The organism is Nocardia colli, assembly GCF_008704205.1.
Classification (GTDB): Bacteria; Actinomycetota; Actinomycetes; order Mycobacteriales; family Mycobacteriaceae; genus Nocardia; species Nocardia colli.
Genome location: NZ_VXLC01000029.1, coordinates 55,903 through 111,642, shown reverse-complemented (window position 1 = coordinate 111,642; position 55,740 = coordinate 55,903). Strand labels below are relative to the sequence as shown.

General features: G+C 66.9%; 58 protein-coding genes and 1 riboswitch (2 of these 59 cut by a window edge). Of the genes, 25 read left to right on the top strand and 33 right to left on the bottom strand.

Annotated elements, in window-relative coordinates:
* Window positions 1-467, top strand: the 3' portion of a protein-coding gene (locus F3087_RS39330; protein ID WP_150407246.1) for a GAF domain-containing protein. Its footprint begins 1 nt before the window's first position; 467 of the gene's 468 nt are visible here — the last part of the coding sequence; the start codon is cut by the window's left edge — 2 of its three bases fall inside, at window positions 1-2; its stop codon occupies window positions 465-467.
* Window positions 468-643: 176 nt separating this feature from the next.
* Window positions 644-1,537, top strand: coding sequence for a class I SAM-dependent methyltransferase (locus tag F3087_RS39325; RefSeq protein WP_150407245.1), 894 nt, complete (start codon window positions 644-646; stop codon window positions 1,535-1,537).
* Between the two features lie 40 nt (window positions 1,538-1,577).
* On the opposite strand, the gene F3087_RS39320 is transcribed toward F3087_RS39325, so the two are convergent.
* A complete protein-coding gene (locus F3087_RS39320; protein WP_150407244.1) occupies window positions 1,578-2,243 on the bottom strand; it encodes a maleylpyruvate isomerase family mycothiol-dependent enzyme in 666 nt (221 codons plus the stop codon).
* 67 nt (window positions 2,244-2,310) lie between these two features.
* Here F3087_RS39320 and F3087_RS39315 point away from each other — a divergent pair, with 67 nt between their 5' ends.
* Window positions 2,311-3,225: a MerR family transcriptional regulator gene (locus F3087_RS39315; RefSeq protein WP_223885692.1), complete on the top strand. Its 915-nt coding sequence runs from the start codon at window positions 2,311-2,313 to the stop codon at window positions 3,223-3,225.
* Between the two features lie 66 nt (window positions 3,226-3,291).
* On the opposite strand, the gene F3087_RS39310 is transcribed toward F3087_RS39315, so the two are convergent.
* From F3087_RS39310 to F3087_RS39275, 8 genes are all read right to left on the bottom strand, one after another.
* Window positions 3,292-4,947, bottom strand: coding sequence for a hypothetical protein (locus F3087_RS39310; protein ID WP_150407242.1), 1,656 nt, complete (start codon window positions 4,945-4,947; stop codon window positions 3,292-3,294).
* A 258-nt stretch (window positions 4,948-5,205) separates the two neighbouring features.
* Window positions 5,206-6,444: an acetyl-CoA acetyltransferase gene (locus tag F3087_RS39305; RefSeq protein WP_150407241.1), complete on the bottom strand. Its 1,239-nt coding sequence runs from the start codon at window positions 6,442-6,444 to the stop codon at window positions 5,206-5,208.
* Between the two features lie 8 nt (window positions 6,445-6,452).
* Window positions 6,453-8,228: a class I adenylate-forming enzyme family protein gene (locus F3087_RS39300; RefSeq protein ID WP_150407240.1), complete on the bottom strand. Its 1,776-nt coding sequence runs from the start codon at window positions 8,226-8,228 to the stop codon at window positions 6,453-6,455.
* Window positions 8,229-8,238: 10 nt separating this feature from the next.
* Entirely contained in the window at window positions 8,239-9,423 is a 1,185-nt protein-coding gene (locus tag F3087_RS39295; protein WP_150407239.1) for a thiolase family protein, read from the bottom strand.
* The gene (locus F3087_RS39290) at window positions 9,416-10,405 is read right to left on the bottom strand and encodes an LLM class F420-dependent oxidoreductase (protein ID WP_150407238.1); all 990 of its coding nucleotides are present in this window, start codon (window positions 10,403-10,405) and stop codon (window positions 9,416-9,418) included. The genes F3087_RS39295 and F3087_RS39290 overlap by 8 nt, the downstream gene beginning before the upstream one ends.
* Window positions 10,402-11,862 carry a carotenoid oxygenase family protein gene (locus F3087_RS39285; RefSeq protein WP_150407237.1) on the bottom strand — a complete coding sequence of 487 codons (1,461 nt, stop codon included), beginning with the start codon at window positions 11,860-11,862 and terminating at the stop codon, window positions 10,402-10,404. The genes F3087_RS39290 and F3087_RS39285 overlap by 4 nt, the downstream gene beginning before the upstream one ends.
* Before the next feature lie 78 nt (window positions 11,863-11,940).
* On the bottom strand, window positions 11,941-12,888 hold the full coding sequence (locus F3087_RS39280) for a winged helix-turn-helix transcriptional regulator (RefSeq protein WP_150407236.1): 948 nt from the start codon (window positions 12,886-12,888) through the stop codon (window positions 11,941-11,943).
* A gap of 60 nt (window positions 12,889-12,948) precedes the next feature.
* Complete coding sequence (locus tag F3087_RS39275) at window positions 12,949-13,737, bottom strand: glutamate racemase (protein WP_150407235.1); 789 nt, start codon at window positions 13,735-13,737, stop codon at window positions 12,949-12,951.
* Between the two features lie 60 nt (window positions 13,738-13,797).
* On the opposite strand from F3087_RS39275, the gene F3087_RS39270 reads away from it, so the two are divergent.
* On the top strand, window positions 13,798-14,460 hold the full coding sequence (locus F3087_RS39270; RefSeq protein WP_150407234.1) for a class I SAM-dependent methyltransferase: 663 nt from the start codon (window positions 13,798-13,800) through the stop codon (window positions 14,458-14,460).
* 51 nt (window positions 14,461-14,511) lie between these two features.
* Window positions 14,512-15,141, top strand: a complete 630-nt coding sequence (locus tag F3087_RS39265) for a histone deacetylase (RefSeq protein WP_191094364.1) — start codon at window positions 14,512-14,514, stop codon at window positions 15,139-15,141.
* On the opposite strand, the gene F3087_RS39260 is transcribed toward F3087_RS39265, so the two are convergent.
* The gene (locus tag F3087_RS39260) at window positions 15,138-16,337 is read right to left on the bottom strand and encodes an FAD-dependent oxidoreductase (RefSeq protein ID WP_150407233.1); all 1,200 of its coding nucleotides are present in this window, start codon (window positions 16,335-16,337) and stop codon (window positions 15,138-15,140) included. The two genes, F3087_RS39265 and F3087_RS39260, sit on opposite strands and share 4 nt — an antisense overlap.
* 130 nt (window positions 16,338-16,467) lie before the next feature.
* On the opposite strand from F3087_RS39260, the gene F3087_RS39255 reads away from it, so the two are divergent.
* The 6 genes from F3087_RS39255 to F3087_RS39230 all read left to right on the top strand — a co-directional run bounded on the left by F3087_RS39255 (window position 16,468) and on the right by F3087_RS39230 (window position 19,783).
* A complete protein-coding gene (locus F3087_RS39255) occupies window positions 16,468-17,070 on the top strand; it encodes a TetR/AcrR family transcriptional regulator (RefSeq protein WP_150407232.1) in 603 nt (200 codons plus the stop codon).
* 94 nt (window positions 17,071-17,164) lie between these two features.
* Window positions 17,165-17,569 carry an LLM class flavin-dependent oxidoreductase gene (locus F3087_RS39250; protein ID WP_150407293.1) on the top strand — a complete coding sequence of 135 codons (405 nt, stop codon included), beginning with the start codon at window positions 17,165-17,167 and terminating at the stop codon, window positions 17,567-17,569.
* Between the two features lie 45 nt (window positions 17,570-17,614).
* Window positions 17,615-17,929 carry a hypothetical protein gene (locus F3087_RS39245; RefSeq protein ID WP_150407231.1) on the top strand — a complete coding sequence of 105 codons (315 nt, stop codon included), beginning with the start codon at window positions 17,615-17,617 and terminating at the stop codon, window positions 17,927-17,929.
* Complete coding sequence (locus F3087_RS39240) at window positions 17,926-18,372, top strand: MerR family transcriptional regulator (protein ID WP_150407230.1); 447 nt, start codon at window positions 17,926-17,928, stop codon at window positions 18,370-18,372. Before F3087_RS39245 ends, F3087_RS39240 begins: the two co-directional genes overlap by 4 nt.
* A gap of 12 nt (window positions 18,373-18,384) precedes the next feature.
* Window positions 18,385-19,248 carry an ATP-grasp domain-containing protein gene (locus F3087_RS39235; protein ID WP_223885691.1) on the top strand — a complete coding sequence of 288 codons (864 nt, stop codon included), beginning with the start codon at window positions 18,385-18,387 and terminating at the stop codon, window positions 19,246-19,248.
* A gap of 58 nt (window positions 19,249-19,306) precedes the next feature.
* The gene (locus F3087_RS39230) at window positions 19,307-19,783 is read left to right on the top strand and encodes a GNAT family N-acetyltransferase (protein WP_150407229.1); all 477 of its coding nucleotides are present in this window, start codon (window positions 19,307-19,309) and stop codon (window positions 19,781-19,783) included.
* A 105-nt stretch (window positions 19,784-19,888) separates the two neighbouring features.
* On the opposite strand, the gene F3087_RS39225 is transcribed toward F3087_RS39230, so the two are convergent.
* Complete coding sequence (locus F3087_RS39225; protein ID WP_150407228.1) at window positions 19,889-20,644, bottom strand: MerR family transcriptional regulator; 756 nt, start codon at window positions 20,642-20,644, stop codon at window positions 19,889-19,891.
* 165 nt (window positions 20,645-20,809) lie between these two features.
* On the opposite strand from F3087_RS39225, the gene F3087_RS39220 reads away from it, so the two are divergent.
* Window positions 20,810-21,769, top strand: coding sequence for an alpha/beta fold hydrolase (locus F3087_RS39220; protein WP_191094363.1), 960 nt, complete (start codon window positions 20,810-20,812; stop codon window positions 21,767-21,769).
* 127 nt (window positions 21,770-21,896) lie between these two features.
* Here F3087_RS39220 and F3087_RS39215 read toward each other — a convergent pair whose 3' ends face one another.
* From F3087_RS39215 to F3087_RS46275, 8 genes are all read right to left on the bottom strand, one after another.
* The gene (locus F3087_RS39215) at window positions 21,897-22,817 is read right to left on the bottom strand and encodes an NADP-dependent oxidoreductase (protein WP_150407227.1); all 921 of its coding nucleotides are present in this window, start codon (window positions 22,815-22,817) and stop codon (window positions 21,897-21,899) included.
* 267 nt (window positions 22,818-23,084) lie between these two features.
* Entirely contained in the window at window positions 23,085-24,320 is a 1,236-nt protein-coding gene (locus tag F3087_RS39210; RefSeq protein ID WP_150407226.1) for an RNA polymerase sigma factor, read from the bottom strand.
* Window positions 24,317-24,640, bottom strand: a complete 324-nt coding sequence (locus F3087_RS39205) for a YciI family protein (RefSeq protein WP_150407225.1) — start codon at window positions 24,638-24,640, stop codon at window positions 24,317-24,319. The genes F3087_RS39210 and F3087_RS39205 overlap by 4 nt, the downstream gene beginning before the upstream one ends.
* Before the next feature lie 53 nt (window positions 24,641-24,693).
* Entirely contained in the window at window positions 24,694-25,293 is a 600-nt protein-coding gene (locus F3087_RS39200; RefSeq protein ID WP_150407224.1) for a dihydrofolate reductase family protein, read from the bottom strand.
* Between the two features lie 113 nt (window positions 25,294-25,406).
* Window positions 25,407-25,925: a MauE/DoxX family redox-associated membrane protein gene (locus tag F3087_RS39195; RefSeq protein ID WP_150407223.1), complete on the bottom strand. Its 519-nt coding sequence runs from the start codon at window positions 25,923-25,925 to the stop codon at window positions 25,407-25,409.
* A complete protein-coding gene (locus F3087_RS39190; RefSeq protein ID WP_150407222.1) occupies window positions 25,922-26,365 on the bottom strand; it encodes a S26 family signal peptidase in 444 nt (147 codons plus the stop codon). Before F3087_RS39190 ends, F3087_RS39195 begins: the two co-directional genes overlap by 4 nt.
* A 343-nt stretch (window positions 26,366-26,708) precedes the next feature.
* Window positions 26,709-28,520, bottom strand: coding sequence for an ABC transporter ATP-binding protein (locus F3087_RS39185; RefSeq protein ID WP_150407221.1), 1,812 nt, complete (start codon window positions 28,518-28,520; stop codon window positions 26,709-26,711).
* A complete protein-coding gene (locus F3087_RS46275) occupies window positions 28,517-29,011 on the bottom strand; it encodes a thioredoxin domain-containing protein (RefSeq protein ID WP_191094362.1) in 495 nt (164 codons plus the stop codon). The genes F3087_RS39185 and F3087_RS46275 overlap by 4 nt, the downstream gene beginning before the upstream one ends.
* Before the next feature lie 176 nt (window positions 29,012-29,187).
* On the opposite strand from F3087_RS46275, the gene F3087_RS39175 reads away from it, so the two are divergent.
* Window positions 29,188-29,613 (top strand): DoxX family protein, encoded by a 426-nt coding sequence (locus tag F3087_RS39175; protein WP_150407220.1) that lies wholly within the window; start codon window positions 29,188-29,190, stop codon window positions 29,611-29,613.
* A gap of 172 nt (window positions 29,614-29,785) precedes the next feature.
* Here F3087_RS39175 and F3087_RS39170 read toward each other — a convergent pair whose 3' ends face one another.
* A complete protein-coding gene (locus tag F3087_RS39170) occupies window positions 29,786-30,289 on the bottom strand; it encodes an SRPBCC family protein (RefSeq protein ID WP_150407219.1) in 504 nt (167 codons plus the stop codon).
* 115 nt (window positions 30,290-30,404) lie between these two features.
* Window positions 30,405-30,468, top strand: a riboswitch (guanidine-III (ykkC-III) riboswitch).
* Between F3087_RS39170 and F3087_RS39165 the strand changes: the two genes are divergently transcribed.
* Complete coding sequence (locus F3087_RS39165) at window positions 30,446-30,763, top strand: DMT family transporter (protein ID WP_150407218.1); 318 nt, start codon at window positions 30,446-30,448, stop codon at window positions 30,761-30,763. It overlaps the preceding riboswitch by 23 nt.
* An 11-nt stretch (window positions 30,764-30,774) precedes the next feature.
* On the opposite strand, the gene F3087_RS39160 is transcribed toward F3087_RS39165, so the two are convergent.
* The 3 genes from F3087_RS39160 to F3087_RS39150 all read right to left on the bottom strand — a co-directional run bounded on the left by F3087_RS39160 (window position 30,775) and on the right by F3087_RS39150 (window position 35,221).
* A complete protein-coding gene (locus tag F3087_RS39160; protein ID WP_150407217.1) occupies window positions 30,775-32,133 on the bottom strand; it encodes a lipase family protein in 1,359 nt (452 codons plus the stop codon).
* A 93-nt stretch (window positions 32,134-32,226) separates the two neighbouring features.
* The gene (locus F3087_RS39155; protein WP_223885690.1) at window positions 32,227-34,299 is read right to left on the bottom strand and encodes a CocE/NonD family hydrolase; all 2,073 of its coding nucleotides are present in this window, start codon (window positions 34,297-34,299) and stop codon (window positions 32,227-32,229) included.
* 298 nt (window positions 34,300-34,597) lie between these two features.
* Window positions 34,598-35,221 (bottom strand): TetR/AcrR family transcriptional regulator, encoded by a 624-nt coding sequence (locus tag F3087_RS39150; protein ID WP_191094361.1) that lies wholly within the window; start codon window positions 35,219-35,221, stop codon window positions 34,598-34,600.
* 103 nt (window positions 35,222-35,324) lie between these two features.
* On the opposite strand from F3087_RS39150, the gene F3087_RS39145 reads away from it, so the two are divergent.
* Window positions 35,325-36,383: an AraC family transcriptional regulator gene (locus F3087_RS39145; protein ID WP_150407215.1), complete on the top strand. Its 1,059-nt coding sequence runs from the start codon at window positions 35,325-35,327 to the stop codon at window positions 36,381-36,383.
* A 355-nt stretch (window positions 36,384-36,738) separates the two neighbouring features.
* Window positions 36,739-37,635, top strand: a complete 897-nt coding sequence (locus tag F3087_RS39140; protein WP_150407214.1) for a transglutaminase-like domain-containing protein — start codon at window positions 36,739-36,741, stop codon at window positions 37,633-37,635.
* Between the two features lie 13 nt (window positions 37,636-37,648).
* On the opposite strand, the gene F3087_RS39135 is transcribed toward F3087_RS39140, so the two are convergent.
* The 3 genes from F3087_RS39135 to F3087_RS39125 all read right to left on the bottom strand — a co-directional run bounded on the left by F3087_RS39135 (window position 37,649) and on the right by F3087_RS39125 (window position 42,066).
* Window positions 37,649-39,145: an alpha/beta hydrolase gene (locus tag F3087_RS39135; protein ID WP_150407213.1), complete on the bottom strand. Its 1,497-nt coding sequence runs from the start codon at window positions 39,143-39,145 to the stop codon at window positions 37,649-37,651.
* A gap of 483 nt (window positions 39,146-39,628) precedes the next feature.
* A complete protein-coding gene (locus F3087_RS39130) occupies window positions 39,629-40,474 on the bottom strand; it encodes a TIGR03621 family F420-dependent LLM class oxidoreductase (protein ID WP_150407212.1) in 846 nt (281 codons plus the stop codon).
* A 50-nt stretch (window positions 40,475-40,524) separates the two neighbouring features.
* Window positions 40,525-42,066, bottom strand: coding sequence for an FAD-dependent monooxygenase (locus F3087_RS39125; RefSeq protein WP_150407211.1), 1,542 nt, complete (start codon window positions 42,064-42,066; stop codon window positions 40,525-40,527).
* Window positions 42,067-42,299: 233 nt separating this feature from the next.
* Here F3087_RS39125 and F3087_RS39120 point away from each other — a divergent pair, with 233 nt between their 5' ends.
* Window positions 42,300-42,728 (top strand): hypothetical protein, encoded by a 429-nt coding sequence (locus F3087_RS39120; RefSeq protein WP_150407210.1) that lies wholly within the window; start codon window positions 42,300-42,302, stop codon window positions 42,726-42,728.
* Between the two features lie 233 nt (window positions 42,729-42,961).
* Here the strand turns inward: F3087_RS39120 and F3087_RS46925 are convergent, their stop codons facing one another.
* Window positions 42,962-43,276, bottom strand: a complete 315-nt coding sequence (locus tag F3087_RS46925) for a DODA-type extradiol aromatic ring-opening family dioxygenase (protein WP_263407272.1) — start codon at window positions 43,274-43,276, stop codon at window positions 42,962-42,964.
* A 570-nt stretch (window positions 43,277-43,846) separates the two neighbouring features.
* On the opposite strand from F3087_RS46925, the gene F3087_RS39110 reads away from it, so the two are divergent.
* The gene (locus tag F3087_RS39110; RefSeq protein ID WP_150407209.1) at window positions 43,847-44,314 is read left to right on the top strand and encodes a MarR family winged helix-turn-helix transcriptional regulator; all 468 of its coding nucleotides are present in this window, start codon (window positions 43,847-43,849) and stop codon (window positions 44,312-44,314) included.
* Between the two features lie 27 nt (window positions 44,315-44,341).
* Here F3087_RS39110 and F3087_RS39105 read toward each other — a convergent pair whose 3' ends face one another.
* Window positions 44,342-44,764 (bottom strand): MarR family winged helix-turn-helix transcriptional regulator, encoded by a 423-nt coding sequence (locus F3087_RS39105; protein WP_223885689.1) that lies wholly within the window; start codon window positions 44,762-44,764, stop codon window positions 44,342-44,344.
* 87 nt (window positions 44,765-44,851) lie between these two features.
* Between F3087_RS39105 and F3087_RS39100 the strand changes: the two genes are divergently transcribed.
* Window positions 44,852-45,559: an MBL fold metallo-hydrolase gene (locus F3087_RS39100; RefSeq protein ID WP_150407207.1), complete on the top strand. Its 708-nt coding sequence runs from the start codon at window positions 44,852-44,854 to the stop codon at window positions 45,557-45,559.
* A gap of 129 nt (window positions 45,560-45,688) precedes the next feature.
* On the opposite strand, the gene F3087_RS39095 is transcribed toward F3087_RS39100, so the two are convergent.
* Window positions 45,689-46,471, bottom strand: a complete 783-nt coding sequence (locus F3087_RS39095; protein ID WP_191094360.1) for a helix-turn-helix transcriptional regulator — start codon at window positions 46,469-46,471, stop codon at window positions 45,689-45,691.
* 129 nt (window positions 46,472-46,600) lie between these two features.
* Here F3087_RS39095 and F3087_RS39090 point away from each other — a divergent pair, with 129 nt between their 5' ends.
* The 4 genes from F3087_RS39090 (at window position 46,601) to F3087_RS39075 (ending at window position 49,771) form a co-directional block, all read left to right on the top strand.
* On the top strand, window positions 46,601-47,788 hold the full coding sequence (locus tag F3087_RS39090) for an FAD-dependent monooxygenase (RefSeq protein WP_150407205.1): 1,188 nt from the start codon (window positions 46,601-46,603) through the stop codon (window positions 47,786-47,788).
* Between the two features lie 133 nt (window positions 47,789-47,921).
* A complete protein-coding gene (locus tag F3087_RS39085; RefSeq protein WP_150407204.1) occupies window positions 47,922-48,341 on the top strand; it encodes a Dabb family protein in 420 nt (139 codons plus the stop codon).
* A 385-nt stretch (window positions 48,342-48,726) separates the two neighbouring features.
* Window positions 48,727-49,194, top strand: coding sequence for an NUDIX hydrolase (locus F3087_RS39080; RefSeq protein ID WP_150407203.1), 468 nt, complete (start codon window positions 48,727-48,729; stop codon window positions 49,192-49,194).
* 139 nt (window positions 49,195-49,333) lie between these two features.
* Complete coding sequence (locus tag F3087_RS39075; RefSeq protein WP_150407202.1) at window positions 49,334-49,771, top strand: hypothetical protein; 438 nt, start codon at window positions 49,334-49,336, stop codon at window positions 49,769-49,771.
* A 189-nt stretch (window positions 49,772-49,960) separates the two neighbouring features.
* Here F3087_RS39075 and F3087_RS39070 read toward each other — a convergent pair whose 3' ends face one another.
* Window positions 49,961-50,314, bottom strand: a complete 354-nt coding sequence (locus tag F3087_RS39070; RefSeq protein WP_150407201.1) for a peptidase inhibitor family I36 protein — start codon at window positions 50,312-50,314, stop codon at window positions 49,961-49,963.
* 309 nt (window positions 50,315-50,623) lie between these two features.
* On the opposite strand from F3087_RS39070, the gene F3087_RS39065 reads away from it, so the two are divergent.
* Window positions 50,624-51,511 (top strand): Vgb family protein, encoded by an 888-nt coding sequence (locus F3087_RS39065; RefSeq protein WP_150407200.1) that lies wholly within the window; start codon window positions 50,624-50,626, stop codon window positions 51,509-51,511.
* Between the two features lie 403 nt (window positions 51,512-51,914).
* Here F3087_RS39065 and F3087_RS39060 read toward each other — a convergent pair whose 3' ends face one another.
* On the bottom strand, window positions 51,915-52,772 hold the full coding sequence (locus F3087_RS39060; protein WP_150407199.1) for a hypothetical protein: 858 nt from the start codon (window positions 52,770-52,772) through the stop codon (window positions 51,915-51,917).
* A gap of 180 nt (window positions 52,773-52,952) precedes the next feature.
* A complete protein-coding gene (locus tag F3087_RS39055) occupies window positions 52,953-53,591 on the bottom strand; it encodes a DUF6461 domain-containing protein (protein WP_150407198.1) in 639 nt (212 codons plus the stop codon).
* A 223-nt stretch (window positions 53,592-53,814) separates the two neighbouring features.
* Here F3087_RS39055 and F3087_RS39050 point away from each other — a divergent pair, with 223 nt between their 5' ends.
* A complete protein-coding gene (locus tag F3087_RS39050) occupies window positions 53,815-55,095 on the top strand; it encodes a pentapeptide repeat-containing protein (RefSeq protein ID WP_150407197.1) in 1,281 nt (426 codons plus the stop codon).
* A gap of 160 nt (window positions 55,096-55,255) precedes the next feature.
* Here F3087_RS39050 and F3087_RS39045 read toward each other — a convergent pair whose 3' ends face one another.
* Window positions 55,256-55,740 carry the 3' portion of an amidohydrolase family protein gene (locus F3087_RS39045; protein WP_150407196.1) on the bottom strand. It continues 577 nt past the right edge of the window, so the window shows 485 of its 1,062 coding nt (coding positions 578-1,062); the start codon falls outside the window, past its right edge; the stop codon is at window positions 55,256-55,258.

Genomic DNA, 55,740 nt, shown 5'->3' with positions numbered 1-55,740 from the left:
TGTCCGACAGCAGTGCGCAGTTCCGGCCGATCGAATCGTTGCTCGAACAGACCGCGGCCGCACTCGGAGTGCGGTCGGTACTGGTGATGCGGTCCACGCCGACGCATATGGCGGTCGAGGCGACCGCCGGTGCGGCGGAAGTCCACTACACGGTCGGCGCGGAAGGCAAGAAAGGCGCGGCGTTCGCGGAGGCGCAGGAGCTGTATTGCGAACGGGTCGTGGACAACGATGCCGAACTGTTCGTGCGTGATTCGCGCGCGGACCCGGGCTTCGCGGGCAACGAGGACGAGGTGGAGTTCGGGCTGGTCAACTATCTCGGGTTAGCGGTGCACAATCCGGACGGCAGCGTCTACGGGACGGTCTGTGTGCTCGACGACCACGTGCGCGATTACACCCCGCAAGAGCGCGCGCGGCTGGCGGAGCTGCGCGCGGCGGCCGAGCGAGCGCTCGCCGATCCGCGTCCCTGACCATGCTCTGACCACGTGTTCTGCGAAGCAGACCGCTCAGTCGTAGGATCAATTCTGGTTACCGCTCGACCCTTTATCGACAGCAGCGTTATTGCCAGGCCGACACAGTGGTTCGCGTGCTTCGTTACCGGGACTGCTTGTCGCACAGGTCATTCGAAGACTTCGAGGAGAGCAGCATGCGTACCGAAGGTGATACCTGGGACATCGTCAGCAGCGTCGGGATGACCGCGCTGTTCGTGGCGGCCGTGCGGGCGGCCGAGTCGAAACAGCCGGACGCTCTGGTCCGCGACGAATTCGCCGCGCTGTTCGTCGCGGCGGCCGGCGATCCGGACACGAATCGACTGGTCAACGAGCCGGAACTGTGGACGGACAGTCCGCTCGGCAGCGAATTCATGGGACTGCGCAGCAAGTTCTTCGACAACCACTTTCTCGCCGCGACCGAGAACGGCGTGCGGCAGGCGGTGATTCTGGCCGCCGGACTCGACGCTCGCGCCTATCGCCTGGACTGGCCGCAGGGCATGGTGGTCTACGAGATCGACCAACCCAAGGTGCTGGAATTCAAGGGGCAGGTACTCGCCGACGCGGACGCCACCCCGAAGGCCGACCGCCGGGAGGTGGCCGTGGACCTCCGGGAAGATTGGCCGGCGGCACTCATCGAGGAAGGCTTCGACCCGGCCCGGCCCACAGTGTGGTCGGCCGAGGGTCTGCTCCCGTATCTGCCCGGCGCCGCACAGGACGCGCTGTTCGCGCGCATCGATCAGCTTTCCGCGCCGGGCAGCAGCGTCGCCTGCGACGCCTTCGACCCCGACGTGGACTTCGAACAGCTCGCCGGCTTCCGGGAGGAGCGACTGCGAGACACACCCTTCGGCAAGTTGGACATCACCGACCTGCTGTATACCGACGATCGCGCGGATCCGTCCGAGTGGCTGACGAAGCAAGGCTGGACCGCGGCCGGCGCGTCACCCGAGGAACTGGCCGAGCGGTACGACCGGCCGTTCACCGCGGTGCAAGAGGAGTTCGCCCAAATGTTCAACCGCGTCAAGTATTTGACGGCCGTCAAGCCGTCCTGAGCGCACCAGGGGCTGCCGCGATCGGGCGGCAGCCCTGCGGTTACGCCGCGCCCGCGATCAGGGTGGCGGCGAGGGTACCCGCGCCGGGACCGGTCAGCTGCGCGGCCGCCACAGTCCGGCCGGTCGCGAGCATCAGCAGCACGCCGGCGGTTCCTTCGACGCGCAGGCCGTCACCGGCCGACCAGTCGATGTCGGTCGCGACGAGGCGATAGCCCGTCAATCGCTCCTCGATGCCGAACCGGGAACCCGTGGCCCACACCCGATTCAGCGATTCCCGCGCCGGAATGGACGGCATCTCACGGGTGAGGCCGAGCGGCATCGCGATGTCCTGGACGTGCACCAGCATGTCCAACAGCCGGTCGGTGGGGACGGTGCCGACCGGGAAGAACCGCGACGGCACGCTGGCCCGCAGCTCCGCGTGCAGCTGCCGGGTGCTGACGCTGTCCGCGTGCCGAATGGCGGTGTCGCGCAACGCCCCGTGCACGCTGCCGCCGGCCCGGATCAGGTTGATCAGGATCCAGCCGAGGTTCGCGCGGGTGCACAGCACCACGTGCGCGACCACGTCGCGGACCCGCCAATCCGCGCACAGGGATTGATGATTCCAGTCCGATTCGGTGCGGTCGGCGAGCAGGTCGGCCATGGTCTGTCGCTCGGCGGCGACGGCGCGCCAGATGTCCTCGTCCGTCATGGTTTCGATGTGGTTCATAGCTCAAACCTCTCGTTCGAAGTTCCACTACCGTAAGAACTCCACTCAAGTGGAGGTGCAAGTTGATGTGACCGAGGACACACTTCACGCCCCGGTGAGTATCGGCGAGTTGGCGCGCCGCACCGGCGTGCCCGTGCGCACGATCCGCTTCTACTGCGACAGCGGGGTTCTGGAGTCGCGTCGCAGCGGCGGCGGTCATCGAGTGTTCGACCCGGCCGCGGCGGACCGGCTGCTGCTGGTTCGCCGGTTGCGCGCGATGGGATTGCCGCTGGCCGCGATCATGCGGGTGCTGGACGGTAGCGAGTCGATCAGCGAGGTCGCCGCCGCGGAACGGGCCGCGCTCGACGCGGAGCTCGAGGCGCTGCGCTGGCGCCGGGCGACGCTGCTGGCCATCGAGAGCGCGCCGCCGCAGGAGCGGGCGCGCCGGCTGGAACTGCTTGCCCGCGTGCATGACCGGAGTGTGGTGATCGACAGCGTGGTCGCGTTCTGGCGGCCGATTCTCGGGCCGCTGCCGCAGGAGGAGTTCGATTCGTTCATCGACATGAACGTCCCGCCGATGCCGAGCGAACCCGGACCCGCGCAGGTGGTCGCGTGTGCCGAGCTCACCGCGCTCACCACCGATCCGCAGGTCAAAACGGCGATGAAGCAGCAGATCTGGCGCTCGGATCGGGATCGGATCAGCGATCGGCTGCAATTCGTCACCTCGGTCGCGGGGGCGTTCGAAGTCGCGGCGCCGATGGTCGCCGCGCACGAAAGTCCGCACCCGGGAGCCGAACTCGACCAGTACGTGCATGCGCACGCGGCGGCCAGGTGCGAACGGGACACGCCCCGATTCCGGCGCGCGCTGCTCACCACCGGTGGGACGGATACCGATCCGCGGCTGCATCGCTTCTGGCGGCTCACGGCCGACATCACCGGCACGGAGACCACGGTCGGCGCGGTCCATTACTGGTTGCTGGACGCGCTGCGGCAGACCGTCTAGAGCCGCTCGCGCAAAGCCCGGGTTTCGGGCAATCACGAAGCGGCTGAAGACTTATGGAGTTGTGGGCTAGCGGTCGCGGCCGGCCGCGGGGGTGGACGTCTTGCGGCTGGTCCGGGCGCGGCGGCGGGCGGCCTGCAACTCGGCGAGTTCCTGTTCGAGGATCTCGGCGATGCGGAACTGGCCGGTGTCGTGGATCTCCGGGGTGGCCGGAGTGTCCTTGGCGGCCTTATCGGTTGCGGTGGTCGCCTTTTCGTCGGCCGCGGGCTGCCGCTTGATCGCGGCGGTCGTTGCGGATGCGGCGGCGGTCGCGGACGAGCGGTCGGCCGGGGCGGCGACCTTGTCCGCGGCGGGCTTGACCGGCTTGGCCGGGGTGGCCTGCGCGGCGATCTTGGTCGGCGTGGCCGGCTTCGGGGCCGCCGGGGCGACGACCGGCTTGGTGGCGGCCGGGGTAGCGGGCTTGGCCGGCGCGCCGGCGCCGTTCGCCGGGGTGATCGGCTTGCTGTCGACTCCGTTGTGCTGCTCGCCGTTCACCGGCTTGCTCTTCGCGACCGGCTCGTCGGCCGGGACCGGCTTGGAAGTGCTGGTCGCGGAGCCGTTTTCGGACTTCGACACCGGCCGGGTCTCGGCCGTGCGGTCGGACAGGTCGCTGCCGAGGGTGGCGGCGGCCACGACCTTCGCCGACGGCGCCGGGGCGGCCGAACGGAAGGCGGACCGGGCCGGGGCCGGGGGCTCGGGCGCCGTGTCGTCCTCGTCGGCGATCAGGACGGTCGGCGCGTCCTCGATCTCGGGATCGACGATGCCGGCCGGGGCCGCGTTCAGTTCCGCGAGCGGATCCGGTTCGGCCTCGACGGTCAGCTCGGCGAACGCGTTGGACGCCATCATCTCGGCCGCGGCTGGACGGCGCATCCGGTAGCTGGCCAGGTTGGGCAGCGTGCGGCGGATCTGCTCGGCCGGGTCGGGCAGATCCCGGACCTGGTCGGTGGCGCGGTGGATGGCGAGGCCGTAGCGTGCGCTGGCGGCGTCGTGGATGAGCAGCGAGACGCCGATCATCACCGGCGCGACCGCGTGCACCGCGGCGTCGTACCAGTGCTCGGCGCGCAGGTACGGATACGTGTTCAGGGTGACGGTCAGCCCGAGCAGGGCGACCTCGGCGGCGACAACCTGCTTGCGGTTGTCGACGACGCCCCACTCGGCCACCTTGTTGGTGCCGATCATGATGATGATCAGGCAGACGCTGATCATGCCTTCCAGCAGGTAGCTGAACCAGTACAGCGGGTCACCGGGACCGCCGGGCGCGATGTTGTGCTGGACGTTGACCGCGGACCACAGCATGCCCGCGGCGACGACACCGGCCAGCGCCCGCAGTGACCAGGCGCGGTGCCGATATAGGGAGGCCAGTTTGGCATGCGGGCTCGACTCACGACGCTGGGCGGCAATTGCCTTGCGGGCCACCAGTAGATCTCGCATGTCGGCCTTCTCGATCGCTTCGGTGGTCTGCCTGGCGCGGTCGGCCGCTCCCGCGGCGGCTTGAGCCTCTTTCCAGCGCTGACCACGGTCTTGCCCGCGGATCTTCTCGGCGAGCTCGCGTTCGGCTAGCAGCTCGTCCTCGGACAGCGCTTCGGTCAACGCGGGATCGAATTGGTATGCCAGCCGGCCACGGGCCTTCTCGACCCGCCGCGCCAGCTGTGTGACCTCGTCCTCAATGGGATGCTGGATGGTCATTTCGGCTCCAAGAGGAGATTCGATGGCAGACAAGTGATCACGCGTGGGAAGGCTACATCGCATTCGCCGTCGACGCACCGTTGCCAGCGAAAACCGTCGATTTGCCGGGAGAATGCGGCGTGCCGCGAACGCGTTTCCTGGATGATCATAGAACAGGCACGACGATCCGCAACCGCAGAGTTGCCGATGTCCGGCGGCGGCTCCGAGTGTCTTTGCCCCGGCGGCGAATACGGCGCGATCAGGAACGAGTCGACTTCACTATGACCGATTCGTCTGACTCTCCACGACGAAACTCGCTGCGGTCGTGGCGCTCCCACCGATGTTGAGGGTGGCGAACCGGCGCGCGTCCGGCACTTGGTAAGCTCCTGCTTTCCCGGTGACCTGTTTGTAGGCATCGAGTACCATTCGTACACCAGTCGCGCCAACCGGATGACCACCACCGATCAATCCGCCGCCGGGGTTGACCGGAATCCGGCCGTCGCGCCCGATGTCGCCGCCCTCCACCGCTTTCCAGCTCTCCCCCGGCCCGGTGATGCCGAGATGATCTATCGCCATGTACTCCGACATGGAGAAACAGTCGTGCACCTCGACGCCGTCCACGGCATCGATATCGGGCAATCCGGCGCGGCCCAGCGCGTCGAGCATCGTCTGGCGCACATGGGGAAACACGTACGGATCATCGGCGGACGCAGCAAGCTTCTGCGCCAACGACAACGGCGCGGTGCGATGACCCCAGCCGGTGATCACCGCACGCTCCGCCGGTCGTAAGCCGGTGCGGCGGGCCAGGAATCGATCCGACGCCACGATCACCGCGACCGCGCCGTCGGTCATCTGGCTGCAATCCTGGCGGCGTAACCGACCGGCGACCGGCGGATTCGCGGTGTCGTCGGCGCCGAAGCTGTCCGGGGTGAAGGTCCAATTCCGGGTCTGCGCAAGCGGGTTGGTGCGGGCATTGGTGATGTTCAGCTCACTGATCGCACGCAGGTGCGTGTCGTCGAGGCCGTAGCGGCGGTCGTATTCGTCGGCGAGATCGGCGAACATGGTGGGCCACACGTACTTCGCGTCCTGCGCCTCGTGGCCGACCCACGCGGCAGCGCCGAGATAGCCTGCGGCGGTATCGCCCGGCACGGTCTTCTCCAGCTCGGCGCCAACCACCAGCGCGCAGTCGTAGCGACCCGACTCCAGGTCCGCCATCGCGGCGAGCAACGCCATACTGCCGGAGGCACAGGCGGCTTCGTGCCTGCTCGCCGGGATGCCGGACAGCTCAGGGATGACCGTGGCCGGCATGCCGCCGAGTTGGCCCTGCCCGGTGAACAATTGGCCGAACGCATTACCGACGTGGATCACGCCGACCTCGTCCGGCGCGATGTCCGTCGCCGCGAGCGTCGCGCCGACCACCTCGCCGATGAGCGCGTCGAAGCCCTTGCCCGCGCGATGCCAGTTGACCGCGAAGTCGGACTGGCTGCCGCCGAGTAGGTGAATGGTGCTGGTGGGCATGGGAACTCCTACGTGTGCTGGTTGGTCGACGGGTCGCCGGCGAGCGTTTCCCGCAGCTCGCGGCGCAGCAGCTTGCCGACCGGGTTGCGGGGCAACGACTCGACGATCTCCAGTCGCTCGGGCAATTTGAACGACGCCACCTCGTGGGCGCGCAGATGATCGACGAGGGCGGCCAAGGTGACGGTCGCTCCGGGGGCGGGAACGACGAAGGCGCAACACTTCTCGCCGAGTACCGGATCCGGGTAGCCGACCACCGCCACGTCGGCGACGCCGGGGGCGTCGGCGAGCAGGCCCTCGATCTCGGCGGGGGCGATGTTCATGCCGCCGCGGATGATGATCTCCTTGATCCGGTCGACGAAACGCAGGTACCGGCCGTCCGGGCCGCAGAGTTCGAATACGTCTCCGCTGCACAGGAAACCGTCGTCGTCGAACGGTTCGGACGTTGCCGTGCCGGGCAGGTAGCCGCCGAACACGGCAGGGCCGAGGAGCCGGAGTTCGCCGATACCACCGACTTCGGTGACCGTGGCGCCGGTGACGACGTCGACGAGTTCGACCCGGGTGCTCTCCGCGAGCCGGGTGGACCAGCGGACGCCCGGTGCGCCGTAGCGCGGCAGGTATTGCGCGCGGATCTCCGGATCGGGGAAGTCGATGGGCGCGCCGAGCAAGGAGACGCCTTCGTTGGAGCCGAAGAAGTTGAGCACCTCGATGCCGAGCTGGTCCTGCCAGCCGCGAACGACGCTGGGCGGCAACGGCGCACCGCCGGACCCGACCCGTTGCAGCGAGGACAGGTCGACCGAGGCACGCAGGGGTTCGTTGTGCAGCAGCATCGTGAGCAGGGCGGGCGGCATGCTGGTGTGCGTCACCTCGTGCCGGGCGATCTGGCCGAGGAACACCGGGAGGTCAAGGGGGTGGTGTTGGACCAGGTGGCCGCCGGTGAGCAGCCACGGCAGGAATGATGCGGCGAAGCCGGCCATGTTGACCATGGGAAAGGGGTTGAGCAGCACCGATTCCGAGGTGAGGTGCAAGCCGTCTTGGACGCCCCACGCCATGGCGATCCAGTCGCCGTGGCATCGGGGAATTCCCTTGGGGGCGGCTTCGGTTCCACTGGTCCAGCAGATGGTTACGCGGTCGTTGACCGAAACCGTCAGTCCGCGAACGTAGAAGCGCAGGCGTTCGCGGTCGGCGGTATCGACCGGGCCGTCGAGGGTGATCGCGTCGTCGGGGACGCCGGGGCCGAAGGCGAAGACGGTCCCTGCGACTTCCAGTGCCTCGCGGGCGAGTTCGCGGCCCGACAGCTCGCCCGCGGTGATGATCGCCTTCGCGTAGGCGGCCGCGACGATGCCGGACAGTTCATGGCGGCGGTAGGAGGCGGGCATGGGGGTCGCTACCGCGCCGAGCCGCCACAGCGCGAAGTAGGTGGCGGTCAAGGCGATCGAGTTCGGCAGGAGGACGGCTACGGCGTCACCTTGCCGAATGCCGTTGCGGTACAGCACCGCCGCGAGATCGCCGCTGCGCTCGTCGAGTTCGCGCCAGGACAGGGTTTCCGGTTGCGCTCCGGTCAATGCGGCGAGGTTGGCCGGGTCGGTGATGGCGGGCGCGTCCGGTGCCGCGTCGACCCGGCGCTGGAAGAGCTCGGGCAGCGTATCCGGTTGCCACCAGCCACGTTCGAGGTATTCGCGGACCGTGTCGGCGGGGTGGCAGGTGTGAACGGTCCCGCCGGGATCAGCGGCGGCGTTGGCGTTGGCGGCGGCTACTTCGGCCGCGGTGATCGGTGCGTCGACCATGGATGTTCCTTCAATTCAGACGCCGCAGCACGACCGCGGAGCCCAGTCCGAGGGCCGCGGGAATGGTGACCAGCGCGTGTTCGCCGCCCGTGCGCGTGAGTGCGTCGAGCGCTTGGACGATCAGGTTGCCGCCGGTCGCCCCGAGGGGGTGTCCGACGGCGAGGGCGCCGCCGGACGGGTTGACCAGGCGCTCGTCGAGGGCGAGTTCCCGGGTGAGCAGAATCGGTGTGACAGCGAAGGATTCGTTGGCCTCCACCAGATGCAGATCGGCGACGGTGACGCCCGCTCGGTCGAGGGCCATCCTGGCTGCGGTGGCCGGGGCGGTCAGGAGCGGGGAACGCACCGCGGTCTGTGCGGTGCCGGCGATGGCCGCGATGGGTGGGCGGCCGAGAAGCTGTTCCGCGCGGCGGTTTCCGACGACCAAGGCGCTGGCGCCGTCGGCGAGTTGAGGCGCGGTGGCGATGGTGTGCAGGCCGTCCACCGGGCGCGGTGAACCGGGTAGGCGGCGGGCTACCCGCGCCCAGGCGGGATCGTCGCCGAACAGGGCCGGTAGGGCCGCGAACGCGTCGTTGTCCGCGTCGGCTCGCGCGCCCTCGTCCCGGTCGAGGAGCACGGTGCCGCCCTTGCGGACCGGGATCACGGAATCGGAACTCGGTGCGGCGGTGGCTCTCTGGTGGGATCGCACGGCGTAGGCGTCGAGTTCGGCGCGGGTGATGCCGTGGGCGGCGGCGGTGAGATCGGCGGATACGCCGATCGTGACGAATCCGGTGCGTTCGCCGAGATCGGTGTCCGTGGCGATGGCGGGTTGATCCGACAGCATCGGGACCCGGGACATGGACTCGACTCCGCCGGCCACGATCACGTCAGCGTAGCCCGCGGCGACTCGGGCTGCCGCGCTCTCGATCGCGTCGAGGCCGGAGCAGCACAGCCGGGACACCACGCCGCCGGGCACTCGATCGGGCCAGCCCGCCCACAGGGCCGCCGCGCGGGCGAGGTTTCCGCCCTGCTCCCCCACCGTCGTGCTGATGCCGACCAGGATGTCGTCGACGGAATCCGGGCTGAGCGAGCGGGTTTCGAGCGCGACGAGCAGGTGTCCGAAGAGTTCGTAGGGCGGGATCTCGGCGAAGGTGCCGCCGGTCCTGCGGACGCGGGCGCGGGGTAGCCGGATCGCGTCGTAGAGGTAGGCGTCAGGCATGGTCGATCCTCGCGAGGGTTTCGAGCGTGTGGTGGCCGGCCGGGTCCTCCACCGAAGTGGCTGGGACTACGACGATTTCGTCGGCGCCGGCGTTACGGTAGGCGTCGAGGCGGCGGGCCAGGGTGGTGCTGTCGCCGAACATGCCTACGGCTGCGGGTAATTCGTCGGGTACGGCGGCAAGGACGTCGCGTGGGTGCGCGCCGCTGTGGGCGAGGCGCACGATGTCGCCGAAGCCTGCCTCCTCGAACATCGCGTCATAGCCCGGTGCTCGGAGGTAGCCCACTACGCCGCGGCGGACCGTCCCGAGGATGCCGGCGGTCGGGTCCGCGGCGGCGGTGACCCACACCGAGAGTGCGGGGGTCGGTAGACCCGCCTCATTCGCCGCCTGACGGACTATCTCGGCGCATCGTGAAACCTGTTCCGGGGTTACCAGATTCAGCACCACACGGTCGGCGGTACGGGCCGCGGCGGCCAAGGCGCGGGCGCCGAAGGCCGCCACGGTGATAGACGAGTTCGGTGGCGCAAGCCGCAGACGATAGCCCTTGGTGTGTTCCGCCGCTCCGTCGAAGTCCACCTTGTCGCCCGCGAGCAGCCCGCGCAGGATTTGTGCCGACTCTTCTAGATGCGTTGCGGTGCGGCGTCTTTCGCGACCGTGCCAGCCGCTGACGACGACTGTGCTCGAACTGCCGATGGCGACGTCGACGGATCTGCCGGTCAGCGCCGCGACACTCGCGACACCAATGGCGATGGTGGCGGGAGTACGGACGTCTACGGCGAAAGGCCCGAGGCACAACGGGATTCGTCCCGGGGCCTGTCCGATCGCGGTGGCCAGCGCGAAGGCGTCGAAGGTCGCCATCTCACCGATCCACAGCCGGTGATAGCCGAGCTTCTCGGCGGCCTCGGCGACGGCGAGTGCGTCCAACGGATCGCGATCCTGCCAGTACGGCAGGCTCACACTCAGCCGGTGGTCGGCGGCGCTCACTCGACCGGATCGGCGGCCGCGCGCATCCGCTCCCCGCTGACCCAGGTGGCGTGGAAGCCGAGGGGCACGCGGGTGGGCAGGCCGAGGCGGCAGACGGGACCGGCGGCGAGGTCGGCGGCGTCGTAGATCCACACCTCCGACAGCTGGGTATGGCTGTTGAACGCGAACATGGTGAGCCAGGCGTCGTCCTCGTCGCGGGCGTCCGGCCGGGGCACCACGGTGAGTTCGCTGCCGAAGAAGCCGTCGCCGAACGGCTGGGTCTGCTTCGCGCCGGTGCGCAGGTCGTACTTGATCACCGCGTCGAAAAGCATTGTGCTGTCTACGGATAACCGCATTTGATAGGACCAGCGCCCACGCTGTCCGGTGGTGCCCTGATCGATGGCCGGGAATTCGGTGTTGATGTCGTCCATCGGCTCCTCGATGGTGGCGCCGGTGCGCAGGTTGAAGCGGTACCGGTGCAATGTCGCCTCGGGGCGCAGGTAGGCCAGCAGCTGGGCGAGCGGGTTGGTGCGGTCGGAGACGGGGCTCGGCTTGGAGACGCGGCAGGCGATCAGGACGATCTCGTCGCCCTCCTCCCATGAGTTGACCGTGTGATAGATGTAGCCGGGCGCGGCCTCGAACCAGCGGACCTGCGAACCGTCGCCGCGGCGGGGCAGGACCGCGAACCGGCTCGGCAGGTTGCGGTCGAAGAACAGCTTGAATCGGCCGGCCGCGGCCGCTCGCGGGTCGTTGTAGAGCGGCAGATCCATCAGGATCGAGTAGTTCTCGGTGATCGCCATGTCGTGCGGCAGGCGCGGGCCGGGCAGTTCGAGGCCGGTGTAGTGGGTGACCGTGCCGGACGGATCGGCGATGCCGTAGCGCAGGTAGGGCGCGTGGATGCCGTAGTCGAAGAAGATGAATTCCTCGGTGCGTTCGTCGACCTTGGCGTGCGCGGAGATCTCGCCGGGCAGGGTGCCGCCGAAGGTGTCGACGCCGCGGGTCTCCAGGCTGATCGGGTCCAGCGCATAGGGTTTGCCCGCGCGGTACCAGAGCGAGAGCAGGTTGCCGTGATGGAAGACGACGTCGGTGTTGGCGGAGTTGCGTTCGCGGCGATCGCCGGGCGGGTTGTCGTCCCACGGCTCGATCACGCCGCGCCACAACGCGGTTCCGGCGGCGCGCTCGGCCTCGAACTCGGTGGTGCGGATGTAGCGGTTGCGGTAGGTGGCCTTGCCGTGCTCGAAATGCACCGCGTGCAGCATGCCGTCACCGTCGAACCAGTGGTAGCGGCCGATCGGCGCGAACTGAGGGTTGGGGCCGTTGCGGACGTAGACGCCGTCCAGGTCGACGGGGAGTTCGCCGTGCAGGACGGTGAGGTCGGTCGCGGTGATCTCGTCCGCGGTCGGCGCGTACATGCCCTCCAGATACGGATTGGTCAGCGCCTGCGCCGCCGGTGCGATGAGTTCTTCGTTGAGCGTCATGAGTCGCCTGCCCTTCACTACAGTTATTGAAGTGATACGCGTCTCAAAGAAGAGTGTCAAGAGGCGCTGGTGGGCGGCTCAGGCCAGGCGGTCGAGGACCGCCTGCGAGACGGGTTCGAATCGGACGTCGGCGCGGTCGAGTTCGGCTTCGCAGCCGCGGCAGCGCAGAGCCGGCGCGAGCGGCGCACCGCATTCGCGATGGCGGATGCGCAGACCGGGTTCGGGCACGTCGGGGTGTGCGCGGTCCGACCAGGCGAGCAGAAATGCGAAGATCGCGAACAGGGCGCGGCCGCGTGGGGTCAGACGGTACTCGCGGCCGGCGCCCTCGCCGGATCGGCGCAGGATCTCGGCGTCGCACAGGCGGGACAGGCGCTCGGTCAAGGTGGTCGGCGACATGTTCATGGCCGTGCGGAAGTCGCCGAAGCGGCGCATGCCGGCCAGCGCGAGGCCGGTGACGGTGGCGCTCCAGCGGTCGCCGATCGCCTCCATGACCTCGTCGAACTGCATGTCGGTGCGGGCGGAGACGGGGGCGCGGGCGCGGCGCCGGCCGCTGGAGGTGAAGCGCCACAACGCATCGTCGCCGAGGTCGACCGCGGTGTCGCGCGGGGTGACGGTGCGGCCGCAGGATCGGCACATCAGGACCGGTGGTCCGCGGTGGCCGCAGGCGTCGTGCACCAGGTCGGGGTGCAGCGCGCCCTCGGCGGTCCATTCGCGCTGCCAGCTCCAGACGGAGACGAGGATTTGCCAGGTCGCCAGGCCGAGCTCGGTGAGCAGGTAATCGAAGCGATCCGGGGATGCCGCCTGCGGAGTGCGGACGAAGACGCCTGCGTCGACCAAGGCGGCGAGGCGGGCGGTGAGTACCGCGGGCGGGGCGCCGGTGCGTTCGATCCACTGGTTGAACCTGTGGGTGTGGTTGACGAACGCGTGTCGCAGGATGGTCAGCGTCAGGCGGTCGCCGAGCAGGTCGAAGGTGGCCGCGACGGGATGCGGGGTGGGTTGACCGGGGTCGATCGGCTCATCGGTCATCCGTTTGCACCTCCCGGGACTCGTTGCACTTCATTAACTGTAGTTCATTCAGTAGCGCGTTCAGGAAATGACGACGGACTCCAGCTCGAGGTCGATCTCCAGACGCGCGAGCATCTCGCGGAACTCGTTCGCCGGGTACTGCTCGTTCTCGGTGACCAGGCCGAGAACGGTGCCGGAGCCCGGGGTCGACAGTGGACGGATCTGGTCGACCACGCCTTCGATCGGGTCGAACAGGCGGAGCTCGGGGCGGGCACGTTCGAAATAGTCACGCAGCCAAGGCAAGTGGGTGCTGGACAAGGTTATCGCGGCGATGCCCGGATGCGCGGCGAGCAGGGTGTCCAGGAAATCGGCGATGATCGTCGCGGTGTGTTCGCGGCGGAACAGGAAGTCGCCGCTCTCCACGAGTTCCACGAGGGCTGATGCGTTTACGGCATGCACCCGGGTGATCGCCGAATCCGCTTCCGCGCGTAGGAATTCGGCCAGCTCGGCGCTCTCCACCAAGGACCGCACGCCGAGCACCGCCACCTCACCGGCCACCGCGAGCGCTTCTCGCACCGGCGGGCGGACCCCGAAAATCGGGACCGGGCTGCGCAATTCGTCGAGGATGGTCACCGACGGCGCGTTGGACGCGAGCAGGATCGCGCTCGGTTCGAATTCGGCGAGGAAGCGGACGGCGCGGTCGACCACCGTCAGCAACTCGGTCCGGTTCTTCGCGCCGTACGGGAAGCTGGCCCGGTCGGCGAGGTAGACGAGGTCACGGTCGGGCAGGCGGCGATGCAGCAGTTCCACGGCCGAGTAGCTGCCGAGGCCGGCGTCGAAGACCGCGATCGGGCGGCGTAGCGAGGTCACCCGCTGATCATGCCCGGTGGTCGGTTCGCGGTCGCCGAGGGCGCCTGACAGACTCGGCGAGTGACCGATTCTCGTGATAGGGATGCGACCCGGCTGGCAACCGAATCGCTGCGGCAAGGTGATCCGACCGGGTGGTTCGAGCAGCTGTATGTGGCGGCCGCGGAGGGCGCGGCGGTGGTGCCGTGGGACGCGGACGAGCCGAACGAGTTGCTGGTGGACTGGCTCGAGCGGCATGACCGGACCGGCGGGATGCGGGCGATGGTGGTCGGCTGCGGGCTCGGGCGCGATGCCGAGCATCTGGCCGCGCTCGGCTTCGAGACGACCGCGTTCGACGTCGCGGAAACCGCGATACGTACTGCGCAGGAACGGTTCCCGGCGTCCAAGGTGAACTATGTCGTGGGCGATCTGCTCGATCCGCCCGACGAGTGGACCGGCGCGTTCGATCTGGTGGTCGAGTCGATCACCGTGCAGGCCCTGCCAGTTTCGTTGCGGGAGGTGGCGACCGCGAACGTCTCGCGGATGGTGGCGCCCGGTGGGGATCTGCTGGTCATCGCGGGGATTCGGGCGGAAGGTGCGGAGGTGGACGGGCCGCCGTGGCCGCTCACCCGGACCGAGATCGATGCGTTCGCGGGCGCGGATCTTCGATCGGTTCGAGTCGAGCAGGCCTCCCCCGCCGGGCGGCCGGACTTCGTTCGGTGGCGGGCGTTGTTCCAGCGGAACTGAGCCGTTGCGCCGGTACCGTCCGCCGGGCGGGGGCATCGGCAGAATGGTGGGGTGACCGAGAACGGCGATGGCCTGGTCTGGTACGCGGCGTACGGGTCGAACATGCATCTGAGCCGGCTCCGGTGCTACCTCACCGGAGGGACGCCCGAGGGTGGGGCGCGGGCGGTCCCGGGCTGCCGCGACCCGTCCGAGCCCGCCCGATCGATCCCCCTCATGCTGCCGGGGCTGCTCTATTTCGCCACCGAATCGCTGGTGTGGACCGGCGGGCGGGCCTTCTACGATCCGGACGGTCCCGGGGAGACCGCCGCGCGCGCCTACCTGCTCACCACCGCTCAGTTCTCCGACATCGCCGCCCAGGAGATGTATCGCGTCCCCGGTATCGACCTGGATCTCACCGAGGCGATCACCACCGGGCGCTCTCCCCAAGGTCCTGGCCGCTACGAAACCCTTTCCTATGCAGGAACATTCGACGGCTACCCCATCCTCACCTGCACCGCTCCCTGGCACTACACCGACCTGCCCGGAAACTCCCCTTCCCCCACCTACTTACGTCATCTCGCAGCCGGTCTCATCGAATCCCACGGCTGGACAATCGAATCCACCGCCGGATATCTGGCCACCCGGCCGGGCGCGGACCTCACCTGGACCCCGGAAAGCCTCGCCGCGCTCCTCACCGGCTAGGCATCGGCGGCTTGCCTGCGTCGATACTCCGCTGCCCTGGCCTGGTAGTTCTGGTGTTCCCGCGCGTGGTCCGGGGGAAGGTGCGGAGCGTCGGCGGGAGTTGTGGCGAAGAACTTGGTGAGCGCGGCGTTCGAGCCTGCGGCGAGTTCGCCGGATCGCTGGAACATCTGCGCCTCGTAGCGGGCGAGGGCGTCGTCGAGGGTGTTCTGCTTCGCGACGGCATGCGCGAGTTCGGCGCCGTCGAGCAGCGCGAGGTTCGCGCCGTGACCGCCGAAGGGGGCCATGAGGTGGGCCGCGTCGCCGATCAGGGTGACGCCGGGGCTCCGGTCCCAGGTCAGTGGGGCGGGTAGGGCCCAGAAGCTGCGCTGCACGTAGTCGCTGTCGTTGTCGGTGATCAGCGGGCGCATGATCGGAGACCATCCGTCGAACTCACGCAGCAGGTAGGACCGGACGGCCGCGCGGTCGGTGATGTCCACGCCGGCCGTGACGTACCAATCGAGTTCGGCGCGAAAAGCTATGTAGCCGCGGACGACTCCGTTGCTGTTGCGCTGGACGATCACCGCGCGGCCGTCGCCGTCGGTGGAGAACATGTGGCCGTCGCCGACGATCGCGGCGACTTCCGGGTGCCGGGTGTCCACATCGTCGAATCGGGCGTCGAGAAAGCAGACGCCGAGGTACTGCGGCTTCGCGTCGGTGAGCAACGGACGAATTTTCGACCATGCGCCGTCGGCGCCGATCACGAGGTCGGCTTCGGTGCTGACGCCATTGGTGAACTCCAGTCGGTGCGTTCCGTTGCCGAGCGGAATCGCTTGCGCGAGCGTGTGTTCCCAGTGGACCGTGCCGGGGCTCACGTGCTCGTAGAGCATGGTTCGCAGCTGGCCGCGGTCGATCTCGGGAGCCGCCTCGTCGCCCTCGGCGGGGATGAACTCGCCGAGGATGGTGCCGTGCTGGTCCCGGCGGCTTTTGGCCTGGCCCTCGACGCGGGCCAGCGAGTGGAAGGCGTCCATCAAGCCGGCGTCCTCCAGCGCGATCTGGCCGGAGTCGGCGTGCAGGTCGAGGGTGCCGCCCGGGTCGCGGGAGTCGACGGCCGCGTCCGCGTCGTACACCGTCGGGTGGATGTTGTGTCCCTGGAGGATTCGGGCGCACATCAGACCGGCGGGGCCGCCGCCGATGATGGCGATTCGGGGTGTGGTCATGGGAGTTCCTTTCACGCTTGATCCGGCGGAGTGTTCGTCACCGGGTGGACGCTTCCACAATAAGTGCAACCGTATAAAAAGTGCAACCGTTGAACTTTGTGAACTGTTGAACTAAAGCTAAGATGGAAGGGTGACCGAGACCGGGCGCCGCGAGCGCAAGAAAGCCGCCACCCGCCAGGCACTGGCGGACGCGGCGATAGAGCTGTTCCTGGAGCGCGGCTACGACGCGGTCGGCGTGCGGGAGATCGCCGACGCCGCCGACGTGTCGACGACCACGCTGTTCAAGCACTTCCCCGGCGGCAAGGAGGCGCTGGTCTTCGACCAGGACGCCGACCGCGAGGCAGCGCTCGTCGCCGCTGTCCGCGAGCGCCCCGCCGGCCAGTCCATCCCCGAGGCACTGCGACAGCTGCTGCGCGACGAACGGTCCCAGCAGGCCCGTGCCGACCCGCGCTTCGCCGATTTCCTCCGCCTGATCGAGACCACGCCGGTGCTGCGTGAGCACGTCCGGCGGATGGCACTGCGCCACGAAACCGTTCTGACCGCGGCGATCGCCGCCGACAGCGGACTACCCGACGACGATCCCGCCTGCCAGGCGCTCGCCCACTTCGCGCTCGAGGCCGTCACCCTCGTCCACGGACGAGCCGACCCCGAACCCGCCCTCGATCGAATCTTCGCCCTCCTCGACAACGGATGGGCAGGTACGCGAACCGCGCACCCGACATCCGGCCGCTGATCTGTTGGCGGCGACCCGCCGGTCAGCGGAGTTATTCGGCCTGTCGGCCGATGTCGTCGGGTCGCCGCTCTCGCTACCTTCGAGATCATGGTCGATGAGTTTCGCTTCGGCATCAGCCTGGCTCCATGCCAATTGGGTCGAGAAGGTCCGCCGGGCGGAGGCGCTCGGGTACGACGTTCTGTCGGTGCCCGATCATCTCGGGCTGATCGCTCCTTTTCCCGCATTGTCGCTGGCGGCGGAGGCGACCGAGCGGATCACGCTGGGCACCTTCGTGTTGAATACGCCGTTCTTCAATCCGGTGCTGCTGGCTCGTGACGTCGCCGCGCTGGACCGATTCAGCGGCGGCCGAATCCGCACCGCGCCCGGTGTTTTGATCGGCACACACCAGGAGATCGCCGACCGCGTGCGTGAATGCCGGGAGCGTTACGGGATCACCTATTTCACCTTGATGGAACCGGACATGGACGCGTTCGCCCCGGTGATCGAACTGCTGAGGTAATTCGGGCTTGCATCCGGTACTCGGGTACAGGTTTACCGTGGATTCATGACGCACGATTGGGTACCGGACTCGTGCACTCTGCCGACCGCCGAGCGGCCGATGCGGGTGGCCGAGTTCGACCAGTTCTTCGCCGACGCGGTACTGCGCGCCGAACGACCCGGCCGCACCCGCCTCGATCTGCTGATCGAGACCGATGCGGTGCCACTCGGGCGGGATCTGGCGGCGCGCGAAACGAACTGCTGCTCGTTCTTCACCTTCACCTTCGAACCCGCCGACGGCGGCTCGGTGATGCACATCGACGTCCCCGCCACGCGCATCGAGATCCTGGACGCCCTTGAAAAGCGGACGCGGTCCCGATGAGCGCGGGGTTACGCACCGGCGAGGTCGCCGCCGCGGCCGGGGTGAACATTCAGACGCTGCGCTACTACGAACGCCGCGGCCTCCTCACCGAACCGAACCGCTCCCTCGGCGGCCACCGCCTCTACCCCGAGCAAACGGTCGCGACATTGCGGATCATCAAAGCCGCGCAACGCCTCGGATTCACCCTCGAAGAAATCGCCGACCTCCTCCGAGCCACTCGAACCGACACCGGCCTGCACACCCGCGCGATCACCAAACTCGCCGAAGTCGACGCAAAACTCACCGAGCTGGCCACCGTTCGCGACACCCTCCGCGCCGCCCTCGCCGCCGGCTGCGACGATCTCCTCGCATGTAGCGAAACCCCTTGCTGCCCAATCCCGTTCACCAGCGATACCGTGCCGCAGACAATTGGCCAGCGCGAAAACGACTTGAAGACAGACTGATTCAGTCGCCAAATGGGGACCATGCTGCTACTCGTTCCCGCCGACGTGCTTCGTCCTCGTCGTGCCGATGAGCATTTCGCCGCCGAGGCCGACGCTGCCCGCGCGGCCGGTATGGAGGTCGCGCTGGTCGATCACGACGCGTTGACCACACCCGACGGTGCCGAGGCCGCGGTGCGCGCGGTACGAACGAGCGATACCGCGTGGTACCGCGGTTGGATGTTGCGTAGCGAGCAATACGCCGCTTTCGCCGCCGCACTGCAACGGCGCGGCGTCACGTTGCGGACCAGTCCCGAACAGTACCGCCGGGCGCACGAACTGCCGGGCTGGTACTCCTCGGTCACCGATCTGACGCCGCAGGCGGCCTGGACCGCCGGTGCCGATCGCGCCGAATTCGACCGTGCGCGTGCCGAACTCGGCCCTGGCCCCGCAGTGCTGCGCGACTACACCAAGTCGATGAAGCACTACTGGAACGAGGCGGTGTTCATCCCCGAGCTGGACGACGCAGACGGCGCCTGGCGGGTGGCACAGCGATTCCGGGAACTGCGCGGCGCGGACCTGACCGGCGGATTCGTGCTGCGCCGTTTCGAGCAGTTCCGCTCGGCCGAAATCCGCACCTGGTGGGTCGACGGCACCTGCACATTGATCAGCCCACACCCCGACACACCCCGAGAACTACCCACCCCCGATTTCGATCCCATCCCGGTCACCCAACCGATCGCGAACCTGCACCTCCCCTTCCTCACAGCCGACTTCGCACTACGCGAAGACGGAATCTGGCGATTGATCGAAATCGGCGACGGTCAGGTCAGCGACCGCCCGAACAGCACCCCACCCGATGCAGTGATCACATTCCTGCACAAGAGTTTTCGCGATTGACACGGCGATGACCAGCTCGCTTGAATCCGTTCCACCGCTGGCTCAGCCGTAAGGCAGGATGGTAGGCGTGGTAGATATCCGCTTGCTGACTGAAAACGACCGTGCCAGTTGGGAAGTGCTGGCTCGGGGTAAGGATCTTTACTTCGCGGTCGAACGACGCGAAGGCGACTATGAACGTGCGTGGCGGCGGCTGCTCGATGATGAGCAGATCCGCGGGATTGCCGGCTGGCTGGACGGCGAGATGGTCGCTGTCGCGCACTATCTGTTCCACGTGAGCATCTGGTACTCCGGGAAATGCTATTTGGCGGACCTGTTCGTCGATGCGAAAGTTCGGCGACGGGGTGTGGCGACAGCAATGATCGAGTGGGTCGCGCGGGATGCCGAAGAGCACGGCTTCCCGGGTCTCTACTGGAACACCCTGGAGGACTCCCCTGCTCGCGCGCTCTACGACAACGTGGGCAAGTTTCAACAGGGACTCATCCACTACACCTACCGGCCCGACGCCGACAGTCGCCGCATGAATCCACCCTCATGAAGTGGGTTCCGCAAGCAAACTCGCCCGCGTGGAACTGAACCATGATCGCGCCACCAGCGGCGGCGGACAACCTGTTCGGTTGAACGCCGCCGCTGTCGGAATTCGTTATCCGCGTGCGGCATTCGCGGTCGAGATGAAGGCGATCTGGGCGGGTGATGGTCCGCAGAACTCGCTCTCGATCCGGGTGGCCTCGGCGGCTTGCATGCGGTACAGACTGTCGCGCAGGCCGGGGTCGCCGCCGTGGAACCCTTCCAGGAGTTCCATCCACTGGGCTGCCAATTGCCGGGCCTCGGGGGTGGTCGGGTCCATTCCCGCGGCGATCGCGGCGTCGACCTTGGGGATGAGTTCGCCCCAGGCGGCCTCGACTTGGTGAATCTGCTGTTCCCCGAGTTCTTCTCGGCGCTGTGCGAGTTGCGTCAGCTGTCCCTCGGTGAAGTACTGCTTGAAGGTGTCGTCGACCATGACGGTTCTCCTGATCAATTCGAGGAAGCGCTCCGCGGAGGCGTCGGGCCTGCTCTCGGCGGTGGCGGCCAGTGCGGCGACCAAGGCGTGGAGTTCCTGGGTCGCGGCCAGTTGTGCGGCCAGGAAATCGCGGTGCGCGGACAGCACCTTCGGCATCGCCACCGTGCCCGCGAGCAGGTCCGTGATCTGGTCCAGTCCCAGGCCCAGTTGGCGCAAGGCCAGCACCTGATAGAGGCGCTCGACATCGCCGGCGGTGTAGAGCCGGTGGCCGGTGCTGCTCCGCTCCGCCGGGCATACCAACCCGATGTGGTCGTAGTGGTGCAGCGTCCGCACCGTCAACCCGGCCTCGGCCGCGAGTTCACCGACCTTCCATACCCGCTCGGTTCCGTGCTGGTCCATCCGTTTCGTCCCACTTCCACCGACGCTCTGTACGTCGGCGTCACCGACGGTAGAACCTGACCTAACGTCAGGTTCAAGCCTAAAAGGGCACCACCTCCGCACATGCTTCGAGGTGCGGGAACATTTGTACAAGCCACCGGGCCCATCAGCAGAGACAGTGAGTAGATGACTTCACCAATACCCGAAGATGCGCGGAAACGCCGCACGCGTCGCTCTGCCGCTGCGGCCGTGATCGGCGCGATCGTCGCGCTGTTGCTGGGCAGCTCGGTGGTGACCGCGCACCGGAGCGCCGCGGCCACCGGGGAATCGACGCTGACCGTCGACGGCCAGAACATCCAGGTCACCCAGGACGGTCCCGCCGACGGCCCGGTCCTGGTGCTGATCCACGGACTCGCCGGATCGACGCACTGGTGGGACCGGCTGGTGCCGCTGCTGACCGACTCCTACCGGGTCATCCGCCTCGACCTGCTCGGGCACGGCAGCTCGGCCAAGCCCGGCGGCGACGGCTATTCGATTGCGGCGCAAAGCAACCGGGTCGCCGGAGTACTGGAACAGCTCGGCATCCGCCAGGCCGTCGTGGTCGGTCATTCGACCGGCGGCGCGGTCGCCACCTCGCTCGCCGAACAACGCCCCGACCTGGTGCGCGCGTTGGCGCTCATCGACACCGGGCCCAGTATCGGCGACGACATTTCCGAGACACCCGCCAGCAGGCTGCTCACGACTCCGATTGTCGGAGAGGCGCTTTGGCAGTTACGCACCGATGGTCTGCTGCGCCAGGCGCTGAGTAGCGCCTTCCCCTCCGACGACTTCCCGATCCCGCAGCAGTTCGTCGACGACCTGCGGGGCATGACCTACCACTCGCTCGTCTCGGCCTCGGCGGCCAGCCGCGAGTATCTGAACCAGCGCGCCCTTCCGGATCGGTTGACCGCCCTCGGCAAACCCTTGCTGGTGATCTTCGGTGAGCAGGACCGCCGGTGGCGGCCCGCCACGTCCACCGATGCGTACCGCACCGTTCCGGGCGCTACGGTGGAGACCCTGCCGGGTGTCGGTCACTCACCCCAGGTCGAGGATCCCGCCCGCACTGCCGGAATCCTGTTGTCCTTCACCGGAATCCACGCCTCCTGAAGGAACGCTGCGCATGCGGATTTCGCGCTCCGGGCGAGTTCTGACAGCAGGCAGCAACTAGCCGCGGAGCGCGTGTGCCGAGCGAAGGCTTGCGATGAGCCGCCGGCTGCGAAGATCGCGGATTGATTCATGCCACCTTGATGACAACCTTGCCCGATGAATGACCGTTCTCGACCGTGGCGAGGGCAGTCGGTGCATCGGCCAGCGGATAGATCGCGGTGATCACCGGTGCGAGGACGCCATCGAGCGCGAGTTGGGCGGAGCGCTCCAGGTTCTCGCGGTCTAGGCGACGGTCGACGAAACGCCCACCGAGATCGGACACCGACGAATCACCCACGGCTACAACGTTGCGGGGATCCCGGGCCAGCGGTGCAACCGTCCGTAGTGAGGCGCCGCCGACCAGGTCAACGATCCCGTCGAAACCGTCCGGAACCAGGTCACGAGCTGCGGCGACGACATCTCCGGCGTAGTCGATGAACCGCACCCCGATCCCCTCGGCCTGCGCACGCTTGCCGGCACTACCGGTGCCGATCACCCGAAGCCCCCGCCCGACGGCCAGCCGGGCAACCGCAAGACCCACCCCGCCACCGACCCCGTTGACCAGGATCGTGCCCCCGGCTGGTAGACCGAGCTGATCGAGCGCATCCACCGCGGTCGTCCCTGCCACCGGCAGCGTCGCCGCGACGGTCGCGGACAACCCGGCCGGGATGCGCGCGGTGTTCGGCGCGGACAGCACCGTCGTCTCGGCGTAGGTACCACCACCGGTGAGCGCGAAGCCGAACACCGCGTCACCCACCTCGAGCCCGTCGACGTCTTCACCAAGGGCGACAACGGTTCCCGCCGCCTCCATGCCCAGCACGCGCGGAAACGGACGCCCGCTGTCGAGCTCGGCGACCAGACCCGACCGCAGTATGTGATCGAGGGGATTCACACCGGCGACATCGACCCGGATCAGCACCTCACCGCGTCCGGGGACGGGATCGGGACGATCGAAGAACTCCTGCACCTCGGGCCCGCCAAATCTGCCGAAACCCCACGCCTGCCCCATCTTTCGTCGCCTCCCGGTGACCGGCCCGGTGGTTCCGGGCGCTGTACAACCATCGTCACCTCTCACGCCGACGTCAGAGGCAACCGGATGAGAGGCAGGTCACAGCATCGGGATAAGCCGTACCGCCGCTTTCGAATCCGTTCGGCGGAGATCATCGGCGACTGGGCGAGGCGAACGATCGGCTCGGCTGGGTGTCCGCCTAGGGAATGCCTACGGACCGCTTCGGTAAAGTGGTCGGCAAGTGCAACGGGTGAATCCTATACTGCATCAACACAATTGGTCGCGGCGACGGGTCAGGTAAGCCGTCTCTGCGGTATTGCCCGCCAACTCGATGGCTCTGTCGTACGCCACACGCGACTCCTGACTGCGACCCTGCCGACGCAGCAGATCGGCCCGAGTCGCGTAGTAAGCGTGATAGCCGCCCAGCTTGTCTTCGAGCCGATCGACGGCCGCGAGTGCCACCTCCGGTCCGTCGAGTTCAGCGAGGGCGATGGCCCGGTTGAGCGCGATGATCGGCGAGGGGTCGACGCGGACGAGCTGGTCGTAGAGGGCGAGGATCTGCGACCAGTCGGTATCACGCATGTCGCGGGCGGAGGTATGTACGGCGTTTATCGCGGCCAGGATCTGGTAGCGCCCCGGAGCCGCCCCGCCGGCCGCAGCGGCCAGGCGCTCGCGCACCAGCCCGTGCCCCTCGGCGATCAGCTCCCGGTCCCAGGCCCCGCGGTCCTGCTCATCGAGAGCGACCAACTCGCCGGTGGCCGAGACCCGGGCGGTCTGGCGGGCCTCGATCAGGAGCATCAGCGCGAGCAGCCCGGCGACCTCACCGTCCTCCGGCAGCAGCGCACGGATCAGGCGGGTGAGCCGGATCGCCTCGGCGGTCAGGTCGTGCCGAATCGGATCGGTGTCGGAGCCGGTCGCCAGATAGCCCTCGTTGAACACGAGGAAGAGGACGACGAGCACGCCGGCGACCCGGGCCGGAAGATCCTCGGCGGACGGCATCCGATAAGGGATGCGCGCCGCTTTGATCTTGGCCTTCGCCCGGGTGATCCGCTGCCCGGTGGCAGCCTCGGTCGCGAGGAAGGCGTGGGCGATCTCGGGCACGGTCAGACCGCCGACCATGCGCAGCGTCAGCGCCAGGCGGGCTTCCATCGCCAGCGCCGGGTGGCAGCAGGTGAAGATCAGCCGCAGCCGATCGTCGTCGATGACGCCGAGCGGCTCGGGTGGGTCGTCGTCGTACACCATCTGAGCCTCCTTGTGCTTGTCGTCGCGCTTGTTCTCGCGGCGGATCCGGTCGATGGCCTTGCGGTTGGCGGTGGTGGTCAGCCAGGCGCCAGGGTTGGGCGGTACGCCGTCGGCCCGCCATCGCTCGACGGCGGTCGCGAACGCCTCGGCGGCCGCCTCCTCGGCGATGTCGAGATCACCGAATCGCCTGGTCAAGCTGGCGACCACCCGGGCCCACTCCTCGTGCAGGGCGCGGGTGACCGCCTCCTCGATGTCGCTCACTGAAACGGCCGCACCTCGATCTTGCGATCGCAGACCTTCGACGCCTCGGCGGCGAGCCGGAGCGCCACGTCCAGATCGGGGGCCTCCCACACCCACACGCCGGCCAGGTACTCCTTCGACTCCACGAACGGCCCGTCGCTGAACACCGCCTGCTCGCCCCGGTTGTCGATGACCGTGGCGGAGTCGGTGTCCGCGAGTCCGCCCGCGAACACCCAGTACCCGTCGGCGATCAGTCGCTCGTTGAACTCGCTGATCGCGGGCTGCCGGTCCGTGCTGCCGGGATTGCTCTTGTCATCGATCACGGAAACCAGATAGCGCATACGAAGATCCTCTCCTGTGCTGTCGAAACGGTTGTGCGGAACGATCGTGCGACCTAGTCCGCGTTCCGGGGCTTCGGCCCGACGCCCGCGGGAACCTCGGTGTGCAGGTGCGGGATGTATACGAGCTTCTGCGTCCGTCCGTCGAGCACGGTCGACTCGACGAGTTCCAGGTCGAGCTCCGCCCCGCCGTGCAGCAGCGCCGCCTCGCCGGCGCTGCCCGTGACGGCGGGGAACATGATGACCTCGAGCCGGTCGACCAGCCCGGCGGCGAGCAGTGCACGATTCAGCGAGATGCTGCCGTGCGAACGCATCGGCACGTCCGTCGTGCGCTTCAGGCGCTCGATCGCCGTCACCGCGTCCTCGTCGAGGACCGTCGAGTTCTGCCACCCGAGCGGCTCTTCGAGCGTGCTGGAGAAGACGAGCTTCGGCAGCGTGTTGATGCTGTCGTAGTAGGGCTCGTCGAACATGGTCACGAACTGCCGGAACTCCCGGAACGTGGTCGCACCGAAGACGAGCACCTGGTCCTGCGCGAAGGTGCGCACGCGGTCCTCGATGACCTCGGGGCCTTCCTTGCCCCAGTATCCGGGCCAGCCCTTGGCGGAGCCGTAGCCGTCGAGGGAGCAGAAGAAGTCGACGGTGAAGGTGGTGCTCATGTGTTGTTCCTTTCTCTCGCCACCCCCACTGGGCGGCTTCATCACTGCTACGAACGCCGCCGCCCTGATCCGACAGCCCTGCCCGGATTTCTTCGAAAAAACTTTCCGGGTCGTCAGCGCAGCAGGTCGGCCACGTCATCGAGCCGGGTCGTCAGCAGGATGCCCGCCGCCACGGCCGGCACCGATACCGCGACACCGGCCAGTTCATAGCGGTGCGTCTCGAGGGTGAGATCGAGCAGCAGTCCGCCGAGGGCAAGGACGCCGAGCACGGCACTGCGCAGCGCGTGCTCGATCCGGATCGGTGTGGTGGACGCGCCGAAACAACGACACGGCGTGGTCGAACCGCGCCGCAACGCACGCGTCAACGCGACGCTGAAACAGCCCAGCAGCAGCGCGGCCAGCCCGAGGCCGACTCGAGCCGTAGGTTCGGCGATCAACGCGCAGACGATGACCGCCTCCGCCACGACGGTCGACATCGCCGCCCACCGCGCGATCCGATCGCCCACGCCGAGCAGCGCACCCGTCGCCGCGACGAACTCGGAATATGCTGCGCGACTTCGCAACTTACCCACCAGCGCCACCAGGAACACTCCCCCGAGCAGGTACCGGCAGGACAGCACGACGTAGCTCATCCGAGCCGGCCCGCGGTCCGGGTGCGGCAGACCAGCGTGCCGACGAGACCGTCGACACGGTACGGCCCCCAGTTGCGCGAGTCGCCGCCGAATGGGTTGTCGCCGAACACCACCACCGAATCCCGCGGCACCAGACCCGTGTCGTCGGTCGCCGGAACATCCGCGGGCAACGGGTCACCGGGAAGCGCGACAACACGTTTGACGTGCCAGCCGGGACACTGCCACTCGCGCCCCTGCGCCGCCTCGGGCGCCATCAGCACCACGATCCGCCCGCGTCGCAGGCCGGCCGGACCGCGCCGGCGAACCAGGATCCGGTCACCGTCGCACAGCGTCGGCTCCATGCTGGCGCCGGTGACATTCACCAGGACCAATATCCGCCGCGCCGCGAATATCGCGCCCGCCGCGACCAGCAGTCCGGTGACCACTCCCCGCTGTCTCATATTCGTCTCCTGCAATTTCGCTTGCCGTAATCGAAAGCAATGTGGTTATGATCGGTCCGCCGCCGGACGGGCCGGCGAGATATGAGGTGAATTCATGATCGGAATCGCGCGCAGGGCCGGTGACCGGTTGCTGGCGAAGTTCGTACCACAAATGGACGCATCCGCCTGCACCGCGCCCGAACGGGAATGCTGGTGCGACCACGACAACAATTATCCGTCGTATTGCTGCCAGGAATGCCGCTATTGCCCGGGCACCGGTTATACCTGCGGTGGCTACGGCTGCCGACAGGGCTGCCCATGATCTAGGGCACCCGGTCCGGAGGCGTCGCCGGACCGGGGTTCGTCAGCCCGCGCGGGTGCCGGCGTAGCCCTGCGCCTGCACCGTGAACATGTGCGCATACTGCCCGTTCAGCGCCATCAACGATGCGTGCGTGCCCTCCTCCGCGATCCGGCCCTCGTCCAGCACCAGAATCCGATCGGCGTCTCGCACCGCACCCAGCCGGTGTGAGACGAGCACACTCGTCCGGCCCGTCCGATGTGCTTCCAGCCGCCGATGTATTCGATGCTCCGCCTCCGCGTCGAGGCCGGAACCCGGCTCGTCCAATATCAGTAATTCCCGGTCGTCGCGCATGAAGGTGCGGGCAATGGCAATGCGTTGCCATTGCCCGCCGGATAATGTCACGCCGTGCTCCGCATTGCCCTTGTCGGTCTCCTTGAAAAATATTCGACTGAGCATGGTGTCGTACCCGTGCGGCAGCGTCTCGATTTTCTCCGACACCTCGGCCTCGGCCGCCGCCCATTCGATTCGCCGCTGATCGGAAAGCGCGGGCAGATCACCGATGCCGATATTCTCGGCGACCGTTAGGTCGTATTCCATGAAGTCCTGGAAAAGGACCCCGAGCCGACGCCGCAACTCCTTGATCGGGACATCGCGAATATCCACGCCGTCCCACCGGATCGCACCGCGATCGGGCTCGTAGAAGCGGCACAGCAGCTTGATCAGCGTGCTCTTGCCCGCCCCGTTGCGCCCGACCAGCCCGACCAGCTCGCCGTGCGCGATCCGGGCGTCGAGTCCGCGCAGCACCCAGGGCTGGGACTCGTCGTAGCGGAACCAGAGGTCGACCAGTTCGATACCGGAGCTCAGGGTGGGCAGGGCCGCGGGCAGCGCGGGCGCGGGCCGATCCGGCGGCATATTCACCACGCGCACATAGTGATCCAGCTGCAGCAGCCCCCGATGCGCCCCGCTGATCTTGGTGACCAGACCGGACAGCGCCGCCTGCGACGCCGCGACCGCGGTGACGAAGGCCGAGACATCGCCGATCGACAACCTGCCCCGGCTCGCCGCGTACACCGCCCACGCGAGCCCGCCCGCGCCGATCACGCTGCCGAGCGCGGCCAGCGAGGCCTGCACCCGCAACTGCCGCCGATCCAGGTCGCGCTGCGCGTGATTCGTCGCGACGATCGCCGAGAGCACCCGCGCACGGAAGAAGTCCACCAGGCCGAACAGCCGAATCTCCTTGACCGCCCGCACATCACTGTTGAGCGCGCTCAACTGGAACTGCCGCCGGCTCGACGCCGACATCGTGTCCAGCATCCCGGCGAACCGGCGGGAGAGCGACAGCTGCGCGAAGAACACCGGCACCGCCGACAGCACCAGGATCAGCGCCATCACCGGTGCCAGCAGATACACCGTGGCGAGCAGCCCGGCCAGCGACACCAGATCGCGCACCGCGGAAAACAGGCCGGTGGTCGCGGGCGCCACCGCGTTCGAGGTGCTCTGCTGCGCGGAGCGGATGCGGTCGAGCAACCGCGGATCCTCGAATCGCTCCAACCCCTCGAATTCGCCTACGGCGGTGAACAATCGGTCGTTCATCAGCAGGTAGGCGCGCCGATTCAGTTCGGCCCGAACGTATTCCGCGATCCGCGGCTCGCAGGCGCCGAGCAGGCCCGCCACCGCGAGCACCGACACGGCCGCGACCAGCTGCCGCGAGGGTCCGTGTTCGGCGAGGCCGTCCATCATGAACTTGGTCGACCAGGTCACCGCCGAGGCCAGGAATCCGCCGATGAGCGTGATCACGACCTGGACCAGGGTCAGTCCGCGGCCGGTCGCCCAGCACAGCTGCCACGCGGTTCGCAGCCGCGACCACACCGTCACGAAACGCCCGCGGCCAGCGCGGCGAGCGAATGTCGCGCCGCCACAATGGTTCCGGACTGATCGAGCAGCAACAGCTGCGGAAACGAGTGCACGCCCAGCTCCCCGGCCAGCGCATCGCCGGTCGGGTCGCCGATCACGGTCGGCGCGTCGCCGAGCGCGGTGCGCAGGCGCTCCCGCTCGGCTTCCGGTGCCAACCCCAGCACCAGAATCGCCACCCGGTCCGGATCTGGATGTCGCGCGAACTCCGCAGCCTGTTCCACACAGGGCGCACAGCCGGCGGAGAAGAACGCGACGAGCCTGTTCGCTCCCGTGGCCTCGAACTGCGGCAGCCGCCGCCCGATCAGCTGATCCCGGTCACTCGGCCGGGTCGCCCCCGGCGTCGCCAGCCGCTCCTCGTGAATCCGCAAGCGCCGCAGCACGGCAAAGGTGAGCAGCAGATTGAGGACCACCAAGACGGCGAGCACGACAACGGCGGCGACAACGTAGGGCATGGGAGCAGCATCGGCGAATAGGTAGGTCGCCGACATCGGTATCCGGTTAGGTGTGCCGCTCGCCGGCCGGGTCGAAAAGAATCTTTCGCGGACAGCGATGAGTTCTCCGGCGGTGCTCCGTCTTATCCCTCGAACGCGCTACCAACCCGGCGCGACCAACGAGAAGGACCAGAACGATGACCACCGCAAACCCCGCCGCCACCTTCGCCGCCGACGCCACCTACCGCCCGGGCAAGGTCCGCAACCGCGTCCTGTGGACCCTGCAGATCGTGCTCGGCCTGTTCTTCATCATCGCCTCCGGCGGGCCGAAGCTGGTCATGCCGAACACCCTGATGGAGAACGCCCCCGCGAACCTGACCATCCCGTTCGGGCTGCTCATCTTCATCGGCGTCGCGGAGGTCGCGGGCGGCATCGGCCTGCTGGTGCCGCGGCTCAGCGCCCTGGCCGCCGCGGGCCTGTCCGTCCTCACCGTGCTCGCCGCCGGCTCCCAAGCCTTCCTCGCCGGCCAGCCCGCGATGGCGATCTTCCCGCTGGTACTCGCCGCGATCTTCGCCTGGATCGCCTACGAGCGCCGCGCCACCCTCACCGATCTGCGCAACTGAGACCGACTTCCCGCACCACTTCTGATTTCTCGCACCGAGAATTGCATGCGAATTTCGGTGCGGGAAATCAGAAGTGGTGCGGCTCTGTGTGATTCGGTGACTTGGTTGCGGCGGTGGGGCGGGGATGCGGTGTCGCAGTGAGGTTTTGTTGGCGGCGGGCTTGGGATGGCGCCTAGGTGTTGGCCGGGAGTTGGGGGGATCCGAGGAGTTTGCGGAGTAGTCGGACGTAGCGGCCCCAATGTGCCGGGTGTGCCACCGTTCCCGTGCAGGCTCGTTCGGCGCGGTCGAGGCTGTCTTGCAGGCAGGCGTTGTGGAGGGGTCCGACGGCCAGGGGCCAGGTGAGGCGGGCCAGGCCGTGGGTTTTCATGGCGACGGTGTGCCGTAGGAGGGTGTGGTCTTCGTCGATGACGAGGACGGCGTATTCGTGGAAGCCGTCGAAGCCGCGTGGGCCGGTGAAGGTGAAACGGATCCACGTGGCGGGTACGTAGGCGGCGACGATGTAGCGGACCGGTCCGTGTCCGCCGACCGCACCGACCTCGAGGGGGCGGTCGAACTCCATCGGCGGCCATCCGGGTGGCCACAGTCTGTCGTCGCTGCTCGCGAGCGTGTCGACGAGCGCGCCCACCTCGCTGGGTTTTGCGGCCAGTAGTCGTTCGTGCACGTTGTAGACGGCCATAACTCCTCCTCGCACAGTTTATAGAGTGATCACTCTATATTAGCGCGCAGAGGCGGAGAGGAAGGTCACCGCAAGGCAGGTTGCCGGTGGCGCACGAAATTGCCATGGTGGGTAGTAGGTCCCTGAAGAGGGCCCCGGACGAGGGAGCCGTACCCGGTGCGCGACAAGACGGCCTCGGAGGCTCGTCATGTTTGTGAAGCCGTGTGGGCTACCGCCCTGGGCAAATCCGCCGGTTTCAGTCGATTGGTTCCCACCGTGGTTTTTCTGGTCGCGCTGGCGGCGAGCATGGCCGGATTGGCGTTTGCCATGCGCGGCCTGCCGGTCGGCACCGCGTACGCGGTGTGGGTCGGCATCGGTGCCGTGCTCACGGTCGTGTACGCGATGGCGACCGGCTCGGAACCGGTGTCAGTGTTGAAAGTGCTGTTCCTGCTGGGCATTGTCGGCAGTGTGGTCGGGTTGAAGCTCGTGCACTGAACGGTGCCGGCTCACTGTCCGAGCAGTGCCCGCGCCAGCCCTTGAACGAACCGCGGCAGCTGCGTGACCCAAGACCCGGTGTCCAACGTGGACGCAACGGTGGTCGTGTGACAACCGGGGTTCGGCACTTGACCGGCCATGACCTGATCGAGCCAGGCGAAGATGTCGCTGACACTGGTGACGGCTTCGATGTTGTGGTTGCTGATCAGATCCGGCATCGCGTCGCGCACGTACGTAACCGATGCGCCGCCGGCGCAGTAGGTCGCGACGAGGTCGTCGACGCTCTGGATCGGGCTGACCTCGTCGTGCACCGCGTTCACGACGTACAGCGGTGTGGTCGGCGTCGCGGTTCCACGCTTGCGCTCGGCGATGACGGCCTGGATGACCGGATCCGCGAGCACCTGATCCAGCGGCACCGTCACCAGATCGGAGTTGGTCAGAAACAGATTCCGCGCCACGGTGGTCGAGACGCAGTCGCGCCCGGCGGCCGCGAGGATCGCGCGGGCGCCCGGCTTCAGGTACGGGTCGAGCGCGGCGGAGAACTCCGGGGAATCGTTCATCAAGGCGGCGATGCCGACCGGAATCAGTCCCCCGGAGACGCGGCCGCTGACCGAGTGCATCGCCGCGGCCAGATCGGGGACGGGAGCGCCGAGTGCCGCGCCCACGATATTCAGTTCCGGGGCATACGACGGCTGCATCTCGGCGGCCCAGCTGGTTCCGACACCACCACCGGAATAACCGGTCAGCGCGGTGCGGGTGGCGGCTCCGTCCAGGCCGAGCGGCTCGAAGTTCGCCGCGGCCCGAATGCCGTCCAGCACGGTGTATCCCATGACCCGCGGGGTGAGGAATCGGTTGTCCACGCCGCCCGGATCCGGGATCGCCACCGCCCAGCCACGATCGAGCGCGGTCACGGCTTGCAGCGCCTCGGCCGGCGGCGGTGCGGCCGGGTCGTCGGCGGTCAGTTGGTAGGACGGCATGCAGGAGCGCTGAATGGAATCGTAGGCCGCTTGGACCGACAGCAGCGGGCGCGAGCGGACCTGCCCGTCCGGGATCAGCACGGTGGTGACCGCGGCGTACGGGCTGCCGTCGGCATCGGTGGTGCGGTAGAGCAGTTGCCAGGCGCGGACGGCAAACGGCAACTGCGGCAGCACATTTGCGCGTACTGCTCGGCTGGCGAGAATGGTTCCCGGTCGGGAGGATTCGTAGCCGGCCGGCGGGTCGTAGAACGTATCTGCCGAACCCAGTTGTGCCGCAACAGGTTCAGTGTCCGGGTCGGCCGATGCGGCCGGCAGTCCGCAGACTCCGGCGAGCAGGAGTGCGCCGGCCAGAGCGGACAGTCGTGCGGCGCGAGAAGTGTGGCTGGTGTTCATGGTCGTTCTCCCCAATTGTTCGGATCCGGGCGCGGGCAGCCCCGGCGCCGTGCATTCCCCCTGGAGATGCACGGTGCCGGGACGTTCGATGCCCTATTCCGGGATGTCGGCGCTCAGCGGGATGTTCACCCAGCTGGGCTCGGCCGGATCCAGGCGCAGGTGTTGTGGAGCCAGCTTGCTGTCGATCAGGATCGGCATGGGCGGCAAGCCTTTCGGGAAGTTGCTCGCGTAGACATCGACCCGCAATCGATGTCCGGGTTGCAGGACGGCGTCGGTCGGGTCGACGGCTATATCGAGGACAAGGGGCTGGCCGGGGGTCACGGTCTGCCGCTTGTCGATGTCGATGTAGTAGGCGGGGCGCGTGTAGTCGCCGTTGGCGGATCGCGTGCTCTTGGCTTCGTCGATCTGCCGCAGGGAGGTCACCAGCTGGCCCGAGCTGATCTCGCGGGACCGGCCGTCCGGGGAGACGTCGTTCACCGTGACGACCCAGTATCCGTCGGGTTGATCGAGCACGGTGTTGAGGTGGGCGTTGATCGCGCCGGAGATCGTCGTCGGCTCCGCCACCGGGTTGCTGGTGAAGCTGAGGCCGTTGTTCTCCCAGATCCGCGAATCCTCCCCGCAGGCCATGATGATCGAGGGGACACCCGCCAGGATGCGTGAGGTGTCGCGCGAGCAGGCGCTCAGCACGCCCGGCGCGACGGTCAGATCGTTGACGCCGTTCTGTTTCGCCGTGCCCGAAAGTCCGCCGTCATACAGCGAATTCGCGGTGCCGGAGCGCTGATCGTTCAAATACATACGCCGGTAGTCGGTTTCGACCTGAGGGAAGGTGTCCGACGAGATCCACCCGCCGCCTTGCTGTTTCAGCGTGAGCGGGCTGTAGTTGTCGATCCCGTTGTCGATTCCCTTGAGCCACTTGTCGAACCATGCGCGTTGCAGCACATCCAGGCGAGGTGGCATGCCCGGATCGCCGAAGCCTTTGACGCCCGCGCCCGCGTGGAAGCCCTCCCCCACGACGAGTTTCTTGCGGTCCGGTGTCTGCGGCATCGCGTTGTAGGTTTCGGTGGGGGTGCTGCCGAACAGGTCCCACCAGCCGCTGATCATGAAGCTCGGCGCCGTGACCTGTTCGGTGTCCGCCTTCAAGCCCCTGCGCAGGTCCGAGTCGGGGTCCATGAGGTCACGGGTCTTCGGGGTGAGCTGGCCGGTGTTCATCGCGGTGAAAGCGTTGGCGACGACGTCGACCATGGTCAACGGGTCGGCGAGCCGGTCCTGCAACCACTTCAGCTGTTGCGCGGGATCGAACTTGCCTGCGATCACCGACTCCACGTCGGGTGCGAATTTGGCCAAGTTCACCACCATCGGCCAGAAGGCCGCGAACCCGAATCCGACGCTGCCGCCCGGGGCCACGATGTCATCGACCAGATCGCCGCTGCCGATATAGGTGAATGCCGCCTTCACCGCCGGATTGCCGCGGTCGGCGGCACGCAATGCCGCGATGCCCGTCGCCGAGGTGCCTTTGACGGCGACACCGCCATCGCTCCACGGCTGCTTGGTGATCCAGTCGATCACCTCGGCCGCGTCCTGGCGCTCCTTGTCCCCGAACATCTGCCACTTGCCCTCGGACGTCCCGGTGCCGCGGATGTCCACGTGCACCATGTTGTAGCCGCCCTTGACCAGGTCGTAATTGTGCAGGAAGGTCTGGATCGGTCCGGAGCGCAGCTGCTCGGTCAGATCGGTGATCCCCTCCAGCCCCGATCCGGGCGGCGCGCCGATGGAGCCGATCCACGGCAGCAGCACGTTCTCGATTCCGGGAATCTGCAACAGCACCGAGGCCAGGTTGATCGCGATTTTGCTATAGGTCTCGAATTCGACGATCGTCGGCAGTTTCGCGTCGACCGGTCGCCCGGTGTTCCCGGGCCGGGTGACGTCGAGCTTGAGCACCGTCCCGTCGCTCATGGTGACCGGCACCGCCAGGTCCGGGAAGATCTGCGAATACGGTTGCGGCCCATCGACTGCGGCCTTCCACCCGGCGGCGTACTGCCCGCCGTCGATCCCGGTGAACTCGGGAGTCGCGCCGGCCACCGGGGCGAACAGCGCCACCGCGGCGACGCCGACGATCGACACGACCGTTTTCCGGGCGAACATCGTCGTCCGTTCCCTTGATTTCATAACGCTCCACATTCTTCCGGGCCATTCGAGGTGGCCGCGTTTCTGCATATCAGGGCGCATGCTGATTGCCGGTTACCGGCGAGTAGGGACTGTAATGGGCGACACAATCCGCGGCAACCACGCAATTGCTGGAAGTTTCCGCATAACGCCAGGTCAGAGGCTGAATTTAGACCGTTTACCCTATGACGACATTCTTTTGCAGATGGAACTCGCAGCAAAAGAGACTTCCAATTCACGGAAAGAACTGGGCGTTGACCCCGCCGGTCGGCGTGCCGGCCGACCCGATGCGTTGCGGCGACTACTCGGCCGGGTCGACCGCCCGGCGCCCGAACGGTTCGAGCATCCGCAGCAGCAGCGCGACCCGGCGCGTGTTGCTCCTCGGGTGCGGTTCGCGCAGCGGCCGCTGGAAGACCTCGCTGTCGAACAGATCGGAAACCATGAAGACCAAGGTGATGGCATCGTCGTAGCCGAGATCGGTTTCGTGACCGACCATCTCGCGCGCGGTCTCGATCATCAACGGCCCGACGTCGCGCATGGCCTGTTGCAGGCTCGCACGCAGGAACGGGTCGGTCCGGGCGGCCATGGTCAGTTCGAGGATGGCGGTGTGCGTGGGCCGGCCTGCCAGTTCGCGCAGCACCTCGAGTGAGGTCTCCATGTCGGTGCGCCCAGCGCGCCCGGCCACCTCGCGGAAGCGCTTGCGGGTGGCCTCGACCTGACGGCGAACCGCTTCGTGCGCGGTCGCCGCCATGAAGTCGCTCATGGTCGGAAAGTGCCGGAACAGCGCGCCGTAGGACAGTCCGGCCCGCGCGGTGATGTTCGTGACCGAGGCCCGCGCATAGCCGAGTTCGTCGATGATTTCGATGCTGGCGTCGAGCAGCTTCGCGATGGTTGTTTCGCGGCGCTCGCGCTGGGTTCGGCTCACCGAACAACGGTACAACCGAGGCGTTTGCAGGTCAGATGGAAATCAATCACAATCTTGTGGCAGATTGTGGGATACGGTCTCTATTCGCGGGAGGGGTGATCCAATGGTGACCACGGCACGAGCAGCCAGTCTGCGGGGCTACCCGGCGCTGGTCGACGAATTGGGTGGTGACGGCCGCGCCTTGCTCGAACGCTTCGAGATCAGTCCCGCCGCACTCGACAACGACGACGCGATCGTTCCCGCGGAGGTGATCGGATGGGCGCTCGAAGCGGCCGCAACCGAACTGGACTGCCCGGACTTCGGGCTGCGCCTGTCTTCCCGGCAGAAACCGGAGGTGCTCGGTGCGCTGGCGATCGTGGTGACCAACGCCGCGACCGCCGGTGATGCGCTGGCCTACGCGTCGCGTTTCCTGTTCACGCACAACAGCGGCATCACCATCCGGCTCACCGGCGACCCGGAAAACGAGGCAGGCACGATCGCGCTCGAATACCGGGACACCGCCGACTCGACCGGCTTCGTCCAGGGCACCGATCTCTCCGCGGGCACGATCCACAAGTGCTTGCGCACGATACTGGGCGACGACTACGGCCTGCGCTCGCTGCACCTGCCGCACAAGCCACTGGCCCCCGCCGCACGCTACCGCGAATACTTCGGCGCCCCAGTGGTGTTCGAGACCGGACGGACCGCCTTTCGGATACCGGACGACCTCCCCGACCGGCCGATCACCGGCGGCAGCCCGATCCTGCGCACAATGTCGGTCGACTATTTGACGCGCAACTTCTCCGAACTGGATTGGACGTTGAGCGCACGGGTGCGCGTGGCGATCCTGCAGAACATCACCACCGCCAAGCCCGATATCGAGTCCGTGGCGCGCATGCTGAGCATGCACGAACGCGCCTTGCAGCGCGCGCTCGCCGACGAGGGAACCACGTTCAGCGAACTACTCGACGGAGCCCGCCGCGACACAGTGCACCGGATGCTGTGCGATACCGACCTGCCGATGAGCCGGATATCGGCGCTCGTCGGGTTGCGTGAACAATCGGCGCTGACGCGTCTGGTCCGACGCTGGTTCGGGACCACCCCGCAGCAGATCCGCAATTCCGCACGCGCCCAACACGGTCCCCGGCCCGGCCTGCGCATTCAGCCCATCACCCGGGACTAGTGGAGGTCATCGCGGTGCGGTAGCTGATCCGCCATTCCGGCAGCGGCCCGGCCCCGCCCGGCGATACGATGCGAAAGCTGCTGTACGCCTGGATGTTTCCAACATCGGTGTCGCCTCAGGTGCGAGGATGCCAGGAGGCGTCTTGACGTCAACCATTGCGACCGCTCCGCACAGACTTCCACTTTCCAGTGCAGCCGTCAGAACATCGGCTTCGGTCAACTCGACCGCGCCCGACGCACCATATTGCCGGGCATTGGCCATCCGTCCAAAATGATTGGCCGACAGCGCTTCTCAACGCACGGTATTTGTCGAGTATCGAACCCGCTTACCTCTCCGCGGACCTAGCATCCACTTTATGGACGACGATCTTTCGTACTACACACTCCAGAGCCGCATGACCGAGCCGGGCCGCATGAGCCACTTGGTGGCCGACCTTCCCGATGACCTCGCAGCGCTGCGGCGGGTTGTGTCCGGTCTGGTCGTCCACTACCGGGCCGAGAACCCGGTCGAGAACGGCGTTCCGGTCGAGCGCCTGCGCGAGATCGACACTCGTTACGTCGAGGCGATGCTGAGCAGGCTCGAAGAATTGGCCGACGGTCCGCTGACCACGCCACGCCCACTCACCGAGCGCCTGGTCGGCTGCTGCCGCGACGTCACCCTGCTGTTCGTGTCGTTGCTGCGCGCCAAGGGCATTCCGGCCCGCGCGCGCGTGGGATTCGCCACCTACTTCGTCTCCGATTACGGCATCGACCACGAGATCGCCGAGGTCTGGGACGAACCGGAACAGCGGTGGCGCAGGGTGGACGCCGAACTCGCCGACAACTACACCGGCCCGGACGGCATCTCCATCGACCCGCTCGACCTGACAACGAATCAGTTTGTTCTGGCCGGCTCTGCCTGGCAGCAGTGCCGTGCGGGTACCGCCGACCCGGTCATGTTCGTCGTCGATCCCGGGCTCGATATCCCGGAGACAAAGGGCTGGCCGCAGATCGCCTACGACCTCGTCCACGACCTGGCAACGCTCAACCGCACCGAGATGATCCTTTGGGACACATGGGGTTGGGGTCAGAACCGGCCCTTCACCGACGCCGAACTGGCTCTGCTCGATCACACCGCAGCCGTGACCCACGGGGCGGGGAACGGCGCCGAGGCGCGCAAGCTCTACGAGAGCGAACCGACCCTGCGAGTACCCGAAACGGTGGTCAGCGGCGATCCGCTCGGCGGCCCCGACCGCACGATCGCCTGGCGCTGAGCCGAAACCGAGACTATGAGCCCTTGCGGCAGGTGATGTCGCCGGGCGCGGTCAGCTGCTCGAAGTAGGCGAGGACAAGCTTGTCCACGCAGTCGACTCCGCGCAGGAATCCGCTGTGCCCGGGACCGTCGTTTGTGATGAGCGAAGCGTTCAGGGCGCGAGCCAGATTCACTCCGCCCTGGTAGGGCGCTACCGGATCGCCAGTGGTGGCGACGACGAGAACCTTTGGCAGAGCTTCGATCCCGGATATCTGGTGCGGCCGGCTGGTCGGTTGCTCCGGCCAGAACGCGCAAACATCCAGTGGCGCTTGACCTTGGAAGCGGCCGGTATCGGCGAACGGCGCCGCGTCGATGCCGAGCTTGATCTCTTCGGCGGCCTTTGCTCGATCCGTCGTACGCGGTTCGTCGAGGCACAGAGTTGCCTGCATTGCCGAGCGGTCGACCACGCCGCGGAACTCGTCCGAGAGTTCGAGCAGGGTATCGCCGTTGCCGCCGGCCAGCTCGCGCAGCCCCGTGGTGACTTGTGGCCACAGTTCGGGGATGTAGAGCGAGTAGACCACTGCGGATAGTCCGTTGAGATAGTTCAGTCCCCGCGAGTCGAGGGTCGGCGCGGGCCGATCCAGTAGCGGGTTGATCAGTCTACGTAGCCGGTCGGTCGCCGCGGCGCTGTCGGTTCCCAACGGACAGAGGCCCTTCTGGACACAGCTGTCGGCATATGTCTGGAACGCCGATTGCAGCGAGGCATTGGTTTTGACTGGGTCGGACATCCGGGCCGCCGGATCGAGTGAGGCGTCGAGCACCAGGGCGCGCACCCTGGCGGGGAAACGTTCGGCATAACTCGAGCCCACTCGCGAACCGTAGGAGACGCCCAGCGCATTGAGCTGCTTCGCACCGAGCGCGGCCCTGATGATATCGAGATCCCGGACTGCCTCGCGGGTGCCGAGATGTCCGAGCAGTTCGGCACCCGTCTTCGCGACGCATTCGGCGACATAGTCGCGATTGTCCTGCTCGGACCGCTCGATTCCGGTTGGCGACATATCCGTCATCGCCCGCAGCTGAATCGCCTCGAGCCGTTCCTGCGAGACGCAGCGCACCAGCGGGGTGGATGCGCCGAGCCCGCGCGGGTCGAAACTGACGACATCGAATTTCGCACCGAGCCCCGATTTCCCGAAGGCCGCGGGCACGCCGAGCCCAGGCTGGCCCGGACCGCCTGGGATTACGACCACCGCCCCGATCCGTTTCTCCCGCGCGGACATTCGTGAAACAGCGATCTGCGCGGTATTGCCCTCGGGCTTGTCGTAGTCGATCGGCACCTGCACCCGCCCGCACTGCACCTTGTTGCCGGTATCTTCGATGCCCGCGAACCCGGCGCACGACCCCCACTCGACCCGCTGGCTGTAGTACTTGTCGAGGCCCGGTTCCGCCCCCGGCGCGGCGGTGCACGCGGCAACCAGTGCGCCGCAACCGAGCACCACCAGCAGCCGCATGTTGTGCGCGCCAATGAATCTCATCGAAGTCCCCTCCTACCTGTCCGATTATCGCGCGCACCCTGACGATTCGCCGCCAACCCCGGAAAAATGAACGGTTGCACGGCCGGCTGTCGTGCGGCCGATCCCCGATATCCAAACCCGGTACAACCGGTTGCGCGGGGAGCCAAGTGGGGAAACACCGACTCCGGCCTCTGCGTCAATCGGCAGAGCAGCGGAATACGTTGTGCTGCTGCCCACAGCGCTAGGGGGATAGTCGCAATGAAGTCAGCATTCGCTCGTCACGCAAGTACCGCGATCGTCGCGGCGGCGGTCACGGCCACCGTGGTCGCGCTCGCCCCGGGCACAGGTGCGGCCCACCACCGGACGAAGGGGAGCCGCCGTCGACGCGCTTCTCCATGCAGCTTTTCGTCACCGTGTGGCGGGACGACCGCTGGATGATCGTGGCCCTCGCATACCGCGCTGGGCGGAGTCGATGCGGAACGGTCCATCGAGTTACGTTGTCTATCAGCGGAATTCGCTGATGACGCGGCCGAGTGAGGTCAGATTTTCGCCGATGCCCATGGTGACGAAGTAGGTGATGCCATAGGTGTCGCGGTAGTGGCGCAGCGTGTCGGCGATATCGGCGGCGGTGCCGTGGACGACGCCGGGCAGGCACAGGATTTCCGCGTCGGACAGGCCGGGGTGGATTCGTCGGAGCAGGGAAAGATCGATGTCGTCGACCCCGCCGATATGGACCATCGGCAGGACAAGGGACAGTTCGATATCGGCGATACGGTCGCCGGCGACGCGGCGGATGAGCTCGATCCGCCCGGCGAGCGGGTCGGGTTTTTCGGGGGTGGCGCTTGTGCTGAGGGAGAGGTTGATGATGTCGGCATGTCGCGCCGCCACGCTGAGCAGCCGGTCGCCCTGACCGGCGATCATCACCGGCACCCGGTGCCCGGCCTCGCTCAGCGCCTTGCCGACCTCGCTCACCGTTTGCTCCAGCTGCTCGACCCGCTGGCGGGCGCTCGGGAACGGCAGCCCGGCAGCCTCGAACTCCTCGGCGACATACCCCGCGCCGAGACCGAGTTCGAAACGCCCGTCGGTGAGTTCGTGCAATCCGGCGACATCTCGGGCCAGCAGCGCGGGCCGGTAGAAGCCGGTATTGAGTACGAACGTGCCCAACTTCGCGCGGCTGGTGACCGCCGCGACGGAGACCAGCGCCGGGAGCGGTGTGAGCCTGCCGAGATGGTCGGGCGCCAGCAGAACGTCGTACCCCAGCTCCTCGGCATGCCGCGCGGTGGTCTGCCACGCCGCACGGCCCCCGGTCGAGTTCAGGTTGACGCCGAACCGAATATCCTTGGTACTCATTGCAATCCTTTGCGATACAGGTGATCTACGGGTCGTGTCGGCTGCTGTTGTCAGCCCAACGGTGACTTCAGCAGTAATGCCCGCGCGCCGTCTTCCGCCCCGGTGCCGCGCGCGGCGAGGTAGCCGTCCGGGCGGATGAGAATCAGTTCGCCCGGCTCGGGGGTGTAGACGCGCTCGAATTCGCCGTCACCGTCGAACATTCCGTCGCCGGGGGTGGTGGTGATCCGGTACGCGCGCAGATCGGCCGATTCGATGGCCTCGGGGAGAGCCGTTGCGCTGCCGTCGATGTCGAAGGCCAGCAGGGTCCACTGTGGACCACGGGTGAGGTCGAACAGGTCGACAGCGCCGCGAGGGCCGCGCAGGCCGGTGACATTCGGGGCGCGGTCACCGGCGATCGGGTGGTCCGCGAGGCGCGCGGCGTCCCCATCGCCGTAGCGGATGCCCAGGCCGGTCGTCAGCACGGGATCGGTGAGTTCGGCCGACGCGGCCGCCACGTCACCGATACCGCCGTTCGCGGCGGCGGTCACACGGTCCAGCTTCTCGGTGCTCAGTTCCAGGACCTTGCGGGTCACGGGAATGCGTTCGGCGCCATAGGTGTCCAGCAGTTCGGCGGGCGCGCCCGCGATGACCGCGCCCAGTTTCCAACCGAGGTTGTAGGCGTCCTGAATGCCGGTGTTCATGCCCTGCCCGCCGCCGGGCGAATGCACGTGCGCGGCATCGCCGGCCAGCAGCACCCGATCGCGCCGATACTCCGGCACCATCCGCACATTCACCCGGTAGACCGACAGCCAGGTCGCGCTCGTCAAGGTGATCCCGGCGTTCCGGTCGTCGAGCAGCCGCTGATAGAGCTCGAGGGACGGCCTATCGGGTTCCACATCATTCGGGATCCGGTTCTGGAACTGCCAGATATCACTGTTGGGCAGCGGCGTGAGGTTCAGCTTTCCGGCGCTGGAGGTCCAGACGTGGGCGCGGTCGCGCGGCAGGCCGTCGACGGTCACATCGCCGAGGTACCAGCGTTCCGCTTCGCGGGTCTCGCCCTCCAGCGGGAGACCGATCAGGTGACGAGTCGTGCTCTTGCCGCCGTCGGTGCCGACGACATAGCGTGCCGTGATTGCGCGCTCACCCGCCGCGGCCCGCACGGTCACTGTGACTCGATCCGAATCCTGCACCAGGCCAACGGCTTCCGTGGCGTATTCCACCGCACCGCCGAGTTCGTGGAACCGCTCGCGCAGCGCGTGTTCCACATCGAACTGCCCGATCCAGAGCATGTCGGGGTAGGGGGTGTGCAAGCCCGCCCAGGCCGGAACTGTGACCCGCGCCAGATCGGCGACGGCGCCGGACGGATCGTGAAGGCGCATCGGCAAATTCGCGACGCCGTGCCGCACGACGTAGTCGACGGCGCCGAGATCGTCGAGCACCTCCAGGGTCCGCGAGTGAATTCCCTTGGCCTTGGAGGCGCGACCGGCGGTCACGTCCCGCTCGATGATGCGGCAGGCCACCCCGCGGCGGGCGAGATCGCAGGCCAGCGTGAGACCGACCGGACCGGCGCCGATGATGAGAACTTCGGTCTGGATCGTGGCGTGATCGTTCATGACTTCCCCTACCGGCAGATTAAGATGCAGATTCGCATCTTATGAAGTCGAGGGTATGGCCCATTGCTAAGATGCGCAAGTGCATCCTAATTAGGTTCAACCGGTCCACCTCCCGGCACAGCCGCCTGCGCGTGCCGCCAAGTGGGGAAACGTCGACTCCGGCTTCTGCGATAATCGGCAAGCAGCGGAATACGTTGTGCCGCTGTCCATCACAGTGCTAGGGGGATGTTCACATGAGGTCAGCATTCGCTCGTCACGCAAGTACCGCGATCGCCGCGGCGGCGGTCACGGCCGCCGTGGTCGCGTTCGCTCCGAGCGCGGGTGCAGCGCCCACCATCGTCACCGTGAACGCGGGCAACACGATCGGTGGAATCGGTACCGGCTGCCCGGTCACCATCACCGCCCATCTCGACCCGTATTCGAACACCTCCGGCGAGTGGGCGAACTTCTACGACAACGGTACCTACATCGGCCAGACCAGCGAACCGCACGGCGGCAAGGCGGATCTCGATTTCGTCTGGACCTTCACCGCCACCGGCACTCACGTCATCCGCGCGGACACCTTCACCGGCCGACCGCCGTACCCATCCTCCGGCAGTATCACGGTGACCGTGACCACCGGTGTGAAAGTCGGATCGGTCTGCTTCGCCCTGCCGTACTAGCGAGCCGATGCGCGGATGTGAAAGTGTGCGCGGCCGTCCGGAAAGGCCTGAGACGGACACGAACTGGATCGCCGCCGGGTGCGGATCGGACGGTCGATGTCCTCGTACCGCAGGACCTCGCCGGTGCCGAACTCATGGAAACGGATTGCCTTCATGAGACTGTCCTCCAAAGTGTTTCGATGTCGTCGCCACGGGGTGCGGCGATCGATCGGGAAGATGAAAGTCGAACCGGCTCAGGCCAATTGGACCGAGCGGATGGAGTTGCCCAGGACCAGGCGGTCGATAGCGCTCACCGCGCCGGCGGGGTCTTCGGCGGCGCCGACGGTGAGCAGCAACGGGACGAAGTGCTCGGCGCTCGGATGGGCAACCGCGGCGCCGGGCGCCCGCTTGCGGTAGTCGGTGAGTGCGTCGACGTCGCCGCGGGTCAGGGCGTCGACCGCCCATTCATCGAAAGCTGTTGTCTCGGCGGCGAGTTCAGGCCGGCGGAAGACGGCGAAGCTGTGCGTCATGAAGCCGGAGCCGAGCACGAGAATGCCTTCTGCACGCAACGGCCGCAGCCGCGCTCCGAGCGCGAGCAGCGCGCGGGGGTGGGACCGAGCAGGCCCGTGAGCCGGCGGGCGAGGTCGGTGGCGTCGGAGGTGGCGTAGGGAAGGTCTTGTAATGCGGGTCGAAGCCGCTGAAGTCGTAGTAGAGCGGGGTGCCTGCTGCGGCTGCGGTGATCACGGCCGATGCTTGTTTCCAGTGGGCCGAAATGACAACGATAGCAAGGGGTTTGGGCATCGACTGCGCCCAGGCGAAGAGATCGCCGAGCCACTGCGGATCATCGAGGGTGAACGGGGCGCCGTGACCGACGAACAGGCTCGGCAGTGCCCCGTCGGCTGGACTCCACCGGCGTTGTTCGCGAGCCTGCGGCAGGACGCGGGCGAGGAGGTTCGCGTAGGCCGCGGCCAGCTTGGGCGAGGTTCGGCCGTTCGTCGAGGACCGGCGGGTCGTTGGCATCGAAATCAGCTCTTTGGCTTGCCCCGGAAACGAATATTACTTGCCTGGGCAAGTGAAAACGTAGCGCACTTTTACTTGCCCAGGCAAGTGGATGTTGCCCAGGAAAGTACGATGGGCGCATGAATACCCCCTCACCCTGGCTCGATGAGGACCAACAGGAGCTGTGGCAGGCACTGCTCACGGTCGTGATCGCCCTCCCCGCTGCCCTCGACCGCCAGCTGCAACGCGACGCGGGCATCTCCAACTTCGAGTACGGGGTACTCGCTCAGCTCGCGATGGCCGACGACGACACGATGCGCCTGAGCGACCTCGCCCGGGTCTGCGACAGCACCCAGCCCCGCCTGTCGAAAGCGATGGACCGCTTCGAAGCCCGCGACTGGGTCACCCGCCGACCCGACCCCACCGACGGCCGATACACCTTCGCCACCCTCACCGACGGTGGCCGGCGCAAGCTCGCCGAGAGCGCACCCGAACACGTCGCACAGGTGAAACGGCTCGTGTTCGATCCACTGACCGCCACTCAGCGCCGCAACCTCGGACCCGCACTCACCCGCATCGCCGCCACCGTGCGCGGTGAACTCGAATAGATCAGCTACCCACATACCTCGAAACGGTCATTGTCGGTTCATATGAGCGGTGATGCGGGCCAGCAACCGCACGCAGTCCCATAGTTGCTGCCGCTCGTCCGGGGTGAGCGTGGTGCTGATGGCGCTGTCGAGTGATGTGGCGCGCTGGGTACGTTCGCGCCGCAGGCGGACACGGCCCGTATCGGTGATGTACAGCAGGTGCTTGCGGCCGTCGTCGGGATGAGCTTCGGTGCGCACCAAGCCGGCGCCGACGAGTTCCTTGACGGTCTTGGCGGCCGATTGGTGCGTCACGTTGCGCCGGTGCGCCAGTTCGGCGGTGGTGTGCGGGCCATCTCGGTCGAGGTAACCGAGGATGGCGGCCTCCCCAGCCGGCATGGTGTCCGCGACCCGCGCGGCGCGCACCAGATCGCCGATCGTGTGCCGCAACTCTTCGGCCAGTGCGTCGTTCACCACTCGACCCTATCCGAATGATGGAGCCTAGTTGTACAGTTTAGTTGTACAGTTTAGTTGTATTATTCAGAGAGTCTGAGGGGTCTGATGCAGCTCACCAAGTTCGGTCATGCTTGCGTCCGTGTGGAGATCGACGGCCGGCGTCTGGTTATCGACCCAGGCGGTCTCACCGACCCGCAGGCGTTGGCGGGCGCCGAGGCGGTTCTGGTCACCCACGAACATTTCGACCACTTCTCCGAGGAGGCGCTTCGTAAAGCCGCAGAACAGAATCCGGCCCTGCGGATCTGGACCAACACCTCCGTCGCCCGGAAACTGGATGGCCTGGGCGCGCGCGTCACCGCCGTCGGTGCGGGCGAGATCTTCACCGCGGCCGGCTTCGAGGTGAAGGTGTACGGCACCTGGCATGCGGTCATCCACCCCGACCTCCCGCGGGTCGGCAACATCGGGTTCTTGATCGAGGACGCCCTGTTCCATCCCGGCGACGCCCTCACCGTTCCGGACGTCACCGTCGACACTCTGCTACTGCCCGTGCACGGGCCCTGGTCCACCACCGGACAGCTGATCGACTATGTGCGGGAAGTGGCCCCACGTCAGGCGCTCGCCGTCCATGACGGCGCGCTCAACGACGTAGGCACCGCGATGGTCGCCGGGCTCCTGGGCGGCAACGGCCCCGGCATCGGCACCCCATACCGTTGGATACCCGCCGGCGTATCCGCCGAAATCGCCTGCAATGCAACGACAGTCGGTCTCACCCCCGCCTCACCCACAGAGTTACTGCCCACTGAGCGATCCTGACCGCCGAACCGCTATACCGGCGGCCCCTCGCGCCCATCCCGCGTCGGATGATTCTCCAGATTTGTTGGTAGACAATACTTCCCAGCCGATCATCGAGCAATGCTGTGCTGGTAGACGATGATTCACCGGTCAGATCTCCTCGGCGTCCAGCCCTTCAGGACTCGTCCGATGCAGGACCAGCAGCTGCCCCGGACTGTCGATCGCGGTCAGCAGTTCGAAGTCGAGCCGGATATCGCCGAAGTCACTGTGCCGGAACAGTTTCTGCTTGTGTTCGCGTACATCGATCTCGTGACTGTTCCACAGCCGGCTGAATTCCTCGCTCCGCTCGGACATCTCCGCGATCATCGCGGCGGTATCCGGATAGCTGTCGAGGTCCGGACCGATGTTCCGGCGAATACCGCCCACCAGGAATCGCGCGAAGGCCTCCCAATCGCCCCACATCCGCCGCGCCAGCGGGTCCAGGAACAGCATGTGCAGCATGTTGTCCGAGATCTCGAAGTACTCGAGGATCTGCTCCGCGTGCCGATTGCTCACCAGAATGTCGCCGCGATGATTGACCACATAGGCGGGACCCAATTCCCACGACCGCGCGACCAGCCGCAGGAACTCGTTGGGCTCAGTGTCGGCCAAGGTCCGCGGCGTCCCCCGCGGGGCGACCAGACCGCGCAGGTAACCTGCCTCGGCACTCGACAATTCGAGCGCTACGGCGAGAGCGTCGAGCACCTGGGGCGACGGATGACGTTCCCGCCCCTGTTCCAGCCGGGTGTAGTAATCGGTGCTGACCGCCGCCCGCGCCGCCACCTCCTCCCGGCGCAGCCCCGGCGTCCGCCGCCGCTGGTGCGCGGACCCGTTCTGCGAGGGGGCCGCTTCACGACGAGCGCGGAGGAATTCGCCCAACCTGTTCGCGGCCACCTGGCCATGGTAGGCCGCGCCGCTCACAGCCTGGGTGACATACACCCTGGCTAGCGCACCGGGCGCCGGGCGAGTCTGGAATCGGCGCCAGAAATACTGCGCACGTGCGAGATCGGGAGAAGGGGCACCATGGGTGAGGTAAAGGTCGCGATCGTCGGGGCCGGAATCGGCGGGCTGACTGCGGGTATCGCGCTCCACCGGCACGGCGTGGACGTGACGATCTACGAAAAAGCAAGCGAGCTGCGGGAATTGGGCGCGGGCGTGGCCATCGGCGCGAACGGCGCGCGCGTCTACGAGAGGCTGGGCCTGCTGGACTCCGTGGCCGCGATCGCCGGGAAGCTCTCGAACGTGACGATGCAGAACTGGCGCGGCGAGCCGATCCCCGGCTACCGACCGCCCTATCCGGTCGAGCGCACTTTCCCGCTGCACCGGGCGGAATTCCAGAACCTGCTCGTCTCCGCACTGCCGCCCGGCACGGTGCGCCTGGGGCGCCAGTGCGTGGGCGCGGTCGAGGACGCCGAGGGTGTGCGGATCGACTTCGCCGACGGCTCGTACGCGCGAGCGGACGTGCTGGTCGGCGCCGACGGCATCCACTCGGTCGTCCAGCCGCTGGTGGGCCCGAAATCCGCGCCGGTCAGCGAGGGAATCATGGCCTATCGCGGCCTCATACCCACCGACCGCCTGGCCGGAATCACCGACCTCGACGTCATGGCGATGTGGGTCGGGCCGAAACAGAGTTTCCTGGTGTATCCGGTCTCCGACGGCGCGCTGCTGAACCTCGTCGCGTTCGTCCCCACGGACCTGGATGTCGAGGAGTCGTGGAGCGCTCCCGGCGAGGTCAGCGCGCTGGCGGCCGCCTTCGACACCTGGGACACGCCGGTTCGCGACGTCATCGCAACCATGGAGAACACCTTCCGCTGGGGCATTTACGACCGCGCTCCCCTGCCGACCTGGTCGACCGGCCGCATCACCCTGCTGGGCGACGCGGCCCACGCGGTGACCCCGCACCTGGGCCAGGGCGCCAACCAGGCGGTCGAGGACGCCATCACCCTGGCCGTACTCCTGCACGATGCCCGCCCCGCCGATGTCCCCGCCCGACTGCGCCGCTACGAGAACCTACGCATCGACCGCAGCCGCCGCGTCCGCGAGGGCGCCCGTGCGGCCGGCTCGCTGTACCGCTCGACCGATGTTCCCGCCGACCAGCAGGGCGAACGGATCGTAGCCATCTACGACAGCCTGGAACTCGATACCTACGACCCCGAGCCCATCGCCGAGGCGGCCCTGGTGACTCCATGGCGCGACGGCTCGATCGGGTGACAGCGGACTTGAGTGAGTGTACAGTCACTCACACAGTGATTGAACGATCACACACCAGCTAGATACGCCGACCTCGGCACGAGGTTCGCAGCCCCATTCCTCGCCCGGAATATCACTCAGAAGGTTGAAAACGATGATCTACCACGGCACTCGCTTCACCATCAAGCCCGGTGTCCCCGCCGAACGACTCGAAGAAGCACTGGAAAGCCTGCGCAACCAGGGCCGCCAGATCCCGTCGGTACGGCACTTCACCGTCGGACCCGACCACGGCGGCGAATACGACTACGGCGCCGTCTACGTCCTCGATGACCTCGACGGCTACTGGGAATACCTCGTCCACCCGGCCCACCTGCACACCGACCACATCGGCCTCCCCCTGGTCGACAAGTTCGTGTCCTTCGACATCGCCGACGACCCCGACCCCGAACTCGGCGCGAAAATCGCCGCCCTACACCAGCGCCGCTACGACAATTACCCCGAAGTCACCCAGCTGGTAGCCGATCTCGGCGAATACCACGGCAGCGCGGCCCCGGGCCGGCACGGCAAGAACTAGAGCCGCGTACCCGGCCCGCATCATTGTCCGGCGGCGAACCGGCCCACCTGACACTCGCGCCCGCCACGCCACGAACCGACCGGTGCGGCAGGCGCGCTGGCGAAACCGTTGCGGCACAGGAACATCCACTACTGTCGCATGGCGCGTTGGTCGGCCGATCTGCTGGTCGGCAAGGCTACTCAACGCGCGCACATGCCGCTGTGCCCACTGAGTGTCGCGGCCCGCCAGTGAGACCAGAATCGTTGCGGCACAGTGCATCCGGTGGTGCCGATTCGAGGACGTTCCGCCCGGCCACTTCCGGGCGCACGACAACGCCGAGGCGTGTTTCGCAGGCAGGAAGTTCTTGCCCGCAAAGTGATCCGGTCCCCGGATTAGGCTGTGCCGGGTGAGTTTCAGATTGGCGGCCTACGCCGTCTGCCTTGACGAGGACCGAGTGTTGCTCGCTCGTCATGTCGCCGGGAACGGCGAAACCACTTGGACGCTTCCGGGTGGCGGGGTCGAGCACGGCGAAGATCCTTTCGATGCAGTAACCCGGGAGCTTCTCGAGGAGACTGGCTACCACGGCGTCATCGAACATCTACTAGGTGTGGATTCGAGAGTGATCCCCGCAGCCGTCGCCCATGCGGGTTCCGAGCATCAGAACGTTGGAATCTTCTACCGTGTCCGCGTCGTCAGCGGAACGCTCAGAGCCGAATTGAATGGGGCTACCGTCGAGCCGACCTGGACTCCGACTGCCCAGGTCGCGTATCTGCGCCGGTCGTCGCTTGTCGATACGGGTCTGGCTCTGGCACAGACGCTTCCGCTAACCGGACATGTCCCATGCACGCCGGTCGGCGGGTTGATCCAGCACTGAACCGCGCGGCTTCCGACCGACCAGCGAGAATCGCGGCATCCCAGGACGTCGTGGCCTACACACAGCGCGGTCGCTAACATCCGTGTGCCGATGTGCGAGCCGTTCGCTCAACGGCCCATTCCGCAGGAGGATTGACCAGATGCCGAACTGGCCGACGCTCGACCCGAGCGAACAGCACGACAAGCTCACCGAGATCACCAGCGAGGTGCTCCCCACCCTGCCGATCGGTTGGACTCGGCTTGTAGTGCGCGCCAGGATGATCGGACCGCATGCCGAATCCGATACCGGAGTGCGAATGCCCGACGGCACGATACAAGCCTGGTCCTTCCCGCCTGATGTCTGGCGGAAGTTTCAGCAACTGCGGAAAGGGATGTATGTCGAGGGACTCGGATCATGGATCGAGTTCGAATACATCCTGAATCCGCCCGGCCGCTTCACTATTCAATACAACCGAGATAAGCCGCCGGTCTTCTCGACACCGCCGACAGCTGAGCACTTCGGCACCGAGAACAGGTGGTTTCCGCGATCCGACCAAGAGATGCCGGAGTGGTTCCGCCAGGGGCTGACCCCAGCCTAGCGTCCAGTCGAGCGGCGACTATCCGGCAGATTCGATCGTCACCTGCGTCTTGACCGGGTCGCCGACCGGCTCCTCCCAGAGATCCCCGCAGTCTTGACAGCTTCCACCGCCCCGCCCAGCGGCTTTCGCTGAGCGGGGCGGTCGTCCGGCTACGTCGGCCACGCCACGCTGCCGACTCGCCGATTCGGGTCAGACCGCCTTCACCGAGTGCACCTGAACGGCGACATCGGCCGGAATATTGAGCTGTTGACCGGGGCCGCTGCGAAAGATGATGCCGCCGCGATAGTTGTATTCGGTGAACCCGTCCCAGTATCTGCCGGTGCGGTTCCACTTCGAATAGGCTTGGCCGTCGATGTTCTGCAAGCGCAGATCGGTGGAGCCGAGGCGGAACGACGCGATTCGCCCGCCCCCGTTGGCGGCGCTGAAGAGGCAGAAATGCCCATTCGGGCAGCGGTCCCATCCGGTAGCGGCGTGGGCGGGGACAGCCAGGCCGGATATACCGAGGACCAGCAGCGCCGTCACGCCGAGTTCACGCAGTTTCATCGCCTTCTCCTACTACTCGAGATCCCCTGTGACACAGAAGATTCAGTGAGTCGACGGTACAAATCCGCAGATATCGCCGGCGTATCGAAAATCCCATACGCGCCAGCAACAGTTCGCCGCCGACAATGCCAGGCAATCTGCCAACCGCGTTCAGCGCAGCTCCGCGGCGAGCACCAAACGGTATAGATAAGCAGTTGCGACGTGATGGCTATGGCGGGCACAGTGGCGACGATGTCGGTGGTCCCGCAGCAGTGGACTATCCGAACAAGACTGTGCGTAAACGGATTCGGTATGGAAGGGTGCTAGAGGATGGGCGATTCCGAAGGTCGCGTCGTTCAGGAGTTCACCGTGGTCGATGCCGCGGCCGGTCCGTACGGAATCACCACCGGTACCGACGGTGCACTCTGGCTCACACTGGCTCATAGCGGTGAAATCGCTCGCCTGACCGTGGATGGCGCACTGGAACGGTACTCGGCAGGGCCCGCCGAGTGCCGGCCGACCATCATCTCCGCGGGTGTGGACGATGCACTGTGGTTCACCCGATCCGGCGACGACCACATCGGGCGTATCACCATGGACGGTCGTGTGACCGCATTCGAATTGCCATCGGGCAGTGGCCCTTTCGGGATCTGTTCCGGCCCGGACGGGGCCATGTGGTTCACCGAGATGAACACCGCCAGGGTCGGGCGCATCACTCCCGACGGGCAGATCACCCGCTTCGAGCTACCCGTGCAGGGTGCGTTCCCCGCCATGATCACTCGTGGCCCGGACGACGCGCTGTGGTTCGCCCTCAACCAGGCCAACGCCATCGGACGCCTCGACATCGACGGCAACACCACCCTCTACCCGCTTCCCGACCAAGGCGCACCGGTAGGTATCACCAGCGCCCCGGACGCGGTATGGTTCGTCGACATCGCCGCAGGTCGAATCGGCAGCGTCGATCGCGATGGCACGATGCGGATGTTTTTCCTGCCGGACCCGACGGCGAAACCACACGCCATCACCGCGCTCACCTCCGGCGACTGCTGGTTCACCGAATGGGGAGCAAACCGCCTCGGGCGGATCAGCCCCGACGGCACCATCACCGAATATGACCTGCCCACACCGGCATCCGAACCCCACGGCATCACGGCCGGCCCCGACGGCGCGGTGTGGGCGGCATTGGAAAACGGAGCAGTGGCCCGGATCGCCTTGTAAAGCCGCCAGTAGCCCGCAATGCCACTGGGCGCGCCTTGGTCGGCCATCCAACTCCGTTGACCGCCTGAGCCCGCACCGATTTGCGTGTGTTCGGCTGTCGCTGTCGATGCTGTCCGTTTGGTTCGGGGTGGTGCACCGGGCAATCCCCCGCGTACCTGGGCACAAGAGTCTCTCGGATATGCGTGCGAGACCGGCTGTTCGGCGGCGCTAACGCAGTGATGCCCCGAGCTGAGCCCCGGGGCATCACGCAATCACGTTGTGGCTGTTGCGATTTCGTCCCGCTCCGCTGTTGGAGTTCGGTCGCGGGGCTCGGCCCGGCGAACCCGGAACTTGGTGGTCGCGCAGCCGGGGATCTTGCCCCTGCGCTCTGGATCGCGGAGGTCCTGAATGGTGACGGCGGTAGTTAGTTTCTGGTATCGCCGACCTGGTCGGGTGAGCTGATCCTCCATTTCAGATCGTTGGCGTATTCGGCGGTGAATGCGACCGTGGTGGACGCGCCACCGGCCAGGGGGCCCAGCTGGCATTCCGACATTCGCTTGTTGCTGACGCAGCGTGGATCCTGGGTTTGCGCGACCTGGTTGATCTCGTAGCCGTCGGCCTGAGCCTTGGCGTAATCGATCCAGTCTTGATCGGGGTCTTTTTCGTTGCGCGCCTCGTGGTACTGCTTGAGCGCTTCGAGTGCGAGCACAGCGTTGAAGTCACCGAATCCCCGCTCGGCGGTCACCAGGGTGACCGAACCTGCCTGGTCGGGGCCGGAGTTGGTGAGCGTCAGCGTAACGGTCTTGCCGTCGGAGGCGGGTTGGATCGAGGCGCCCAGCCGCGGACCGCTCGGTGCGCTGGTGAAGCTCACCGGTACCGAGATGGTGCCCTGGACCCAACCGTTGGAATACGAACCGTTGGAGTGGATCGTCGTCCCATTGGCCGAGACCGTGGCGCTGATCTCGTAATCACCGGGACCGGGATAGCGCACCGCGGCGTAATCGCCGGCGACCACTTCTGCGCCCCCGCGGGTCAGTCTCCAGCTCCCACTGACATCGCAGGAGTCGTAGCTGCTCCAGCCGATGCCTTTATAGAAGCAGTCACCATGCAATGAGACGGTGAGCCGGTTGCCGTCGGTTTCGACACACACAGCGATGTTGGCTTTGACATCGTCGTCGCGATTGATCTCCCGCGTCGATGAACAGTGCTTCTCCACCTCTGCCGCGGCCGCGGGAGCCGGGAGCGGGGTGAGAACCGTTAAGGATCCGGCCAGCCCCAGCACACTCACCGCCAGTGCCCCCGCGCCCCATCGAGTACCGATGAACCGATGCATTTCCTGCCTCTCGATCGGTCGGTGAGCCCAGGCTGGGCTCGCCGTACGACCGGATATTCGTTCCATCTGGCAATACGGATGGAACGCAGAATCGCTCTCGGCGACCGCCGGAGTACTCGAGCGCCCGATTCAGCCGAAAGGTGTTACCAGCAATGGGATTTGACGTAGTTCGTCGAGGGTGTAGTGGATGCCTGCGAGTGCGCTGATCGCGCGGAGACCGATGGCGAAATCGGCCTCGCCCGGGTCGAGGTAATCGTGGTCGACGGTGCCGGCCGCTTCGAACGCCGCGCGCAGTTCGTCGGGTAGTTCGGCCAGGTCGGCGTCGAGTTCGAGGTCGTCGACGTTGATCCAGGCGATTTCGTTTCCGTCGGCGTAGTAGGTCAGGCTCGCGTCGGCATTGATGGAGAAGTAGCTGGTCGCGGCTACGCGACCGTCGGCCGATAGCACCGCCGCGTCTTCGGTGACACCGAAATCGTCATAGATGAAGGTCCATTCCCCGACCCGCCCCGCCAGCAGCGTCGCGGTATCGCCACGCTCGGTGCCCAGTGCCGCCGCCGGCAGGGAAGTCCACTCGTCCGGCTTGTCTGCCGGAAGTGTGCACGGCCGGAACAGGCGCGCCTTGGCTCCTAGTGCTTCGAGTGCGGCGGCGGGTTCGAGCCCACGGACCACGTGCACGCAGTGACTGGGATCGTCGCTCGCCAGCCCGCTGATCCACAGCGGAACACCTTCGGAGTCAAGGGAATTCGGCAGAAATCCGGGTGTAGCCATACTGTCCTCGCCTATCGGAACCAGGTTCGTGTCGGGTTCATCATCGCCCGCGTCACCGGCCGGCGCATCTCCCGCAGAGCGCGACCACATCTCGGGCGACCCGCCACCTGTCTACGGTTATGGCTGACCGCAGGCCGTGCACGCTCATAGCTACGACAGGCCCGGCATCGTGGGCTTGGGCGAAGTGGCTGCTGCTGGTTGATCTTTGGGCGACAATCGGGCGATGAGGGGCATCATGCGTCGGGGTGGTGCGGTAATCGCGCGGCGGGTCTCCGCCGCCGGGTTGTTCTGGTCGATCGTGCTCGCGTTGATGCTCGGGTTCGTGCTCGCGGTGACCGCGCAGTGGGTTCTGCATCGGTTCATCGACACCAGCACAACTGCTTTGGCCGCGCCGATCGATGTCACCAAGCTATCGCTGACCGTCGTGGCGGGTGCTGGCGGTGTCGTCGCCCTCGTGGTGGCCTATCGCCGTCAGCGCGATATCGAGCACGGGCGTTTCGTGGAGCGTTTCGGTGCCGCGGCCGCGCAGCTCGGCGCGGCTGATGTCGCGGTCCGCATCGCGGGGGTGTATGCGATGGCCGGTGTCGCCGACGAGTCGCGCGGGCTACGCCGCCAGCAGTGCATCGATGTGCTGTGCGGGTATCTGCGCCTGCCCTACGACGCCGGACACGGAGCAAGCGGACGCACCAAACTCGTGGTCAAAGCACCCCGCGTCGAGCACGGGCAGCTACGGCCGGAGACCGAAGAACACATCGAATACCGGCAAAACGACCGCGAGGTCCGCATGACTGTCGTCCGCGTCATCACCCAGCATCTGCGCCCCGAGGCCGAATACAGTTGGTCGGCAAACGATTTCGACTTCCGCACCGCATATCTCGAAAGCCCCGACTTCAGCAATGCGACGTTCGCCGGCGCCTGCTTGTTCGATAGCACGACGTTCTCCGGCACCACCCGATTCGGAGGCGCGAGGTTCTCCGGCACCACCCGGTTGACGGATGCGAGGTTCCTCGGCGACGCCTGGTTCGAGCGCACGAGATTCTCCGGCGGCGCCTGGTTCAACGGCGCGAGTTTCTCGGGCACCGCCTGGTTCGGAGGCGCGAGGTTCAACGGAACCGCCCGATTCGAGCTTGCGAGTTTCTCCGGCACCACCGAGTTCGGGAGCGCGACATTCTCTGACATTGCCCAGTTCGAGGATGCAACCTTCTCCGGTACCGCCGGGTTCGAGCGTACGACATTCTCCTCCGGTATCTGGTTCGAGCGCACGACGTTCTACGACAGCACCCGGTTCGGGAGCGCGACATTCTCTGGCCCCGCCTGGTTCAACGGCGCGAGGTTCTCCGGCACCGCCGGATTCGTCAGCGTCGACTTCGGGACCAAGCCGATCTCGTTCGCGAATCCGCAGCAGTGGGGCCCGCCGGCACCGGTATTCGACTGGGACCAAGACCCGACCCGCAAGCCTGCCAACGTCGAACCGCGGGATTGGCCACCAATCCTTGCGACATAACTGCTGGAGATCGTAAACGATTGGTGCTCAACAAGTCCGGCCTACTCGAATAGACCCGCGTGGGCGTTGGGTAGCTGCTCGGCGCGTTCGAGGCCAGCCGTTGATGTGGCCGATGCGGCTCGCGGAAGGCACCGCTTATGCCGCACAGTTACCGGGATGGTCAGCTTCGAGGGTGCTGGGGAACGGTCTGGGGTGGCGTCTTGTCGAGGTCGAATAACGCCGGTGCGTTGCGGTAGAGGATTTGCTCGATTTCCGGGTCGGGCAGTCGGGATTCCTTGATGTACTCGAACGTCCGCTGGTAGGACTCGACCGCCAGCAGGGCGGGAAAGTCGCTTCCCGGGACGAGGTGGTCGGCGCCGAAGGCTTCGCAGGCGCATCGCAGGGCGGCTTGTGAACCCCAACCGACGGTGTCGTAGTAGAGGCCACGAGCGGTCGCGCTCGGCGGGCTGAGCAGGTCCGGCGTGCGTGCTTGGCCGTCGAGTCTTGCCAGTTGCATCGGGATCAGGCCGCCCAGGTGCGGAATGATGATTTTGATATTCGGAAAGCGGGCCGGGATGTTTCGTTTGATCAGATGGAGGACGATAGCGGTGTCCTCCAGGGACGCCCCGGCCGCTGTCGTGAAACCGTAGTCGTTGATGAATGGCG

Excerpts from the sequence above, each read along its gene's own strand:
- F3087_RS39230 (WP_150407229.1), top strand. The coding sequence starts at position 19,307 with ATGGTAGGCGTGGTAGATATCCGCTTGCTGACTGAAAACGACCGTGCC.
- F3087_RS39160 (WP_150407217.1), bottom strand. The coding sequence starts at position 32,133 with ATGAACACCAGCCACACTTCTCGCGCCGCACGACTGTCCGCTCTGGCC.
- F3087_RS39300 (WP_150407240.1), bottom strand. The coding sequence starts at position 8,228 with ATGGTCGACGCACCGATCACCGCGGCCGAAGTAGCCGCCGCCAACGCC.
- F3087_RS39110 (WP_150407209.1), top strand. The coding sequence starts at position 43,847 with ATGAATACCCCCTCACCCTGGCTCGATGAGGACCAACAGGAGCTGTGG.
- F3087_RS39090 (WP_150407205.1), top strand. The coding sequence starts at position 46,601 with ATGGGTGAGGTAAAGGTCGCGATCGTCGGGGCCGGAATCGGCGGGCTG.
- F3087_RS39195 (WP_150407223.1), bottom strand. The coding sequence starts at position 25,925 with ATGAGCTACGTCGTGCTGTCCTGCCGGTACCTGCTCGGGGGAGTGTTC.
- F3087_RS39250 (WP_150407293.1), top strand. The coding sequence starts at position 17,165 with ATGAGTTTCGCTTCGGCATCAGCCTGGCTCCATGCCAATTGGGTCGAG.
- F3087_RS39295 (WP_150407239.1), bottom strand. The coding sequence starts at position 9,423 with ATGCCTGACGCCTACCTCTACGACGCGATCCGGCTACCCCGCGCCCGC.
- F3087_RS39085 (WP_150407204.1), top strand. The coding sequence starts at position 47,922 with ATGATCTACCACGGCACTCGCTTCACCATCAAGCCCGGTGTCCCCGCC.
- F3087_RS39175 (WP_150407220.1), top strand. The coding sequence starts at position 29,188 with ATGACCACCGCAAACCCCGCCGCCACCTTCGCCGCCGACGCCACCTAC.
- F3087_RS39135 (WP_150407213.1), bottom strand. The coding sequence starts at position 39,145 with ATGAGATTCATTGGCGCGCACAACATGCGGCTGCTGGTGGTGCTCGGT.
- F3087_RS39225 (WP_150407228.1), bottom strand. The coding sequence starts at position 20,644 with ATGGACCAGCACGGAACCGAGCGGGTATGGAAGGTCGGTGAACTCGCG.
- F3087_RS39100 (WP_150407207.1), top strand. The coding sequence starts at position 44,852 with ATGCAGCTCACCAAGTTCGGTCATGCTTGCGTCCGTGTGGAGATCGAC.
- F3087_RS39120 (WP_150407210.1), top strand. The coding sequence starts at position 42,300 with ATGAGGTCAGCATTCGCTCGTCACGCAAGTACCGCGATCGCCGCGGCG.
- F3087_RS39145 (WP_150407215.1), top strand. The coding sequence starts at position 35,325 with ATGGTGACCACGGCACGAGCAGCCAGTCTGCGGGGCTACCCGGCGCTG.
- F3087_RS39050 (WP_150407197.1), top strand. The coding sequence starts at position 53,815 with ATGAGGGGCATCATGCGTCGGGGTGGTGCGGTAATCGCGCGGCGGGTC.
- F3087_RS39305 (WP_150407241.1), bottom strand. The coding sequence starts at position 6,444 with ATGCCCACCAGCACCATTCACCTACTCGGCGGCAGCCAGTCCGACTTC.
- F3087_RS39140 (WP_150407214.1), top strand. The coding sequence starts at position 36,739 with ATGGACGACGATCTTTCGTACTACACACTCCAGAGCCGCATGACCGAG.
- F3087_RS39125 (WP_150407211.1), bottom strand. The coding sequence starts at position 42,066 with ATGAACGATCACGCCACGATCCAGACCGAAGTTCTCATCATCGGCGCC.
- F3087_RS39240 (WP_150407230.1), top strand. The coding sequence starts at position 17,926 with ATGAGCGCGGGGTTACGCACCGGCGAGGTCGCCGCCGCGGCCGGGGTG.
- F3087_RS39310 (WP_150407242.1), bottom strand. The coding sequence starts at position 4,947 with ATGACCATCCAGCATCCCATTGAGGACGAGGTCACACAGCTGGCGCGG.
- F3087_RS39320 (WP_150407244.1), bottom strand. The coding sequence starts at position 2,243 with ATGAACCACATCGAAACCATGACGGACGAGGACATCTGGCGCGCCGTC.
- F3087_RS39260 (WP_150407233.1), bottom strand. The coding sequence starts at position 16,337 with ATGACCACACCCCGAATCGCCATCATCGGCGGCGGCCCCGCCGGTCTG.
- F3087_RS39155 (WP_223885690.1), bottom strand. The coding sequence starts at position 34,299 with ATGAAATCAAGGGAACGGACGACGATGTTCGCCCGGAAAACGGTCGTG.
- F3087_RS39070 (WP_150407201.1), bottom strand. The coding sequence starts at position 50,314 with ATGAAACTGCGTGAACTCGGCGTGACGGCGCTGCTGGTCCTCGGTATA.
- F3087_RS39075 (WP_150407202.1), top strand. The coding sequence starts at position 49,334 with ATGCCGAACTGGCCGACGCTCGACCCGAGCGAACAGCACGACAAGCTC.
- F3087_RS39190 (WP_150407222.1), bottom strand. The coding sequence starts at position 26,365 with ATGAGACAGCGGGGAGTGGTCACCGGACTGCTGGTCGCGGCGGGCGCG.
- F3087_RS39285 (WP_150407237.1), bottom strand. The coding sequence starts at position 11,862 with ATGACGCTCAACGAAGAACTCATCGCACCGGCGGCGCAGGCGCTGACC.
- F3087_RS39220 (WP_191094363.1), top strand. The coding sequence starts at position 20,810 with ATGACTTCACCAATACCCGAAGATGCGCGGAAACGCCGCACGCGTCGC.
- F3087_RS39130 (WP_150407212.1), bottom strand. The coding sequence starts at position 40,474 with ATGAGTACCAAGGATATTCGGTTCGGCGTCAACCTGAACTCGACCGGG.
- F3087_RS39325 (WP_150407245.1), top strand. The coding sequence starts at position 644 with ATGCGTACCGAAGGTGATACCTGGGACATCGTCAGCAGCGTCGGGATG.
- F3087_RS39215 (WP_150407227.1), bottom strand. The coding sequence starts at position 22,817 with ATGGGGCAGGCGTGGGGTTTCGGCAGATTTGGCGGGCCCGAGGTGCAG.
- F3087_RS39235 (WP_223885691.1), top strand. The coding sequence starts at position 18,385 with ATGGGGACCATGCTGCTACTCGTTCCCGCCGACGTGCTTCGTCCTCGT.
- F3087_RS39205 (WP_150407225.1), bottom strand. The coding sequence starts at position 24,640 with ATGCGCTATCTGGTTTCCGTGATCGATGACAAGAGCAATCCCGGCAGC.
- F3087_RS39280 (WP_150407236.1), bottom strand. The coding sequence starts at position 12,888 with ATGACCGATGAGCCGATCGACCCCGGTCAACCCACCCCGCATCCCGTC.
- F3087_RS39055 (WP_150407198.1), bottom strand. The coding sequence starts at position 53,591 with ATGGCTACACCCGGATTTCTGCCGAATTCCCTTGACTCCGAAGGTGTT.
- F3087_RS46275 (WP_191094362.1), bottom strand. The coding sequence starts at position 29,011 with ATGCCCTACGTTGTCGCCGCCGTTGTCGTGCTCGCCGTCTTGGTGGTC.
- F3087_RS39065 (WP_150407200.1), top strand. The coding sequence starts at position 50,624 with ATGGGCGATTCCGAAGGTCGCGTCGTTCAGGAGTTCACCGTGGTCGAT.
- F3087_RS39170 (WP_150407219.1), bottom strand. The coding sequence starts at position 30,289 with ATGGCCGTCTACAACGTGCACGAACGACTACTGGCCGCAAAACCCAGC.
- F3087_RS39245 (WP_150407231.1), top strand. The coding sequence starts at position 17,615 with ATGACGCACGATTGGGTACCGGACTCGTGCACTCTGCCGACCGCCGAG.
- F3087_RS39200 (WP_150407224.1), bottom strand. The coding sequence starts at position 25,293 with ATGAGCACCACCTTCACCGTCGACTTCTTCTGCTCCCTCGACGGCTAC.